This window comes from Plantactinospora solaniradicis (assembly GCF_042658085.1).
Lineage (GTDB): Bacteria > Actinomycetota > Actinomycetes > Mycobacteriales > Micromonosporaceae > Plantactinospora > Plantactinospora solaniradicis.
In genome coordinates this window covers 682,984-731,982 of record NZ_JBHSPR010000010.1, presented here as the reverse complement: position 1 = coordinate 731,982, position 48,999 = coordinate 682,984, and the positions used below count along the sequence as shown (strand labels likewise).

Here is a 48,999-nt window from a genome sequence, read left to right as displayed (position 1 = left end):
GTCCTCTCCCAGGCCGAGATCCAGGTGGCGACGTTCCCTAGGCGACAACGTCCCCGGGCGGTGACATCTCCGGGCGGCGCCACCGGTATCGGTAACGCTACGTATCTCCGCCCTCGCCGACAAGCGTGCGGGTGCCTCGTCCAAATTGGCCGTTTGGTGGATTTGACGCATTAATGATCGCGATAGGCAATCCCCTGACGGCGGATCCGTCGAGACCGTCTAGTGACGCAGGATTTTGATCAGCTGAATCGCCTGCGCGGTGATCGGCCGCAACACCCGGAGCCGGGAGAGGGCCACCAGCCGATCGATGAGCGGCACCGCCCCGTCGATCAGCAGACGTGTCTTCGCCTGGTCCGGCGAGCGGTCGTGCACCCAGTAAAGAATCACCCCGAGGTACGCCAGCCACAGCAGTTCCGGCAGGTCCGGACGGAGTTCCGGGTCGACCTTCGCCCGGGAACCCTCCAGTACCTCGCTGAACAGCCCGATCGCGTCGGATCGCGCCTCGGACGATTGCGCCGAGAACGGACTGAGCGGCGACGTCGGTTCGGCGGCGGTCTTGAAGAAGGTGGCGGCGAAGGCATGCGACGGGCCGAGTACGTCGATCCCGGCGTGCAGCACCGCGCGCAGCCGTGCGGCGAAGTCGGTTTCCGCCGCCAGCGGGGTGGCGGCCCTGGCCAGGTGTTCGGCCTGGGTACGTCGATAGAACTCCTGGATCAGGTGCTCCTTCGACTCGAAGTAGTAGTAGGCGTTGCCCACTGCCACCCCGGCCTCCTTGGCGATTCCCCGCATCGTCGTCTGGGCGTACCCGCGTTCGCGGAACAGTCGCAGCGCGGTCTCCAGGATGAGCTGTCGGGTCTGCTCGCCCCGCGCCCGGGTCGGTTCGGCCGCACCGACGACCGGCCCCGAAGCAGGGGCGGCTGCTGCCGTCGGCTCACCCGCAGTGGTCGTCGGCGCAGTCTGGTCGCTCATCCTGGCTACGGTATCCCGGGCCGGAGGTCTGCTCCCGAAGCGCCGCCGCCGCGGCGATCACCCGGCGGGCCACCGGCAGCAGGTGCGGCTGGGCCAACCGGTCGGCCAGTCCCCGGTACCCGTGCAGGGCCCAGAGACAGGCCAGCCAGGCACCGTCGCCGACGTACACCTCGCCGGTGTCGGCGATGACGGTGATGTCCCGCAGGGTCGCCGAGTGGTCCAGGCCCGGGAACCGCTGCCGGGCCGTTGCCGACCCGGCCGGCACGAAACCCAGCGGTACGAGCTGCGGCCGCGACTCCAGCCAGCGCCGCGCGGCTCGGCACACCGGGCAGTGCTGGTCGTACAGCACGGTGAGCGAGCCGATCCCACCGGCCCCGTGCCCGGTGGGATCGGCGGTACGCGGCTCGCCCATCACGGACGAGGGGGAGGACCGGAGCGTCCGGGCGGGGCGGTCGGCGGCTGGTTGCCCGGCGGCGGTGCCGGCTGCCCGCTACCGGGTGCCATCGCCGGGTACCCGCTCGAACCCATCGCCTGCTGTCCGGCCATCGCCCCGACCGGTGCGGCCATCGGTAGTCGGCCGGCGGGCGGCAGCGGAGGATGGGTGGCGAGCTGGCGCTGTCGTCCGCGCCGGTAGCGGTTCAGCGCGAAGACGTTGAAGAAGTGCAGCGCCCCGAGTACGAGCAGCACCAGACCGATCTTCTTGGACAGCTCCTCCATGGCCTGGCTGACCGTGTGCACCCCGCCGCCGTGCTTCATCGCGACCGACACGTAGCCGAGGTTGAGCAGATAGAAGCCGACCACCAGCAGGCTGTTGACGGCGCGGGCGAGCCGGTTGTCCTCGAAGACCTCCTCCAGGAAGACCAGGCCATTGCGGGAGAGCGTGCTGGCTACCCAGATGGTGAGTCCGATGCTGATGACCAGGTAGACGAGGTACATCCAAACTTTGATCTCCACCGCTCACGTCCTTTCTGAACGTGTTCAAGTTGCGGTCGACCTGAGCGTAGGACAGACCTTGAACGCGTTCAAGAGACGTCGGTCACGCCGTTACCACATAGGACGGTCAGTGCGGTTCAGGAGGTCAGGAGGTCAGGAGCTCAGGAGCTCAGGAGCTCAGGAGGTCAGGAGTCAGGACGTCAGGCCGAGGAGTTCGGCGGCGGCCCGGCCGTTGGCGTGGCTGGCGCCGTACGTCGTCACGAAGGCCCGTACGCCGTTCGGACGCCAGCGCGACGGCCAGCCCATCTCGACCACGGTCACCGGATGGCTTCCGGCCAGGGTCTCGACCAGTTCGGGGCCGCCCGGCAACCGGTGCAGGTGCCGCCCGACCAGCACGATCGGCCGTCCGGCGGCCCGTGACCGCAACGTCTCGGCGTCGGTCTCGGCGGCCACGACCCGGAGTTGTTCGGCGCCGCCCAGGTGTGGCCCGAGTCCCCATGGCACGCGTCCCTCGGCGATGGTCGAGGTGGCGAAGAGTTGCACGACGAGCGGGGTGTCTCCTCCGCTGAGGATTCCCTCGACCTGGACGGCGCGGCGCGCGGCGGCGTACCCGAGATCCGTGCCGGCCACCCGGACCGGCGCGGCGGCCCGGGTCCAGGCGGCGAGGGTGGCGGTCCGTCCGGCGGCCTGCTCGACCCGGGTCAGGTCGAGGCGGCCGTCGCGGAGCGCGGCCACGATCTCGGCGACCACCAACTCGACCAGTTCGGCGTCGACCTGGGCACCGATGCAGAGCAGGTCGGCGCCGCCGGCCAGGGCCCGGACGGCCGCCGGACCGATTCCACCGGCGGCCACCGCGGCGCCCTTCATCTCCAGCGCGTCGGTCAGCACGACGCCGGTGAAGCCGTACTCGCCACGGAGCAGGTCGACCAGGACGGCGCGGCTGAACGTGGCCGGGGCGTCCCCGGTGAGCGCGGGTACCCGGATGTGCGCGGTCATGATCGCCTTGGTGTCCGCGGCGATCGCCGCCGCGAAGGGCGGCAGGTCGCGTTCCCGCAGCAGGTCCAGGGGTACGTCCACGGTGGGCAGTTCGAGGTGCGAGTCGGCGATGGTGGCACCGTGTCCGGGAAAGTGTTTCGCGCACGCGGCCACCCCGGCCGCCTGTAGCCCTTCGACGGCGGCCCCGGCGTGCGCGGCGACCCGGAGCGGGTCGGCGCCGAAGGCCCGGGTGCCGATGATCGGATTGTCGTCGGCGGTGTTGACGTCGACGGTGGGCGCGAGGTCGACGTTGACGCCGACGGCCGCGAGTTCGTTGCCGATCGCGTGGTAGACCCGCCGGGTCAGCGCGACGTCGTGCACGGCGCCGAGGGCCGCGTTGCCGGGGTACGGGCTGCCGGTGGCGTGCGCCAGCCGGGTGACGTCGCCGCCCTCCTCGTCGATCGCGACGAGTACGTCCGGCCGGGCCTCGCGCAGCGCGGCGGTGGCGGTGGCGACCTGGTCCGGATGGTCGATGTTCCGGCCGAACAGGGTGTGTCCGGCCAGCCCCTCGGCGGTCAGGTCGAGCGCCCAGCCGGGCGGCGTGGTGCCCGGGAACGCGGCCAGCAGTGTGCCCAGCGCCAGTCGGCGAAGTCCTGGATCGGTCGGCACGCTTCCCCCTTCGGCGCTTTCCCCGGTCCGAGTGTCGCACCGGGGCGGACCAACTCGCGGCCAAGCGGTACCGGATCGGCTTAGCACTCCGGACTCGCCGGCCCATTACGCTACGGCTACTCCTCTGAAGGTTAGCCTAGCTATTAAGAAAGTTTCTTAAACAAGGGATAATGCATGGCCAGCACCCGGCTACCTGGTACACCCCGCCTGCTCCGCGCGCTCAACGACCGGGCGGCACTGGAGCTGCTGCTCGCGCGAGGGCCGCTCACCCGTGCGCAGCTGGGTGAGTTGACCGGGCTGTCCAAGGTCACCGCTTCCCAACTGGTGGAACGGCTGGAAGAGCGCGGTCTGGTGACCCGGGTCGGCGAGCAGGCTGGCGGACGCGGTCCCAACGCACAGCTCTACGCCGTCCGACCGGGAACCGCGCACGTGGTCGGCGTCGACGTCGGGCCGGACCGGGTGGTCGCGGCCTGTGCCGACATCACCGGCGAGGTGATCGGCCGGGTGGAGCAGTCCACCCGGGACACCGACGATCCGGTCGGCGTCGTGCACAACGCGGTGGTGCGGGCGGCGAGCGAGGCGCACGCCCAGCTGACCACCGTACGACGGGTGGTGCTCGGCACGCCCGGCCTGGTCGACCCGGCCACCGGGGACATCACCTTCGCGTTCAACCTGCCGCGCTGGCACCGGGGCCTGCTGGCCGCGCTGCGGGAGGACCTGCACACGCCGGTGGTCTTCGAGAACGACGTCAACCTGGCCGCGGTCGCCGAGGCCGAGTCCGGTGCGGCCCGGGGGGTGGACGACTTCGTACTGGTCTGGCTGGGGGTCGGTATCGGTCTGGCCATCGTGCTGAACGGCCGGCTGCACCACGGCAGCACCGGCGCGGCCGGCGAGATCGGCTATCTGCCGGTGCCCGGGGCGCCCATTCCGCGGGACGCCTCCCGGCGGGCGAAGCCGGCGTTCGGGCAGTTGGCCGGCTCCGACGCGGTCCGGGCGGTGGCCCGGGAACACGGCTTCCGGTCCGCCTCGGCGGCGGACGCGCTCCGGGCCGCGATCGCGGCGGGTACGGCCGGCGGGCCGGTGCTCGACGAGGTCGCCCGGCGGCTCGCGCTCGGAGTTGCCAGCAGTTGCGTGGTGCTGGACCCGCCGCTGGTGGTGCTGGCCGGCGAGGTCGGTCAGGCCGGCGGCACCGCGCTGGCCGAACGGGTGCAGCACGAGGTTGCCGCCATCACGCTCGTCACCCCCCGGGTGGTGCCCACCGAGTTGACCGAGGAACCGGTGTTGCGCGGCGCCCTCCGGGTCGCACTGGACGCGGTCCGGGACGAGGTCTTCGGCTCCACGCTGGGCTGACCCGACGCCCGTTCGCTCGGCCGACCCGACGACGGCTCGCCGGGCTGACCCGCCGGTCGCTCGCCGGGCTGACCCGACGGCGGCTCGCCGGGCTGATCTGGCGATCGACCGCTCGGCCGGGCCGGGCTCCGTCGAAGCGCGCGGTGGCTCTCGTCGGCCAGTCATGTAGATATCTTTCATTAACTATCAGTTCAGTGGAAGGTCTCGACATAGACGAAGTTGAGGCTATACGGTACGGCCACCCGGCGTCCCCCATCCGGGACGTCCATCCTCTGGGGAGGAGTGACGGTGACCGTTCGGTACCCCCAACCGCGCCCGAGCCATCTGCTCGGCGCCACCCTGATCGTGTCCCTCGCCATCGGCCTGACCGGCCAACCCGCAATGGCCGGGCAGTTCCGCTCCGTCGACGCACCGGCCGACGCCGCGACCGGTGCACTCGCCGAGGCCGGGCCGCTCGCCCGAGCCTTCGACACGGCAGCAGCCAGGTACGGCGTACCACGTGACCTGCTCGTCGCGCTCGGCTACTCGGAGACCCGCCTCGACGGCCACGCCGGGGCCCCGAGCGCGTCCGGCGGCTACGGCGCCATGCACCTGACCAGCAATCCGAAGCTGCGTACCCTGGACGAGGCCGCCGCGCTGACCGGCCTGGACCGGGACGCGCTGCGCACCGACTCCACCGCCAACGTCACCGGGGCCGCCGCCGTGCTGCGGTCGTACGCCGATGCCGCCGGGCTCACGGCGGCACAGCGGGCCGACATCAACCAGTGGTACGGCCCGGTCGTCCGGTACGGCGGATCCAGCACCCCGGCCGTCGCCCGGCTCTACGCCGACACCGTCTACGAGATGATCGGTACCGGCATCAACGCCGGCACGGCGGACGGTGCGGTACGGGTCGCGCCCCGCAAGGTCGCCCCGAACCGGGGTGCCCTGGCCGGCGTCGCCCCGCTCGGCACCTCCGACGGGGTCGGCATCATGAGCACCGACTACGGTCCCGCCGCCTGGGCGCCGGCGCACTCGGCCAACTACACGGTGTCCAGCCGCGAGTCGTCGTACCCGATCAACTACGTGGTCATCCACGTGACCCAGGGGTCGTACGCCGGCACCATCAGCTGGTTCCAGAACCCGGCCTCGCAGGTCAGCGCGCACTACACGGTCCGCTCCTCGGACGGCGCGGTGACCCAGTCGGTACGGGAGAAGGACATCGGCTGGCACGCCGGCAACTGGACCTACAACACCCAGTCGATCGGCATCGAGCACGAGGGCTACGTCACCCAGGCGTCCTGGTTCACCGACGCGATGTACCGGTCCTCGGCGGCGTTGACCCGGCACCTCTGCGACCGGTACGGCATCCCGAAGGACCGGTCCCGGATCATCGGGCACAACCAGGTACCCGGCGCCACCCACACCGATCCGGGACCGTACTGGAACTGGACCTACTACATGCAGCTGGTCACCGGTACGACCACTCCGCCGCCCACCGGCTGGACGACCACCGTGGACAACAGCACGTCGGGCCGGTTCACCGCGAGCGCGAACTGGGGCACCTCGACGTACTCCTCGCAGAAGAACGGCGTCGACTACCGGTTCGCCGAAACGGTGGAGTCGAGCGACCCCGCCTGGTACAAGGTGAACATCCCGGAGACCGCCAGCTACCGGGTCGAGGCCTGGTACCCGGACGACCCGGGTTACAACAGTTCCGCGCCGTACATCATCGTCACCCCGAGCGGTAACCAGACCGTCTACGTCGACCAACGCTCCGGCGGCGGTGCCTGGCGCAACCTGGGCACCTTCACCCTCGCCGCCGGTGACGCCAACAAGGTGGGCGTGAGCCGCTGGACCGGCGGCATCGGCCTGGTGATCGCGGACGCGATCCGGATCAGCCGAGTCTGACCTGTAAGGAAGGGCCCCTTCTTATCGTTTTTTGTATAAGAAGGGGCCCTTCCTAACACCTCAGGCGAGATCGCGCCGGTGGAACGCGGTGAAGGCGGCGCCGACCGTCACGACCACCAGGGCGAGCAGCACGGCCAGTCCGGCCGGCCAGAGAATCGTGTACGACGGGTCGCAGGACCCGGTCGTGGCCTGTTGGACACAGCCGTCCATGGCGTACAGCCGGATGTCGCCGGTCACCCAGGCGGCGACGTAGCTGAGTAGCATCAACTGGTCCGGCCGCGCGACGTCGACGATGCCCATCACGATCCGGCCACCCGCCTCCCACACCACGGCGTACGCGGCGGCCACGCCGAGCGCCGCCGAGGTGTGCCGACCCAGTGTGGCCACGGCGAAGCCCAGCGCGGTCACCATCAGCACCAGCAGCAGCCCGCGGACGAGGGTCATCGACAGGTCGGTCCAGAACGTGGCGTTCGGAGTGCCGGGCATGCCTCGGAACTCCGCGATCAGTCGGAACGCACCGATGTAGACGACCGAGGCGACGACCGCCACCGCCAGTACGCCGGCCAGCAGCGTGCCCAGCTTCGTGCCGAGCACGACCATCCGCTGGGGTCGCCACAGCAGTAGATTCGTCATCCCACCCGAGGTGAGGTCCGCGCCGATGTAGGACGCGCCGACCAGGAAGCCGAAGAGGCAGAGGAAGCCGACGAGGAAGTAGACCAGGTCCAGGATCTGGCGGTCGAAGACGAAAACCCCGGAGAGGTAGTCCGACGCGTCGACCTGTGCCGGGTCGAGATCCTCGCAGTTGCCCCGGTAGCGGGTTCCGGTTCCGGGGCCGGCGGGCTGGTCGGCGATACATCTGGCGTACCAGGCCCGGACGTCCTCCCGCTGCTGCTCGGCCCAGGCCTCGGCCTTCTGCAACTCGGCGGCGCCAGGCTGGTGCGAGCCGGCCAGCGTGGTGGCGACGGTGATGCCGAACGCGGTGACCAGCAGCACCAGCATCAACTGTACGAAGCGACGGGCAGCCAACCGGCCGATCTCGGCGCGTACCAGGTTCACGACCGTGCCTCCTCGTCGTCGACAGCGACGGTGATCTGTCGGGCATCGTCGCGGGTGGCGGCGGGCAGCACCGACTCGTCGACCTGACGCGGTACGCCGGCCCGCGGTCGGGTGTCGGTGAGTTCCAGGAAGACACTCTCCAGATCCGGGGTGAGCGGGGTCAGCTCACGCAGCCAGAGGCCCTGCTCGCCGAGGACCTCGCTGATCCGGGCCGGATCGTCGACGCCGGCCACCACCAGATGGTCCGGATGGGCGGTGACCGTGAGACCGGCAGCCTGGATGATCTCGGCAGCCCGGCTCTGCTCGGCGACCCGGACCCGGAACTCGCCCTTGTCGAAGCCGGCCAGCACCGACTCGACCGGCCCGGCGGCCACCCGCCGGCCGCGGGAGATGATCGTCACGTGGTCACATGTCTGCTGGATCTCGGCCAGGATGTGGCTGGAGACCAGCACGGTGACGCCGGCGGCGGCGAGCCCGCGCATCAGGTCCCGCATCTCCCGGATGCCGGCCGGGTCCAGCCCGTTGGCCGGCTCGTCGAGGATCAGCAACTCGGGTTGTCTGAGGAGCGCGGAGGCCACCGCGAGCCGCTGTTTCATGCCCAGCGAGTACGCCTTCACCCGCTCGTCGGCCCGGTCACGGAGCCCGACCTGCGTCAGCACCTCGTCGACCCGGGTCGACGGCACTCCGCCGGCGACAGCGAGCAGCCGCAGGGTGCGCCGGCCGGTGAAGTTGCCGAAGAACTGCGGGCTCTCCACGATGGCGCCGAACCGGCTGGCCACGGCCGGCAACGCGTGCGGTGTCGGCAGGCCGAACAGCGCCATCCGGCCGCTGTCCGCCCGGACCAGGCCGAGCAGCGTACGCAGGGTCGTGGTCTTGCCGGAACCGTTCGGGCCGAGGAAGCCGTGCACCTGGCCCGGTTCGACAAGCATGTCGAAGCCGTCCAGGGCGACGCGGCGACCACGACGAAAATTCGTGAACGTCTTGCGCAGGCCGTCGATCTCGATCACCGCGGGCACGGCACCACCTCCGGCTACGTGATATGGAACACGGCGCATCACCCTACGGCCCGGACGGCGCTCGCGGGGGACGCGGCGCTGCGTGGTTGGATGGGCGAGTGCGTGATGATCCGGTTTCTGTCGCCGCCGATGCCGGCCCACCCCAAGCATCCGACCCGGACGCGGTGATCGACCTCAACAGGGTCGGTGTGCTGCGATCCGGCACCGCACTGTTGCACGACGTGACGTGGCGGGTGCGACCGGACGAGCGGTGGGTGGTGCTCGGGCCGAACGGTGCGGGCAAGACGACGTTGCTCAACCTGGCGTCCGGGCGGCTGCATCCGACCACGGGTGTGGTGCACGCGCTCGGGGAGCGGATCGGGCGCACCGATCTGGCCGAGCTGCGTACCCGGATCGGGTTGACCACCGCGGCGCTGGCCGAGCGGATCCCGGCCGACGAGCGGGTCCGGGACGTGGTGCTGACCGCGGCCTGGTCGGTGGTGGGCCGGTGGCGGGAGCAGTACGACGAGATGGACGAGGCGCGGGCCCGGAGCCTGCTCGCCCAGCTCGGTGTCGTGTCGTTGGCCGATCGTCGCTACGGAACGCTGTCGGAGGGCGAGCGTAAGCGGACGCAGATCGCCAGGGCGCTGATGACCGACCCGGAGCTGCTGCTGCTCGACGAGCCGGCGGCCGGGCTCGACCTGGGTGGTCGCGAGGACCTGGTGGCCCGGCTCGCGGGACTGGCCCAGGACCCGGACGCCCCGGCGCTGGTGCTGGTCACCCACCATGTCGAGGAGATCCCGCCGGGCTTCACCCATGCCCTGCTGCTGCGTGAGGGCGGCATCGTGGCACAGGGGCGGCTAGCCGAGACGGTCACCGGCGAGTACCTCTCCAAGACCTTCGGTGTGCCGCTGGTGGTGGATCGGGCGGGTGGCCGCTTCACGGCCCGAGCCGCCTGAGCCCTGTCGAGCGGCCCGAACCGCCTGAGCCCCGTCAGCGGCTCGTCGCGGCGCGGAGCATCGGGAGCAGCGTCTCGGCCGCGAGGGTGACCTGGGCGACCGCGAACTGGTCGTCGCGGGGCGGAACGAAGACCACGGCGTCCGCGCTTGCCTCCCACAGCCGGGTCACCGATGCCGCGCACTGCTCGGCGCTGCCGGCCGCGGTGAACCGGTCGAGGTAGTGCTCGGGCAGGGCCTCGGCCAGCGCGCCGGCGCCGGACGAGCGGGCCAGCAGGTTGGCGATCTCGTCGGCCAGGTCGGCGTCCGACGGTGGGAGCGCCCAGCCGCCGGAGAGCTGGGCGGCGAACTCCCGGCGGGCGCTGGCCCGGGCGTCGTCGAAGTCCAGGTGCGCGTAGACGGTGAGCCGGTGGTCATCGGTACGGCCGGCCGCCCGGCGGCCTTCGTCGATCAGCCCCCGGGCCCAGCGGACGTAGGCCGGACTGGCGCCCTCGGCCAGGATCGTGCCGTCGGCCACCCGCCCGGAGAGCCGCAGCGACTTCTCGCCGCGTACGCCGGTCGAGATCGGGGGCGGTGGGTCCGGTGGGTACTCCAGCGTGACCTCGGCGAGTTGGGCGTACCGACCGGCGACGGTGACCTTCTCACCGGCGAGCAGCGCGCGTACCGCCGCCACGGTCTCGCCGAGCACCGCCAGCGGCGAGGGGTGGTCGGCGCCGACCTGCCGGACCCAGTCCGCCATGCCGTGGCCGAAGCCGGGCAGGATCCGGCCCGGGAAGAGCCGGGCGAGGTTGGCCAGCTCCATGGCGGCCAGCGCGGGATTGCGGAACGCCGCCGGCAGGATGCCGATGCCGATCTTCAGTTTGTCGGTCACCGCGGCCGCCACGGCGGCGCTGGAGACCGCGCCGCCGAAGAAGCAGTCCTCCACCACCCACAGCTCGTCGTAGCCCAGCCGTTCCACCAGCCGGGCGTACGCCGGTAACTGCTCCGGAGCGGTGTCGCACCGGTACATCACGCCGATCGGCATCTGTCCCATGTCTGGCAGCCTGCCAGAAGACGCCGACAACGGCCCGCTCTAGACTCGGGCAGTCGCCGAATCGGGAGGTGCCGCCGGTGAACCGGCCACGGGTCGTTGTCATGGGCAGCGCCAACATGGACCTCGTCGTCACCACCGACGTCCTGCCGAAGCCGGGTGAGACGGTCTTCGGCACCGACTTCGTGATGGTCGCCGGTGGCAAGGGTGCCAACCAGGCGATCGCGGCCACCCGGGCGGGTGCCGACGGCGCCCTGCTCGGCGCGATCGGCTCGGATTCGTTCGGCGTCACCCTCAGGGCCCGGATCGCCGCCGCCGGGGTGGACACGGAGCGGGTCCGGATGGTGTACGGGGCCTCCGGAGTGGCGGTTGTCACTGTCGATGCCGAGGGGGAGAACACCATCGTGGTCACCCCGGCCGCCAACTCCGCCTTCACCGGGCTGATCGAGAGCGAGCTGACCGCCGTACGGGACGCCGATGTTCTGGTGGCACAGCTGGAGATTCCGGTCGCCACGGTGACCGAGGCGGCCCGTGCGGCCCGTGCCGCCGGCACCCGCGTGCTGCTCAACGCGGCCCCGGCCCAGCCGGTACCGGCCGAACTGCTCGACTCGGTCGACCTGTTGGTGGTCAACGAGGCCGAGGCACGGGCGATCACCGGACGCGGCCGGGAGGACCCGGGCGCGCTGCTCGGCGTCGTGCCCCGTGCGGTGATGACCCTGGGCCGGCACGGTGCCTGGTACGGCGATCGGGACGGCACCGCGACGCACGTGCCCCCGGTCAGGGTCGACCTGGTCGACTCGACGGCGGCCGGTGACGCGTTCACCGGTGCGCTGGCGGTGGCCTGGGGCGAGGGGCGGGAACTGGTCGACGCGGTCCGCTGGGCGAGCGCGGCCGGCGCGGCCTGCGCCCGGCGGCTCGGGGCCTCGGTCGCGCTTCCGCGCCGGGCCGAGATCGACGCCCTCTACGTTCCTGACGTCTGAGGGTACCTCGGGTGGGCGAGTGTCTCGATCCGTTCCGACCCAACGGGTTGATCGGGGGGCGCACCATGACGGCATGGTGCGATTCGTGCTCAACCTGCTCTGGCTGATCTTCGGCAGTGGTATCGCGCTCGCCATCGGGTACGGGATAGCGGCGTTGATCTGCTTCGTGTTCATCGTGACCATCCCGTTCGGGATCGCCGCACTCCGGTTGGCGTACTACTCGCTGTGGCCGTTCGGGCGGACCCTGGTGGTCAAGCCCGGTGCCGGACTCGGCTCGGGCCTGGCCAACGTGCTCTGGGTGGTGCTGGCCGGCTGGTGGCTCGCGCTCATGCATCTCGTCGCCGGGGTCACGCTCTGTCTGACGATCATCGGGATTCCGTTCGGTGTCGCCAACTTCAAGCTGGTGCCGGCCGCGTTCTGGCCGCTCGGTCGCGAGGTGGTGGAGGTCGACGATCTCCGGCGTCCCGGTACGGCCGCCGCCCAGGCCGGCTGACGGCGGCACCGCTCCCGGTCCGGCTCGGCCTGCCTCCATCCGGCTCGGCCTGCCTCCATCCGGCTCGGCCTGCTCCATCCGGCTCGGCCTGCCTCCATCCGGCTCGGCCTGCCTCCATCCGGCTCGGCCTGCCGCTATCCGGCTCAGCACCCGCCCTGGTCCGGCCCGGTCACGCCGAGGTCAGCGCCGTGCGGCTGCGCCGGAGGAAGTCCCGCTCCACGGCGTTCCGGGTCAGGCTCTCGGCCACCTCGTACGCCCGGACCGCCTCGGTGGTGCGGCCGAGCCGGCGGAGCAGATCGGCCCGGACGGCGTGGAACAGGTGGTGGCCGGTCAGGTCGAGCCGGTCGACGAGGTCGAGTGCCGCTGCCGGCCCGTCGACCTCGGCCACCACGATCGCGCGGTTCAACGCCACCATCGGGCTCGGGGCGAGGGTGAGCAGATGGTCGTACAGCCGGAGGACCTGTGCCCAGTCCGTGGCGGCCGTGTCCGCGGCGTCGCTGTGCACGGCGTTGATCGCGGCCTGGATCTGGTACGGGCCGGGTTGGTTGCGCCGTAGGCATCGCCGGACGAGGGCCTGGCCCTCGGCGACGAGTTCCCGGTCCCAGCGGGCGCGGTCCTGGTCCGCCAGGCGGACGAAGGCACCGTCCGGGGTGGTCCGGCTGGGCCGGCGTGCCTCGACGAGCAACAGCAGCGCGAGCAGTCCGAGGACCTCCGGCTCGTCCGGCATGAGCTCGGCGAGCAGCCGGCCGAGCCGGATCGCCTCCGCGCAGAGGTCCTCGCGGATCAGTCGATCGCCCGAGCTGGCCGTGTGACCCTCGGTGAAGATGAGATAGACCACTGCCAGTACGGTCCGGAGCCGGTCCGGAAGGTCGGCCTCGGCCGGAACCCGGTACGGGATCCGCGCGTCCCGGATCTTGCCCTTCGCCCGGACCAGCCGTTGCGCCATCGTCGGCTCGGGTACCAGGAAGGCGCGGGCGATCTCCGCCGTGGTGAGCCCGCCCAGCAGCCGCAGCGTCAGGGCGACCTGGACAGTGGGCGCGAGCGCGGGGTGGCAGCAGGTGAAGATCAGGCGCAGCCGTTCGTCGTGCACGGGACCCTCCTCGGCCGGTTGGTCGCGGGCGTGCAGCAGGGCGGCCTGGGCGTGCCGGTCCGGGCGGGACGCCTCCCGACGGAGGCGGTCGATCGCCCGGTTGCGGGCGGTCGTGATGATCCACCCGGCCGGGCTGGGCGGCGGTCCGCTGGACGGCCACCGCTGGACGGCCGTCGCGAACGCGTCCTGGACCGCGTCCTCGGCGATGTCGATGTCGCCGAAGACGCGGACCAGGACGGCGACCGCGCGCCCGTACTCCGCGCGGAACACCCTCTCGATCTCCGGGTCGGGTGCGGGTGCCGGATCGGGCCGGTCAGGCCTGCGGGGGGTCACAGCTGTCGGCCTCGTCCGCCAACGGCCGTACCTCGATCGGGAGCAGGCCGATCGCCTCGGCGAGCTTGCCGCCCCAGACCAGTGCGGAATCGAGGTCGGCTGCCTCGATGACGGTGAACCCGCCGAGGTGTTCCCTGCCCTCGATGTACGGGCCGTCGGTGATCAGCGTGTCACCGTCCCTGGCCCGTACCACCGTGGCCGTGCTCGGTGGATGCAGCCCGCCCGCGAAGACCCACGCCCCGGCGGACTTCATCTCCTGGTTCACGGCCGCGAGGTTCTTCATGATCGGTTCCAGCACCTCGGCCGGGGGCGGGTCACCGTCCGGCTGGTAGATGCTGAGCAGGTACTGCGGCACCGCGACACCTCCTGTCCTGTCTCGCCCGCCGGCACGGCACCGGCGGCCTCCTACGTTCTATACGAACGACGTCGGGTCGGATCGACATGCGGGAGGGGGCGGACATGTTCCAGGTCAGGGGCGGAGGGGAGCGGTTTCCGTCGACTGCCGAAGCTTGATCATCAGGTCCTGGGGATAGTAGCCCTTGCCGAGCACGGCGGCCGGATAGACCATCGACCGTGGCCCGATCAGGGTGCCCGGGTTCAGCACGGCGTTGCAGCCGATCTGGACGTCGTCACCGAGCACGGCACCGAACTTGCGCAGTCCGGTGTCGACCATGCGCCCGTCCAGCGGTACGACGATGGTGCGCCGTCGTCCGTTCGCGTCGACTCCCGAGGTGACGGGAAGGTTGCTGATCTTGGTGCCCGCGCCGAGGTTCACCCGCTGACCGAGCACGCTGTCGCCGACGTAGGCAAAGTGCGGTGCCTTCGCCTCGGGCAGGAAGAGGGAGCCCTTCACCTCACTCGCGTGCCCGAGCACGCTGCCCTCCAGCAGGATGCAGTGTTCGCGTACGTACGCGCCGTGTCGGATGGTCACGCCGGGGCCGATCCAGGCGGGCCCCTTGACGTACGCGCCCGGCTCCAGGCACGCCCCTGCACCGATGAAGACCGGGCCGTCGTCGATCACGGCACCGGGCATCACCTCACCCTTGATGATCCGCTTGCCGGCCAGCATTTCGGACGTCAGCGTGGGCAGCCTCGCCAGGACCTCCCACACGGTGTCGACGGACCCGAAGGCGGCCCGCACGTCCGGGCGTGACAGGTCGAAGAAGTCCTCTGGTCTGAACACTCGATTCCTCTCAACTCCACCGCACCGCAGCCGGTCAGCTCACCGTAGCCAGGCCTGCACGGCGCGTTGGGTCGCACCCATCACCGCTTCCGACAGGTCCATGTCGGGTCGGCCCACGGCGAGTTCGTGCACGAGCGCCGCGTTGAAGGCGTTCTTCCGGCCCGGCTCGGCGTAGGGTACCTGCGGATCGACGTCGGCCCGGACAAATTCGACCTTGCCCTCGAACATTACGTAAGCGCCGGGGTGCGGCGATTCCACTCCGCCGCGCACGATCGTCACGGGCGGCAGCTTCCGGGCCTCGGCAAAGGTCCTCAGGTTCTTCAAGATATCCTCCGGCAGGGTCTTCGCCGGTAGGGTCTCCTGCGACAACGTCTCCTCCGGCAGGGTCTCCTCCGGACCGGGCGCCTCGACGGTCAGGCCCGCGGACGCCATCAGTTCGGTGATCTCGGAGTACGTGCAGACGTACAGGTCGACGAGGCCGGCGGCGAACGCGTCGGTCAGCGCCGAGGCTGCCCGTGGGTTCTCCTCCTTGCGGAACCGGCCGTGGTCGACACAGACGAGAACCCTCGGGGGCATCGTCTGTAGGGTCCGGATCAGGTCGGTGCAGAGGTCGGTTCGGAAGTAGCCGGAGATGTAGAGCACGCCTCCGCGCCGGGTCTTCCGCTTGAGTCCGGCAGCGATCGGGCCCCATCTCAGGCCGCCCAGCGCGCCCATGTGGGTGAAGGTGGTGTGGAAGCCATTCCGCCGCAGCAGATGCGCGGAAACTCCACATTGCAGGCCGGGCACCTTCGCGATGTCGGATCCCTCGATCCAGGACTCCTGTTCGAGGAGCCTGCACAGGGTGTCGCTGAGTGGGTCGCCGGAGCCGAGCCGGGAGAAGAGGTGGCTGCGCAGCCCGTAGCGCTCGAAGAGATACCGTCCCATGAACAATGCGGAGCCGCCGCACTCGACCTGGACCGTGTCAAGGTTGCCGTACTCGGATCCGTCGAGGTTCTCCACGTCGACCGGGGTCAGGTGGACGTCGAGATAGAGTCCACCGGCGATGACCACCGGGGGCCTGCGCAGCTTGCGTATCTCCGCTATTCGCCAGCGGAGCCCGTACTGCTGCCGGGTGTATCCCGCGCCCTCCCGCCAGGTTGGATAGACGCGGTCCGCGCCGTTGCGCAGGAGCCGGAGCAGTCGCGGCCGGTTACCCGCGATCCGTCGCGCGGAGCGGATGAGTGGTCGACGGAAAACTCGGGCCAGTGTCACCAGCGCGGATGCGATGACCGCCAGGACAATGGCACCGAAGGGGTTCTGGGGGGACAGAAAAATCTCCACGGCCGGGAAGTCCTCGCCTGGGATGTCTTGCGGTCCGTTCAGGGTAGGCAGATACGGCAACCGTCCATCCGGGACGGCTTTTCCGGGAACCGCGACGGCTGAGGACCCGCCGGTGGCCAGGGAGGATAACGGCATTCCCGATAAACCATCTCAGTTTGCCCAGCGGACCGATGGAGATCGGATCCCGCTGTTCGCCGAAAACGGCGGGTCACCGCGTATCGGGTCGACTCCATGGCGCCGATCGTCGAACTGCCGGCGCCCCGATCGTGGCCGGTGGCGACGTCGGCCCGTTTCCCTGGCCGGGGGTGGCGGTGCCGAATCCGATCTTCCTGCGGAAACGACCCGTGATCGGGGTTCGAGTCACGATCGTCCCGAGCGGTCTACCGGACCGTCGCACCGGGCCGACCGGCTGACGTACCGGGGTCGGCCGTCGGGAGTCGACCGGGCTCGCCGTCGCCACGGAAGCAACGAAACGTTTTCGTAACGGGGGGTTGACGGCCCCGATCTGCCGGAGCAAACTGCCGGAAACGTTTACAGGTCAGGGGTGGAGGTTCGGTGCATGGGGCGTAAACGTTTACAACCCTCCGGCGACGGCCGGCCGACCGTACATACCGTGGCCGCGCGGGCGGGCGTCTCGATCGCCTCGGCCTCACGGGTCCTGAACGGAATCGGCGGCAGCGCCGAGACGGTCCGCAAGGTCCGGGCGGCGGCGGCCGAGGTCGGGTACGTGCCGAACGCGATCGCCCGGTCTCTGCAGTCCCAACGCACCGGGCTCGTCGCGCTCGCCGTCGCCGACATCGGCAACCCGGTCTACGTGGCGATGATGCGGGCCATCGAGGCCGTCGTCGCGTCCTCCGGTCGGCAGCTGCTGGTGCACGCCACCGGCGGGGAGGTGGCCAGCGAGACCGCGCTGCTGCGGCGGCTCGCCAACCGCTACGTGGACGGGATGATCGTCTCGCCGATCCGGATCACCGACGAGCACCTCGACGCGATCGTGGTCAGCCCGGTCCCGGTCGTGGTGGTCGGCCAACTCCCCGACGACGCGCCGGTCGACAACGTGCGCACCGACTCGCGTACCGGTGTGGCGCTCGCCGTCGACCACCTGCTCGCCGCCGGCCGCCAGCGGATCGGCTTCGTCAACGGTCCGCTGGACACGGTCCCGGGCGCGGCCCGGGACGCCGGGTTCCGGGCCGCGCTGGCCGGTCACGGCATCCCCGTCGACGAGCGACTCATCGAGGTCGGTGACTTCCAGTACGCCGCCGGTCGGGACGCCGCCACCCGGCTGCTCGCCCGGGCCGACCCCGACGCGCTGCTCTGCGCCAACGACCTGATCGCGGTCGGCGCCCTGCACGCGCTGCTCACCGAGGGGCGGCGGGTGCCGCAGGACGTGGCCCTGGTCGGGATGGACGACACCGAACTGGCGCAGATGGCCTTTCCACAGCTCTCCAGCGTCTCGCTCGGCTCCGCGACCCGAGGACGGCGCGCCGCCGAGCTGTTGCTGGAGCGGATCGCCGACCCCGATCTGCCGCCCCGTCGCGAGCACGTCGCACCCAGCCTCGCCGTACGCGCGTCGAGCATCCCCGCCGTGCCGGCGTCGGGCGTTCCCGCCGCGCCGGCGTCGAGCGTCCCCGCCGACCCGGCGCCGAGCGTCCGCGCCGACCCGGCGCCGAGCGTTCCCGCCGTGCCGGCTCCGGCACCGGGCTCGCGGGCCCCGCGGTCGCTGACGGAAGGGAGGCGGGCATGACCACGCTGACCGAGCCACCGGAGGTGGACGGCTCCGGCACCCGTACCCGGGGTGGTCGGGCCCGGTCCGACCGCCGGACGGTCTACCTACTACTGCTTCCGTCGCTGCTGCCGGTCCTCGTCTTCTCGGTGTTCCCACTGCTTCGAGGCATCTACCTCGGCTTCACCGATGCCGAGGCCGGACGGAACGTGACGATCAGCTTCACCGGTCTGGAGAACTACCGGGAGCTGCTCTCCGACAGCCTGTTCTGGAGCTCGTTCCGGATCGGCCTGCTCTGGGCGTTCTCGGTGACGGTGCTGCAGTTCCTGCTCGCCCTCGGGCTGGCCCTGCTGCTCAACCAGCGACTACGTTTCCGGGGCGCGGCCAGGGTGCTCGCCGTCGTACCGTGGGCGATGCCGCCGGTGGTGGTCGGCATCCTCTGGCGGCTGGTCTACCACCCCGATGCGGGACTGCTCAACGAGTTCCTGCACCGGATCGGCGCCGACGGGCTGCGGACCACCTGGCTCGGTGACTTCAACACCGCACTACCGGCGGTGATCATCGTCGGAGTCTGGGCCGGCATGCCGCAGACCACCGTCGTACTCCTGGCGGGTCTGCAGGGGGTGCCGCGCGAGCTGCACGAGGCGGCCGCCGTGGACGGGGCCAGCGCCTGGCAACGGTTCCGTAGCGTGACGCTGCCCTCGCTGATGCCGGTGATCGTCGCCATCACCTCGCTGGACTTCATCTGGAACTTCAACTCGTTCGGCCTGGTCTACGTGCTCACCGCCGGTGGGCCGGGCGGCCGGACGATGCTGCCGATGCTCTTCGCCTACGAGGAGGCGTTCCGCTACGGCAACTACGGCTACGCGGCGGCGCTCGGCAACGTGATGGTCGTGATCGTCGTGGCGCTGCTCGCGTTGTACCTGCGTCGCCGGCTCCGGGAGGCGAACTAAGCGATGACCCGATCGAACCCGACCAACGCGGTCGCCCGGAAGAGGTCGAAGCGGCTCAGCCGGAGTCTCCAGTACCTGGCGCTCTCGGGCTACCTGATCTTCCTCGCCTTTCCACTGGTCTGGCTGCTCTCCACCTCGTTCAAGCCACCCCGCGAGCTGGTCAAGCTGCATCCGACGCTGATACCGGACAACCCGACCCTGGACAACTTCGTCCAGGCGTTCACCGAGCAGGCGCTCGGGCGGGCGGCATGGAACAGCCTCCAGGTGTCCCTGGCCTCGGCGGTGCTGACCGTGCTGATCGCGACACCCGCGTCGTACGCCCTGGCGCGGTTCCGGACCCGGCTGGGGACGGTGGCCCTGGGCTGGGTACTGCTGTCCCAGCTCTTCCCGTTCGTGCTGCTGATCATCCCGATCTTCCTGGTGCTCCGCCAGGCCGGGCTGGCCAACACGCACGCCGGGCTCGTGCTGGTGTACGTCGTCTGGGCGATGCCGTTCGCGCTCTGGATGCTCCAGGGGTTCGTCCGGAACATCCCGCGCGAGTTGGAGGAGGCGGCCTCGGTCGACGGCGCGAACCGGTTGCAGACGCTACGTCGGGTGATCTTCCCGTTGCTGACCCCCGGACTGATCGCGACCGCGCTCTTCTCCTTCATCTCTGCCTGGAACGAGTTCTTCTTCGCCCTGGTGCTGATCAAGACACCCGAGCTGGCGACCCTGCCGGTCGCGCTGGCCCGGTTTGTCGGCATCGAGGGCACCGCGCGGCTCGGTCCGCTGGCGGCGGGTTCGCTGCTTGCCACCATCCCGAGCCTGGTCTTCTTCGCCTTCATGCAGCGCCGCCTGGCCTCCGGATCACTCGCCGGCGCGGTGAAGGGATGAACGCACATCGGTTAAGAAGGGGCCCTTCTTCTACAGAAAACGATAAGCGGGGGCCCTTCCTTGCACACACACCCACCCACCACAGGAGGGAAGTCTCGTGCTCAATAGATTGAATCGGCGGCGGTTCGTCGCCGCCGCGCTGGCGGGGGTTGTCGGACTGGGGGCTCTTGCTGCTTGCGGCAGCGGGGGCGGGGAGGAAGAGGGCTCCGGGCCGGTCAAGCTGCGGTTTTTGAGTTTGGCGTGGCAGAAGGAGTCGTTGCAGGCCAACAAGGACCTGGTCGCGAAGTGGAACGCCGAACACGCCGACATCCAGGTCGAGTACGTCCAGGGCGACTGGAACTCCGTACACGACCAGTTGCTGACCGCGTTCGAGGGTGGTGACGCCCCGGACATCGTGCACTACGAGGCCGCGTCGATCGGCGAGTTCAGCAAGCAGGGCTACCTGGCCGACGTCTCCGGCCTGCTCTCCGACGACTTCAAGGGCCAGATCGACAAGGGGATCTGGGACACCGCGACCTTCGACGGCAAGGTCACCGGGGTGCCGTTCCTGCTGGAGTCGCAGGTCGTGATCGCCAACAAGAAGCTGCTCGACGCGGCCGGCGTCGCGGTGCCGCCCGCCGACGGCGGCTGGACCTGGGACGAGTTCCAGGCCAACGCGCAGAAGCTGACCGGCCCCGGGAAGTACGGCGTCGCCTGGGCGCTGAAGTCGCCGACGAACCGGGTGATGAACCTGGCGCTGAACTTCGACGGCAAGTACTTCTACACCGACGGCGGCAGGACCGAGGTCCGGGTCGGCGACGCCGAGAAGGAGATCCCGAAGCGGATCCACGACATGCTCTACACCAGCAAGACGGCCTCGCCGGAGGCGCTGGGGATGAGCGGTGCCGACACCCTGCCGGGCTTCTTCGCCGGCAAGTACGCGATGCTGCCCGGTTCGGTGTCGCTGCGCCAGCAGATGGTGGAGCAGGCGCCGCCCGGCTTCGAGTGGGTCACCCTGCCGCCGGTCAAGGGAATCTCCGCCAACCAGGCCGCCAACCCCCAGACGCTCTCCGTGTCGGCCGACTCCAAGCACCAGAAGCAGGCGGCGCAGTTCCTGGAGTACTTCCTGAACCCGAGCAACATGGCCGCGCTGGCCAAGGGCGACTGGCTGGTGCCGACAGGTAGGCAGGCCAACGAGGAACTGGTGAAGGCGACCACCGGCAAGCAGGGCTGGGACGTCGCGGCGGACAGCGCGAAGGACCTGACCGTGGCGCCGTTCCAGATGGTCGACGGCTACCCGGAGTGGAAACTCAAGTACGCCACCCCGGCGCTCCAGCAGTACTTCGCAAACAAGATCACGCTCGACCAGCTCGGTACGCAGCTCGTCGACGGCGGGAAGCAGGTCCTGAGGTAACCATGGAACTCATGCTCGACAAGTCGGTCGGCTGCCTGGTCGGCGCCGCGGTGGGCGATGCCCTCGGCGGGGCCACGGAAACGGCGCTGCCCGAGCAGATCCAGGCCCGCTACGGAGGCTGGGTGGACGGCATCGCGCCGCCCTTCCACGCCGACTGGGCCACCGCGCGGCCGCTCGCGCCGTACCACAAGGGCGACGGGCACCTCACCGACGACACGTTGATGACCCACGCGCTGGTGCGGGCGTACGCGAGGAAGCGGGACCACCTCGACGCGTACGACGTGGTGGACCTGCTGGTGCCCGACCTGATCGAGCGGGTGGTCTACATACCGGACCTGGAGCGGGAGGGGGTGACCTTCCACCGCCTCGCCGCCGCGGAGCGGTGGCTGGTCACCCGCCTGCACCACGCGCACGCCGACCCGAGGGAGGGCGGTGTCGGCAACATCGTCAACTGCGGTGCGGCGATGTACATGGCTCCGGTGGGGGTGGTGAACGCGGGCGATCCGGCCGGCGCGTACGCCGAGGCGGTGGAGATCGCCGGTGCCCATCAGCACAGTTACGGGCGGGAGGCCGCCGCCGTCTTCGCCGCGGCCGTGGCCGCGGCGATGTCGCCCGGGGCGAGTGTCGACGACGTGCTGACCGCCGTCCTCGACCTGGCCCGGGACGGCACCCGGGCCGCGATCGCCGCCGTGGTCGAACAGGCCCGGGGGTACGCAGACTGGCGTGCGGCGATCGCACCGCTGCGCGCTGCCGTGGCGCCGTACGACACGGTCGGGGAGGAGTACCGCAGCCCGGGGCTGGGGGCGCGACGGCCCAGCCGACTGCACTCGATCGAGGAGCTGCCGGTGGCCCTCGGCATGCTCGTCGTGGCCCGGGGAGACTTCCGGAAGGCGGTGCTGGGCGCGGTCAACTACGGCCGGGACGCCGACTCGACCGCGACGATGGCCGGAGCGGTCGCGGGTGCGCTCGGCGGCGCGGCGGCGGTGCCGGCGGAATGGTCGACGGTGGTCGCCGAGGCGTCCCGCACCGACCTGGTGGAACCCGCTCGGCAGTTGGCCGAGGTGGCGACCGAGGTCTTCGCGCTGGACCGGGAGCGGTTCGCCCGGCGGGCCGAGCGCTTCGCCGGTCTGTCATGACCGGCCGGCGCACCGTGTCGACCGGGGGGCGGTGATGAGGCGATGAGGCTCACCTGGGTGCAGCCGGAGGATCTGCTGCCGCACGAGTTGGCGGCCAGCGCGGACGAGGGCCGCGACGTCTCGGCGGTCGCCCGGCGGTGGGCGGCGGCCGGCGGATCGACGGTGCCGCCGGTCAGCGGCGCGTCCCCGGTGCCGGCCGGGCCGGAGCTGCGGGCGTTGGCGGCGGAACTGCTCGACGAGTGCGACGCGCTGCCGTCCGCCGGGTCGGCCGACGAGCCACAGACCCTGGCGGAGATCCGGGCGACCTGGCCGGTTCCGTCCGGGCTGCCCGGCGGGCCGCCGGACTCCGACCGGCTGCACGGCGGATGGCTCGGCCGGGCGGTCGGCTGCCTGCTCGGCAAGCCGGTGGAGAAGATTCCCCGGCACGGCATCCGGGAGATCCTGGAGTCCACCGGCCGCTGGCCGCTCGGCGGCTACTTCACCGCCGTCGGGCTGCCGGCGCAGGTCGCGGCGCGGTGGCCGTGGAACCGGCGCAGCGCGGTGAACAGCCTCGCCGAGAACATCGACGGCATGCCGGAGGACGACGACCTCAACTTCGCGCTGTTGGCGCTGCGGGTGCTGGAAACCCATGGGCGGGACTTCACCGGGTACGACGTGGCCCAGGCGTGGTTGGACTGGCTGCCCGGCGGCCGGGTCTTCACCGCCGAGCGGGTGGCGTACCGGAACCTGCTGCTGGGACTGGCCCCGCCGGACACCGCGCTGCGACACAACCCGTTCCGGGAGTGGATCGGTGCCCAGATCCGCACCGACGTCTACGGCTGGGTCAGTCCGGGCCGACCGGACCTGGCGGCCGGGTTGGCGTACCGGGACGCCACGGTCAGCCACGTCCGGGCCGGTGTCTACGGGGCGCTCTGGGTGGCGGCGATGACCTCCGCCGCGGTGGTCGCGTCCGACGTGGACGCCGTACTCGACGCGGGGGAGTCGGTGCTGCCGCCGCGGAGCCGGTTCGCGGCGACGGTCCGGGAGGCCCGGGCTCTCGGTGCCGCTGCGGCGGGCGGGGACGGGGACTGGGAGTCGGTGCTGGACGCCCTGTACGCCCGGCACGGCCGGCTGCACTGGGTACACGTCCGCAACAACGCGGCCCTGGTCGCCGCGGCGCTGGCGTACGGGCGCGGTGACCTGGCCCGGTCGATCTGTGCGGTGGTCAGCGGCGGTTGGGACACCGACTCGACCGGCGCGACGGTCGGCTCGATCACGGGTGCGTTGACCGGTGCCGAAGCGCTGCCGGCGGAGTGGACCGCCCCACTGCGGGGTCGATCGCGCAGCAGCGTCGCCGGGTTCGACGGGGTGGAGTTCGCGGAGCTGGCCGACCGTACCCGGAAACTGGCGAGCGCTGGGGAGGCGTCATGACAGCAGGATCGACCGAGCCGGCGCCGGTCCGGGTCGTGGTGGTGGGTAGCACGAACCTGGACCTGGTGGTGACGACGCCGACACTGCCCCGACCGGGGGAGACGGTGCTCGGCGACGCGCTGCGCACCGTACCCGGGGGCAAGGGTGCCAACCAGGCGGTGGCCGCCGCCCGGGCGGGCGCGAGTTGCGCGTTCGTCGGCGCGATCGGGCGGGACGGCTTCGCCGACCAGCTCCGGGCCAACCTCGCGGAGTCGGGCGTGGACGTACGGTGCCTGCGGGACGTGCCCGGCCCGTCCGGGGTGGCGCTGATCGCGGTGGACGCCTCGGCCGAGAACATCATCGTGGTCGCCCCGGGCGCGAACGGCGAGTTGACCAGCCTGGCCGATCCGGACCGGGCGGCCGTCGAGGCGGCCGACGTACTGCTGTGCCAGCTCGAGGTGCCGTTGTCGGCGGTGGTCCAGGCCGCTGGCTGGGCCCGGGACGCCGGCACCACCGTGGTGCTGAACGCGGCGCCGGCCCGGCCGCTACCGGCGGAACTGCTCGACGCGGTCGACCTGCTGGTGGTCAACCAGGTCGAGGCGGCCGTCGTCGCCGGCCAGGCCGGGCACGCAGAACCGGACGGGCTGCTGGACCTGCTGGTCGCGTTGGTGCCCCGGGTCGTGATGACGCTGGGCGCCGAGGGGGCGCGGTATGCGGACCGCTCCGGGCTGCGGCTGGAGGTCGAGGCGCCGAAGGTCGAGGCGGTCGACACCACGGCCGCCGGGGACGCGTTCACCGGCGCCCTCGCGGTGGCCTGGGCGCAGCGGCGCGGGCCGGCCCCGCCGGCGGCCGTGACGGCGGTGCTCCGCTGGGCCTGCGCGGCCGGCGCCGCCTGCGCCCAGCGGCCGGGCGCGTCGAGCGCGCTGCCGACGAGGGACGAGATCGACGCCCTCTACGCCCGGACCTATCCGACGACGTCACCGGCGGGCCCGGGAGGAGCGGCATGACCTTCAACCCGTACGTGCCACGGCCGATCGACCTGCCGACGGCGGTGCCCCTGGATCCCGCCGCCGACCTGTCGGTGCTGGACGAGGGGAAGATCTTCGCCGCCCCGGACGATCCGGCGGACTGGCCCGCCTGGCGTACCCAGCTCGCCCGATGGCGCACCGACGCGCGGCGGCGACTGGCCTACGACGGCGGACACTACGACGAGATCACCGGGGACTGCTTCAGCGTCTGCCTGGCCTGGCTCTGGGACGAGTCCCTGTACGACTTCGCGCGCGGGGTCTTCACCGTCGAAAAGTTCCTCGACGACGCGGAGCGGGACTTCGGCGGCTTCGACGGGGTGGTGCTCTGGCACGCGTACCCGGTGATCGGGCTGGACGACCGCAACCAGTTCGACTTCTACCGGCAGGTTCCGGAGCTGCCCGAGGTGGTCCGCGCCTTCCAGGCCCGTGGGGTACGGGTCTTCGTCGACTACAACCCGTGGGACGTCGGCACCCGCCGGGAACCTCGGGCCGATGCCGACGAGGTGGCGGCGCTCGCCGGCTGGCTGGGCGTGGACGGCGTCTTCCTCGACACCCTCAAGGAGGGGGCCGGCGAGCTGCGCAAGACCCTCGACGCCGTACGGCCGGGAATCGCGCTGGAGGGCGAATCGCGGGTACCGCTGGCCCGGATCGCCGACCACGCGATGTCCTGGGCGCAGTGGTTCGCCGACTCGGCGGTACCCGGGGTGTTGCGCGCGAAGTGGTTCGAGCGGCGGCATGTGCTGCACCACACCCGGCGCTGGCACCGCAGTCATCTCGACGAACTGCACTCGGCCTGGTTGAACGGGGTCGGGGTGCTGGTCTGGGAGAGCGTCTTCGGGGTCTGGGTCGGCTGGAACGACCGGGACCGGGCGGTGCTCCGGGGGATGCGCCGGGTCCAGCGCGGGTACGCCGACTGGCTGCGCGCCGAGGACTGGACGCCGCTCGCCGACCACGTCCCCGGGACCGGGGTGTACGCCTCGCGCTGGGTGCACGACGGCATCCCACTATGGACGGTCGTCAACCGGGGCGACGCGTACGAGGGAGCGTGGCTGGTGACCGGGGAGCGTCCGGGGCACCGCTTCCACGACCTCGTCGGCGGCACCGAGCTGACCGTCACTCCGGTCGGCGACGGTCGGGTGGCGATCGGTGGTGCGCTTCCAGCCGGTGGCGTCGCGGCGGTGCTCGCCAGCGCGGCCGAGATGTCGCCGGTCCGCCCCGAACCGACCCGCCCCGAACCGGTCCGCCCCGAACCGGCCGACGGCGATCCGTTCTTTCCGGCCCGGTCGGCGGTCCGGCTGGCCGCGCCGGTGGTGCGTCGGTCCGACGTACCGGCGGGGATGGTGGCGGTCGACGGGGGACGACGGAACCTGCTGGTCCGCTACCGGCTCCGGGAGACCGGCCTGTACGGCGAGGCACCGTACGTGGACGAGTGGAAGCCGCTGCCGCCCCGCCTGCACCAGCCGGTGACCCTGCGTCGGACAGTCCACCTCGGACGCTTCGCGATCGGCGAGCGGGAGGTGACCAACGCGGAGTACGCCGAGTTCGTCCGGCTCACCGGTTACCGCCCGGTGCGTACCGAGCGCTGGCCGTGGGCGGAGGACCGCCTGCCGGGACCGGCCGAGGCGCCGGCCACCCACGTGGAGCTGGCGGACGCGCGGGCGTACGCGGCGTGGGCCGGGGCACGGCTGCCGACCGAGGACGAGTGGCAGGTCGCCGCCGAGGCGGGACTGCTGCGCCGGGCCGAGCCGCTGGTGTGGAACCTGACCGAGAGCGAGCACACCGACGGACGTACCCGGTTCGTGATCGTCAAGGGCGGCGCGGCGTACCGGGCCGACGGCTCGGACTGGTACCTCGACGGCGGCCCGCAGCCGCCGGGGGCGTCGGTCAAGCTCCTCTCGCTCGGCGCCGGGCTGAGCCGTTCCCCGTCGATCGGGTTCCGTATCGCCGTCGACCTGTCCGGCGTCGACCTGCCCGGCGTCGACCTGTCCGGCGTCGACCTGTCCGGTGCCGGTCGAACCGGGAAGACCGAGCCGTTCGCGGGAGGTACGTCATGACGGTCAACCACTCCAACGATCCTGGCGGTGCTGGCGGCGCAGGCGCCTCGGGGGCGCTGGCCGGCGTGAAGGTGGTCGAACTCGCGACCCTGTTCGCCGGTCCGCTCGCCACCGCGTTCCTCGGCGACTTCGGGGCCGACGTGGTCAAGGTCGAGCATCCGGCCAAGCCCGATCCGTCCCGGGGACACGGGCCGGCGAAGGACGGCATCGGCCTCTGGTGGAAGGTGCTCGGCCGGAACAAGCGGACCGTCACCGCCGACCTGGCCGACCCGGCGGGCGCGGACGTGCTCCGCCGGCTGGTCGCCGACGCCGACGTACTGGTGGAGAACTTCCGGCCCGGCACGCTGGAGCGCTGGGGGATCGGGCCGGCGGAACTGCACGCCGTCAACCCCCGCCTGGTGATCGCCCGGATCAGCGGCTTCGGCCAGTTCGGCCCGTACGCCCGCCGGCCCGGGTTCGGCACCCTCGCCGAGGCGATGAGCGGATTCGCCGCCGCCACCGGGGAGCCGGACGGTCCGCCGACGCTGCCGCCGTTCGGGCTGGCCGACTCGGTGACGGCCATGGCGACCGCGTACGCGGTGATGCTGGCGCTGCGCGCCCGGGACGTCGGCGGAGCGGGGCAGGTGGTCGACCTCGCGATCATCGAGCCGATCATGGCGATGCTCGGTCCGCAGATCACCTGGTACGACCAGATCGGCTACGTACAGCCCCGGCTCGGCAACCGGTCGAACAACAACGCGCCCCGGAACACGTACCGGTGCGCGGACGGGCGCTGGGTGGCGGTGTCGACCAGTGCCCAGAGCATCGCCGAGCGGGTGCTCCGGCTGGTGGGCCGACCGGAGCTGATCGACGAGCCGTGGTTCGGCACCGGCGGCGGCCGGGCCGCACACGCCGACGTTCTCGACGCCGCCGTCGGCGCCTGGGTAGCCGCCCGGGACCGGGACGAGGTGGTGGCCGCGTTCACCGAGGCGCAGGCGGCGGTCGCGCCGATCTACGACGTACGGGACGTCCTGGCCGATCCGCAGTACGCGGCGCTGGGCACGGCGGTGTCCGTACCCGACCCCGACCTCGGGCCGGTACGGATGCAGAACGTGCCGTTCCGGATGTCGGCGACCCCGGGACAGATCCGGCACACCGGGCGGGGGCACGGGCAGGACACCGACGAGGTGCTGACGGGCCTCGGTTTCACCGCCGAGGAGATCGCCGAACTGCGTGCGGGAGGTGCGATCTGATGCTGCTCTCCCTGCTCTACGTGCCGGGTGACCGCCCGGACCGGTTCGGCAAGGCGATCGACTCCGGTGCCGACGCGGTGATCCTGGACCTGGAGGACGCGGTGGTGGCGGCCCGCAAGTCGTACGCCCGGGACGCCGTCGCCGAGTTCGTCGCCCGTACCCATCGGGTGCCGGTCTTCGTCCGGGTCAACGAGCTGACCGGGCCGGACGTGGCCGCCGATCTCGACGTGGTCGCCGCGGCACCGGGGCTGGCCGGGCTGCGACTGCCCAAAGTGGAGTCGCCGGAGACGGTACGGGCGCTCGCCGAGCGGGTGTCGGCGCCGCTGCATCCGCTGGTCGAGTCGGCGCTCGGCGTCGAGCGGGCGTACGACATCGCGAGCGCGCATCCGGCGGTCGCCTCGATCGGGTTGGGCGAGGCGGACCTGCGCTCCGATCTCGGCGTGACCACCGAGGAGGGGCTGGGCTGGGTCCGGGGCCGGATCGTGGTCGCCGCCCGCGCGGCCGGACTGCCACCGCCGACGATGCCGGTGTACGCCAACGTCGCCGACCTGGCGGGGCTGGCCGACTCCTGCGCGCTCGGCCGGCGACTCGGCTTCGTCGGCCGGACCGCCATCCATCCCCGGCAGCTTCCGGTGATCGTGGCGGCGTTCCGACCGTCGGCGGAGGAGGTGTCCCGGGCCCGGGAACTGCTCGACGCGGTGGCCGAGGCACAGACCCGGGACTCCGGCACGGTGGTGCTGCCGGACGGCCGGTTCGCCGACCGGGCGATGGTCGCCGCCGCCCGACGCACGGTCGACCTGGCGACGCGGTACGCCGCCGCCGACCCGGACCGGTCGTCGGACTAGCTTTCTCGTCGGTCGTCGGTCGTCGGTTGGGTACGACAAGAACGGGAATGAGTTGCATTCAATTGCAGTATGGGTCAAGAACGGCAACGTTACGGGCTTTTGGCCCGAGTAACGAGGTGATGGGTGATTGACGTCCAGGTTCGTGCAGAGACCGGTGAGATCCTGACGTATGCATCTCACGCATTGGACTGGATGGCGACTCTTCAACATGTGGACGAGGAGGAGTTTCCCTTCCTGGGAAGTCTTCTCCCCTTTGCGGATGCGATGTTCAACTCCCGGCAGGCCGGAAGACTCAGAAGGGAACTTGCCAGCCAACCCATCCGTGAACTCCTGGGCGAAGGCCCGGCTTCGTAGGAGACTGAGCTCTGGCGGTTGCCCGGGTCGGGGGGTCAATGGTCGCCGCCGTTCTGTTCGATGGCGCGCTGGACGGCCCGGTAGATCTGGCCGAACCGGAGCGCATCCGAGCTACGGAGCAACATGATCTCCTGACCCTGGTACTGCACCCACAGCTCCTGCACCTTGCTGCCGCGTTCGTACGACCGGTCCAGCCAGTACAGCGGCAGCTCCAGGAACGGGAACAGCGCGAGTGCTCCGACGACACAGACCGCCAGGATGAGCGCGGCGAGCTTCCACTCGCCCCGGTCCTGGGCCGAGTACGCGAGCGACAGCACGCAGACCATCGCGACCAGCGGCGGGATCGAGAACAGGAAGATGAGTACGCCCCGCCCGGCGAGCCGCCCCCGGGTCCGGGCCGAGCCAGGCCCCCGGGCATGCCAGACGTACGCCACCTCGGAGACCGGTACGGAATGCCCGTTCGCGTGGATGACCTCCGAGGTCACCCGTACCGTGTCGTCGCGGTAGTAGAGCGTCACCACTCCAGCAAAGCGCGGCTGTCAACGTTCCGGCGAACGGTCAGCCCTTGTTGGCGCCCAGCGTCAGACCGGAGACGAACTGGCGCTGGAGGACGAAGAAGACGATCAGTGTCGGAAGTGCGACCAGGATCGAGCCGGCGGCCAGCAGGTTGTAGTCGGTGAAGTAGACCGACCGGAGGTTGTTCAGCGCGCTGGTCACCGGCAGCTTGTCCCCGGTGGACATCAGCACCACGGCCCAGAGGAAGTCGTTGTAGATCCAGGCGAACTCCAGGGTGCCGAGCGCGCCGAGCGCCGGCCGGACCAGCGGCAGGATGACCTGCCAGTACTGCCGCCACACCCCGGCGCCGTCGACGGTTGCCGCCTCGATCAGCTCTCGGGGGATGGTGTCCATGTAGTTGCTCAGCACGAAGACGCAGAAGCCGGTCTGGAACGCCACGTGGATCGCGATGATCCCCCAGTACGAGTCGTAGACCAGCTCCGACGGCCAGCTCATCCACCACGGCAGCGGCAGCTTGGTGTACATCAGGTACACCGGGGTCAGCACCACCTGCTGGGGGAGCAGGTTGCCGGCGGTGAATCCGATCAGTAGCACCTTGCCGCCGGGCAGTCGACGCCGGGAGATCAGGAACGCCACGAACGAGGCGAAGAAGAGCGTGAGCAGCACGGCCGGTACGGCGACCAGCAGGGTGTTCAGGAAGTGCGTGGGCAGGTTGCCGCCCCGCCACGCCTGCACGTAGTAGTCGAAGTTGAGCGTGCGCGGCAGCGAGAAGTAGCCCTCGGCGGCGGTCTCCGCGTACGGCCGCAGCGAGGCGTACAGCGGAAGCAGCAGCGGTACGAGCCAGCCGAGCGCGACCACCCAGAGGAAGATCCGGATGACCACCCGCAGCGGGCTGACCGGGCGTCGGCGGGTGGTGGGCCCGGTGACCCGGGCCGGGCCGCTCACGCCTCGTCCCGGCGGAAGACCTGCACCAGGTAGACGGCGATGAAGCCGGTGGAGATGAGCAGCAGGATCACCGCGATGGCCGAGCCGTACCCGATCCGGCTGGCCTCGCCGACGATGTTGTCGGTGACCAGTACGGAGAGCAGTTCCAACCCGTTGCGTCCCCGGTTGATCGCGTAGACGATGTCGAACGCCCGCAGCCCCTCGATGACGGTGATCACCAGCACGATCACGTTGACCGGGCGGAGCGCCGGGAAGACGACCCGGAAGAAGGTCTGCACCTCGCCCGCGCCGTCGATCGCGGCCGCCTCCTTGAGGGACGGGTCGACGGCCTTGAGCCCGGCGAGGTAGAGCAGCATGACGTACCCGACATGCCGCCAACCGACCAGGAGCAGCACCGACCAGAGGTTGATCGACGGGTCACCGAGCCAGTCGATCGGGTTGTCGGTCCGGCCGAGGATCGCGTTGGCCGCCCCGTAGTCGCGGGAGAAGATGAGCTGCGCGATGAAGCCGACGACCGCGAGCGAGAGCACCACCGGCAGGTAGAAGGCGGTCTGGTAGAAGCGGGTGAACCGCATCTCCCGATCCAGCAGCACGGCGAGGAACAGCCCGAACGGGGTGGCGACCAGGCCGAGGAAGGCCAGCCAGAGCAGGTTGTGCCGGACCGCCGGCCAGAACGGCGGATAGTTGCTGACGATGTTGACGTAGTTGTCCAGCCCGACCGGCTCGATCTCGGAGATGCCGTTCCAGGAGGTGAACGACAGCCCGATCGAGGCCAGCGCGGGGCCCCAGATCAGCGCCAGGTCGAGCAGCAGCGGAAGGCCGAGCAGCAGCCCGATGACCGCGATGTCGCGCGGGGTGAACCGGCCGACGCGTCGGCGTCGGCGTTGGCGCCGGGTCGGCGGTCCGGCCCCGTCGGGCGCCGGTGGAGAGTCGACGGGCGGTGCCGTCGGGATCGGGTTCACCGGGCCCGCGTTCAGGAGGCGAAGATCGTCTTCTTCTGGGACTCGATCCGCTTACAGAGCCCGTCCACGTCCTTCGGTGAGTTCAGGAAGCTCTGCAACGAGGGGATCATCACCGTGGAGGCGAAGTCCGGCCGGGTGTCCCGGTCGAGGAACTGCGAGATCTGCTTCGCCCCGCCGACCAGCTCGACCGCCTTCTTCTGCAAGCCGTTGTAGCCGCTGGTGTCGGCCGAGTCGTTGGTGGCCACGTTGTTCGGGTCGCTGCGCAGGTACGCGTTCTGCGCCTTGGCGCTGGCCAGGTAGCGGAGCAACTCCTTCGCCCCGTCCAGGTTCTTCACCTTGCTGGAGATCATGAAGCCGTCGATCGGCGCCTCGACCGCGTCCTGGCCGTGCGCCTCGGCGATCTGCGGAAACGGGAAGAAGTCGAGGTCGGCCGCTGCCTCGCCCTGGAACTGCTGCCCGACGAACATCCCCAGCAGGTACATCCCGGTCTGCTTCTGGCCCAGCGACTGCGCCGCCTCCTGCCAGGTCCGCCCGTTCGCCCCCGGCTGGTTGTACGGCAGCAGCTCCTGCCACAGCGCGAAGACCTGCTTGACCCGGCTGTCCTCCCAGGACTCCTTGCCGGCCATCAGGCTGACGTGGAAGTCGTACCCGTTGGCCCGCATGTTGATGTAGTCGAAGGTTCCCATGGCGGGCCAGCCGTCCTTGTCCGCCATGGCGATCGGGATCAGCCCGTCGGTCTTCATCTTGGCGGCCAGCGCCTTGAAGTCGTCCCAGGTCTTCGGGATCTGGTAACCCTTCTCCTGGAACAGGCTCTTCCGGTAGAACACCGCCCACGGGTAGTAGTAGAACGGCACGAAGTACTGCTTGCCGTCGCTGCCGGTCGACGCCTTCTTCATCGCCGCCGAGAATTCGCCGCCGATCGACTGCCAGATGTCGGAGATGTCGGTGGCCAGTCCCTGGGCGGCGAAGTACTGCATCCGGAAGCCGGAGAACCAGCTGAAGATGTCGTCCGGGGTCGCCTGGAGGTAGCGGGTGATGTTCTCCTGGAACGTGTTGTGGTCGACGGTGTTGACCCGTACGTCGAGGCCGGATGCCGTCATCACCTCGGCGATCGCCCTCTTGGGCACCTCGTCGGAGTAGTTGGACCCGAAGGTGACCGTTCCGCCGCCCTCGCCGCCGGTGCTCGGCTTCTCGCAGGCGGCCAGTCCGGCGGGCAGGGCCAACGCGCCGGCCGTGTACGCGGCTCCACCGAGCAACCGGCGCCGGGTCAGCGCGGTCGCCTGCCGTGGCGCGGTCGAGTGCGGTGGCGCGGTCGGCTTCAGGATTGCGCTCGGCTTCAGGAGCGCGGAGCGGGCGATCGCTGCCGGGACGCTCTGGTCGTGCTGCGGATTAGCCATCGTGTCTCCTCGCGCCGCTGCGGGTGGGACCGACCACCGCTTCGCAGCCGATCCGCGCACGAAACCTGCCCGCAACAGTAGGAGGCGCCGCCCGAGACAGTCAAGGACTTAGATCAACTGATGTCCGGCCCTGTTGGCCCGTACCCGGCGGTCGGGGCGGTCAGCGGCGTACCGGGATCGCGGCCTGCTCGACGGCCCGCTCCAGGGCCCGGTAGATCTGGCCGAACCGCAGCGCGTCACCGGTGGCCAGCAGCCGGACCGGCGTACCTCGCCACTGGGCCCAGATCTCCAGTTGGTGTGCGCCCCGGCTGTAGCTCCGGTCGACGTGTTCGAGCAGATAGTCGGCGACCGGAGCGGCGGCCAGGCCGACCAGGAGGGAGACGCCGACGATGGCGATCGTGACGGTGACCGAGGTGTGCAGGCGTACCGCGATCAGGATGCCGATGGCGGCGGCGACCAGCGGGCCACCCAGGGCCGCGAGCAGTGCGCCGCGACCGGCGAGCGCACCCCAGGAACGTCCGCCGCGGACGTGCCAGACCCGGGCGACCTCGGTCAGCGGGTAGGCGCGGCCCTCGACCCGGATCAGCTCCGAGGTGATCCGTACCGCGCGGTCGTCGTAGTAGATGGTCATCGCCGTCACGTCCTCGCCAGAGTCCGACGCGCTCCGCCTATCGGCGAGATTACCCCGGTGGGCGGTCCCGTATCCGCCCCACGACCTGCCCGTTAGGGTGAGCCTCGCGACTTCGACGTGGAGGTGGGCTGTGGGCGACTTCGTCCAGGTGGAGATCGGCGACGGTATCGGCACGATCCGGTTGGCCCGGCCGCCGATGAACGCGCTGAACACCCAGGTACAGGAGGAGTTGCGGGCCGCCGCGACCGCGGTCTCCGCCGATCCGGGCGTCCGCGCGGTCATCGTGTACGGCGGTGAGAAGGTCTTCGCGGCCGGCGCGGACATCAAGGAGATGGCCGACATGTCGTACGTCGACATGGCGGAGCGGGCCGCCGAACTGTCCAGCGCGCTCGGCGCCATCGCCCGGATCCCCAAGCCGGTGGTCGCGGCGATCACCGGGTACGCCCTCGGCGGCGGCTGCGAACTGGCGCTGGCCTGCGACTGGCGGGTGGTCGCCGAGGACGCGAAACTCGGCCAGCCGGAGATCAAGCTCGGCATCATCCCGGGGGCGGGCGGTACGCAGCGGTTGGCCCGGCTGGTCGGACCGGCCCGGGCCAAGGATCTGATCCTGTCCGGTCGGATGGTCGACGCGGCGGAGGCGCTCCGGATCGGGCTCGCCGACCGGGTGGTGCCGGCCGAGTCGGTGTACGCCGAGGCGCTGGCGCTGGTGCGGCCGTACCTGAACGGCCCGGCCCAGGCGCTGCGGGCGGCGAAGCTGGCGGTCGACGGTGGCCTGGAGATGGATCTCGCCTCCGGGCTGGCCTGGGAGAGCCAGCTCTTCGCGGCGCTGTTCGCCACCGACGACCGCCGCGAGGGGATGACCGCGTTCGTCGAGAAGCGCAAACCGGGCTTCACCGGCCGGTAGCCGGGCGGGTACGAAGGGCTGATCCAGCGTCGCAGCCGGCCGGCGGCCGGGCGGGTACGGCAGCCGGGCAACGGGTGCGGCAGCCGGGCGGGTACGGCCGCCGGGTGGCGGGTGCCCCTCGACAGTAGGCGAGTGTTCTTCACGTTTAACCTGACTGGCCGGTAACCTCGCAGCAACCACGGCGGACGACAGGAGCGGCGATGACCGGACGGATCGAAGGACACGGCGGCGCCCTGGCCCTGGCGGCCCTGCGGGCGTACGGCGTGCGGGAGATGTTCACCCTCTCCGGCGGCCACGTCTTCCCGCTGTACGACGCGGCGCACCGGACCGACTTTCCGATCTACGACGTCCGGCACGAGCAGTCCGCGGTGTTCGCCGCCGAGGCGGTCGCCAAACTGCAGCGCCGGCCGGGTCTCGCCGTACTCACCGCCGGACCCGGGGTCACCAACGGCATCTCCGGGCTGACCAGCGCCTTCTTCAACGCCTCCCCGGTGATGGTGCTCGGCGGCAGGGCCCCGGCCTTCCGCTGGGGAGCGGGCAGCCTCCAGGAGATCGACCATGTGCCGCTGGTCGCACCGGTGACCAAGCACGCGGCCACGGTGTGGTCCACCGACGACGTACCGGGGGCGGTGGCGGGGGCGTTGACCGAGGCCCTGACCCCACACCGTGGGCCCGTCTTCCTGGACCTGCCGCTGGAGGTCATCTTCTCCACCGGCGAGACGGACCCGCCGGTCGCGGCGACCATCCCACCCGTCGAGCCGGACCCGGACCAGGTCGCCGAGGCGGCCCGGCTGATCGCCGCCGCGGAGCGCCCGGTCATCATCGCCGGCTCCGACGTCTACGCCGGTGACGCGGTCGCGGCGCTGCGCGAGGCCGCCGAGGCGCTTCGGGTACCGGTCTTCACCAACGGGATGGGCCGGGGCGCGCTGCCGCCGGGATATCCGCTCAACTTCGCCAAGGCCCGGCGTACGGCGCTCGGCGGCGCCGACCTGGTCGTGGTGATCGGCACCCCGCTCGACTTCCGGCTCGGCTTCGGCGAGTTCTCGGGCGCCCGGGTGGTGCACATCGTCGACGCGCCGAGCCAGCGGGCCACGCACGTCGAGCCGACCGTCAGCCCCGCCGGTGACCTGCGGCTGATCCTCACGGCGCTGGCCGAGTACCCCGGCGACCGGACCGACCACGAGTCGTGGATCGCCGACCTGCGTACCGCCGAGGACGCCGCCCGGGAACGGGACGCGGCGGCGATGGCGGCGGAGACCGACCCGATCAAACCGGCCCGGGTCTACGGCGAACTGCGCCACGTCCTCGCGCCGGACGCGGTCACCATCGGCGACGGTGGCGACTTCGTCTCGTACGCCGGGCGTTACCTGGAGCCGGCCCAACCGGGTACCTGGCTGGACCCGGGCCCGTACGGCTGCCTCGGCACCGGCATGGGGTACGCGATGGGGGCCAGGGTCAGCTACCCGGATCGGCAGATCTGCGTACTGATGGGCGACGGCGCCGCCGGTTTCTCGCTGATGGACGTCGAGTCGCTGGTCCGGCAGAAGCTTCCCGTGGTCATCGTGGTCGGCAACAACGGCATCTGGGGCCTGGAGAAGCACCCGATGCGCGGCATGTACGGCTACGACGTCGCCGCCGACCTCCAGCCCGAACTCCGGTACGACCAGGTGGTGACCGCCCTCGGCGGTGCCGGCGAGACGGTGGCGAAGGCGGGCGACCTGCGACCGGCCCTGGAGCGGGCCTTCGACGCCGGCGTCCCGTACCTGGTCAACGTGCTCACCGACCCGGCCGACGCCTACCCCCGCTCCTCCAACCTCGCCTGATCTCCCGGTTAAGAAGGGGCCCTTCTTCTACAAAAAGCGATAAGAAGGGGCCCTTCCTTACCGGTCTGACCAGAACCAGGCGCGGTCCGCGTCGGTGGGGTGTGGCGATGGCGGGGTGGGGTGCGGGGGTTCTACGGCTACCGTCAGGTCGGTTATCTGTAAGGGTGGTTGGTCGGTGGCGAGGGCTGTCCGGGAAGGGTTTCGGGACGGTGCTGCTGCCGGTTCTGGCCATGGTTCGGCGGGGGTGGGATGGGGCGGCGTCCGGCCGGCCGCCAGGAGTGGCAGGAGTAGTACGCCGAGGACGAACGGGGCGGCCATGTACCGGGCGGCCTGCGCGTTGTTGACGACCAGCACGGAGAGTTGGTTACCGAGGCTCAGGGTGGCCAGGGCCAGCAGGGCGCGGTCCCGACGGCGCCAGGCAAGCAGGCCGACCGTCAGGTACGCCAGGTAGGCCCAGGTGGCACCCCGCCACAGCAGCCACTCCGGTTCGGTGATCAGTTGGGTCAGCCGGTCCGCCACCCGACTGGCCCGGTCACTGAGCGGTCGGGCGTACGCCACGGCCCGGACCCCTGGATCGCGGAACCTCGGATCCCGGTCGAGATAGATCGGCAACGCCCAGGCGGTCGGGTTGCCCCGCAGCCCGCCGGCCGGGGTGGGCCGCCAGGCGATCGAGCCCCGGCAGGCACGGGCGGCCAGCACCGTACCCGGTGATCGGCGGACCAACCGCCACCAGGCCGACAGGAGTTCGTCCCGGTGGGCCGCCGCGGCCCGGCGGTCGAAGTCGGGGTGGTAGACGGTGGGGTCGACGGTGTAGCAGGTCGCCGACCGGCGCCAGTGCGCCAGTGGCGCCACCTTCGCCAACAGTGCCGCGTCCGTGGCCGGCAGGTCCAGCGGATCCTCGGCGTAGCCGATCGCGAGGTCGGAGAGGAACGCCTCGTAGGCCACGATGGACTCGCTGTCCCGGACCCCGAGGGTGGGCAGCAGCACCCAGTTGGTCAGCAGCGCGGCCGTTGCGGCCAGCACTCCGGCCAGCAGGACCCGGAGCGCGGCGCCGCGCAGCAGCCAGGCGACCAGTGCGGTGACGACCGTTGCCACGACGAAGCCGTTCTGCCGGAACAGGCAGATCAGGGTGAGTTCGAGCAGGAGGGCGCCGAACAGGATCCGGGGCAGGGGGCGGGGCGTGCCGGCCCGGCGCGTACGTCCGGTCGCCGGGCTGGTCGGAAGGGGGGGTGGGCGTCGGGTGAGCAGCCGGGCCACCGTGCCGAGCAGGAAGACGTGGCAGATGACGAACGGCACGTCCTTCCAGACGCAGACCACGAACGTGCCGACCGGCGGCAGCGCGACGATCGTGACCGCCGCCGTGATCCAGCCCCAGGCCGGGCCGCCGAGCCGGCGCAGACCGGTGACCGCGTACGCCAGGCCGGCGGCCAGGGCGCAGGTCTGGGCCAGGGTGAGTACGCCGATCCCGTCGGTGAGCCGCATCGACAGCCAGACCAGCGCGGTGTAGGTGACCGGGTGATGGGTGTTCCAGTTGCCGCTGCTGGCCTGCCAGACATGGTCGAGCGAGTCCGGGCTGAACAGGCCGGGATAGCGGGCGACCCACCAGAACAGCAGCACGGCCTGGGTGAGGGCGTAGGTGGTCAGGCCGAACAGGATCGGTCGACTCCGTAGCCTGTCCAGCCACCGGACCGGCCCGACATCCGGTGCTGTCGATGCGTTCGCCGGCCATGCCGGTCCGGCCACCACCCCGTGTGCCATGCCATCCGTCCTTCGCCCCGGGCGCGGCCGCGCCGACCAGCGGTGCGAGGGGTGGTGGCACCGATCCGGGCCATGGTACGACCGCCGTGGCCCGCCGGTCCCGGGAACAGCCGACTCCCGGCGCCGGAAGGGTCGTCCGGCCGTCCACCGGGGCTCGTCAGCCGGCTGTCAGCGCCGAACGGCCGGTGTCAGCGCCGGCTCAGTCGCGTTGGTCATGGTGGTGGCACCAGTGGAAACCGACGGGAGAGAGTTCATGAGCTACGCCATCCGGGCCGAGGGGTTGGTCAGACGCTTCGGCACGACCACCGCGCTGGCCGGAGTGGATCTGGAAGTCCGGGCCGGCACCGTGTTCGGTCTGCTCGGCCCCAACGGGGCGGGTAAGACCACGGCGGTACGGGTGCTCGCCACCCTGCTCCGACCGGACGCCGGTACCGCCACGGTCGGCGGCTACGACGTACTCCGGGACGCACACCAGGTTCGTCAGGTGATCGGCCTGACCGGCCAGTACGCGTCGGTCGACGAGACACTGACCGGTGCCGAGAACCTGCTGCTGATCGGTCGCCTGCTCGGGATGTCCCGGGCCGACGCACGGGCCCGGGCTCGGGAACTGCTCGCCGGGTTCCATCTCTCGGACGCGGGGGACCGGGCGGCCAAGACGTACTCGGGAGGGATGCGGCGCCGGTTGGACCTGGCGGCGAGCCTGGTCGGTCGACCCCGGGTGCTCTTCCTCGACGAGCCGACCACCGGGCTCGACCCGCGCAGCCGTACCGAGCTGTGGGGGATCGTGCGGGACCTGGTCGGATCGGGGGTGACCGTGCTGCTCACCACCCAGTACCTGGAGGAGGCGGACCAGCTCGCCGACGAGATCGCGGTGATCGACCACGGTCGGGTGATCGCCCAGGGGACGCCGGAGGAGCTGAAGACCAAGACCGGTGGCCAGGCCCTGGTGGTACGCCCGAAGGACCCCGGCGACCTTCCGGTGGTCGTCAGCGTGCTGCGGGAGGTGACCGGGGCCGAACCGGAACTGGTCCAGCACACCGTCACCGTGCCGGTGAACACCGAGGACGTCCTGCCCACGGTGGTACGCCGGCTCGAGGCCGCCGAGGTCACCATCGCCGAGCTGGCGTTGCGCGGTGCCAGCCTGGACGAGGTCTTCCTGTCACTCACCGGGCACCGTGCCGAGGACGAGAACGCCGCCCCCGGCCAGTTGGAAGGAGCGTCGGCATGACCGCGATCAGTGCACCGGTCACGGTGCCGAGCCGTCGGGTCAGCCCGCTGCTCGGGGTACGCCACACCATGACGCTGGCCTGGCGGAGCCTGGTGCAGATCAAGCACAACCCGATGGAGCTGCTCGACCTGAGCATCCAACCGGTGATGTTCGTGCTGCTCTTCACGTACGTCTTCGGCGGCGCGATCGCGAACAGCCCGACCGACTACCTGCGGTTCATGCTGCCCGGCATCATGGTGCAGAACGCGCTCTTCGCCACGATGACCACCGGTTTCGGGTTGAACACCGACCTGACGAAGGGGGTCTTCGACCGACTCCGGTCGCTGCCGATCGCCCGGTGGGCACCGCTGGCCGGTCGGATCCTCGCCGACACGGTCAAGCAGGCCTGGTCGATCGCGCTGCTGCTGGGCATCGGGATGGTGCTCGGCTTCCGGATCGGTACCGGCCCGTTCGGGGTGCTCGGCGCGTTCGCGCTGCTGCTCGCCTTCTCACTGGCGGCGGCCTGGATCTCGGTGCTGGTCGGGGTGCTGGTCAGCGATCCGGAGAAGGTGCAGATCTTCGGCTTCATGGTGATCTTCCCGCTGACCTTCACCAGCAACATCTTCGTGCCGACCGAGAGCATGCCCGGCTGGCTCCAGGCCTGGGTGAAGGTGAACCCGGTCTCCACGCTGGCCGACGCGCTGCGCGGGCTGCTGGTCTCCGGTGCGGAGTCGGGGCCGATCATCACATCGCTGCTCTGGGGGCTGGGCATCGTGGTGGTGTTCGCGCCGCTGGCCGTCCGCGCGGTCAAGCGCCGGGTCTGAATACACCGGCGTGAACCGCGGACGCCGTGGGAGTCAGTCGAGTACGGCCCGGACCAACTCGGGTAGCCCGGTCGGACTGGCGCTCGTCCGGCCGCGCGCGAACGCCTCGGCGAAGTCCGCTTCGCCGAGCGCCTCGCGCGCGGCCGACTCGATCCGTAGTCCGTCCAGGATGGACCGGTCGGGCCCGCCCCGGATGCTGTGCGCGGCGCCGAGCAGCATGGCGGCCGGTCCGGGCCGACCGATCCGGAGCGCCAGGTCGGCGTAGCCGACCAGCACCCCGCTGATCACGGGTGCGTCGTAGAACTCCAGCGCCGTCGACAGGGCCTGGTCGTGGTGCTGCCGCGCCGCCAGCAGGTCACCGAGCGCGGCGGTCAGGGCACCCTGCGACGAGGCGAGCATCGCCCGCCACTGTGGGGCCATCTTGTGGTCGGTGACCAGCGCGACGGCCTGGCCCAACTGTTGCTGCGCGCCGCGAAGGTCACCCGCGGTCCGCAGGATCTCGGCGTACTCGTGCGCGACGGCCGCCCGGCATTCGTCCGACCCGATCCGCTCGGCCTCCCGGCCGGCCTCGACCAGCAGGGCGACCGCCCGTTCGCGCTCACCGACCTGCCACAGCTCGTGGGCCAGCCGGGTCTGCATCACCGGAAGGTCCTCGGCGGCACCCACCACCCGCATCAGGGCCACCGCCTCGGTGTGGAACTCGGCGGCCCGTTCGTGCTCGGCGCGCCGGCCGGCCAGGTCGGCCAGGGCCGCGATGGCGTACGCGGTGCCCCACCGTTCGCCGATCGACCGGAACCCGTCGAGCGCGAGGAGCATGTCGGCCTCCGGGCGTTCGTCCGGGCACCCCATGTTGAGTTCGGCGTGGGCGTGGAACATCCGGCTGACCGCGCGGATCCACGGGTCCGGATCGTCGAAGCGGGCGGCGAGCAGGTCGAGCGTCGGCTCGCCCAGGTAGCACTCGAAGATCACCGACATCGGCTCGATCAGGCGCAGCAGCGGATGCGCGTGCTCGTGCCCCTGAGCGGTCCGGCCCGCGCGGTTCAACCACTCGCCACCCCTGGCGAGTTCGCCGCTGCTGGCGAGCAGGTTCATCGCGGTCATCATCTCCGCGACGGCGACCTGGTCCCGGGGCAACCGATCGACGCCGGGCAGCGCCAACGCCGGCACCGCCAACTCGACACCCTCGACCCGCATGCCGCGCATCCACCAGTACCAGCCGAGCGCCGCGACCAGCCCGACGCCGATTGGAGCATTCCCGGTGGCGATCGCCCAGCGCAGGGCGGCGTGCAGGTTGTCGTGCTCGGTGGTCAGCCAGCCGAGCCAGCGTAGTTGGTCCGACCGGCGCAGTTCGGCGTCGGCGGTCCGGGCGAGGGCGAGGAAGTCGGCGGCGTGTGCCTCGCGCATCCATTCCGTCTCGCCGGCCTCGGCCAACCGGCGCAGTCCGTACTCCCGGGTGGTCTCCAGCATCCGGTAGCGAGGCTCGCCGTTTCCGCTCACCACCACCAGCGACTTGTCCACCAGCGCCGAGAGCCGGTCGAGCACGTCGTCCCGGCTCAGTACGTCGTCGGGCACGTCGGCGCCATCGGGTGCGCAGATCCGCTCGATGGCGTCCAGGGTCGCCCCGCCGGTGAACACCGCCAGCCGGCGCCAGAGGGCCCGTTCGGCGTCGTCCAGCGGTTCCCAGCTCCAGTCGAAGACCGCGCGCAGCGTCTGGTGCCGGGGCAGCGCGGTGCGGCTGCCGCCGGTGAGCAGCCGGAACCGGTCGTCCAGCCGGGCGGCGACCTGGGCCGAGGTCATCGTCCGCAGCCGGGCGGCGGCCAGTTCGATGGCCAGTGGCATCCCGTCCAGGGACCGGCAGATCTGGATCACCGAGGCGACGGTGTCGCCGTCCACCGCGAAGTCCGGACGGGCCGCGCCGGCCCGGTCGGCCAGCAGCCGCACCGCGGGGTACGACAGCGCCGTCACCGGGTCGGCCGACGGCGGCGGCAGCGGAAGTGACTCGACCGGGCAGAGGGTCTCGCCGGTGATGCCGAGCGGTTCCCGACTGGTCGCCAGCACCCGCAGTTCCGGGCAGGTGCCGAGCAGCCGCTCGGCGAGCGCGGCGACGGCGTCGAGGACGTGCTCGCAGTTGTCGAGCAGCAGCACCACCCGGCGAGACCCGATGGCGCCGACCAGCCGGCCGACCGCGTCCGCCGCCTCGGGCAGCGGAACCCGGTTCCGGGCGGCCGCCAGCATGCCCTGCTCGCGTAGGCCGAGCAGTTGCAGGATGGTCTGCGGGACCTCGGCGCCGTCGGTCACCGGGGCCAGTTCGACCAGCCACAGCCCGTCGAGGGGCAGGCCGAGCAGGGTACGCCCCGCCTCCGTCGCCAGGCGGGTCTTGCCGGCGCCACCCGGGCCGATGAGCGTGACGAGACGGGATCCGGACAGCAGGTCGGTGACCCGGCCGATCTCCTTCTCCCGGCCGACGAAGCTGGTCAGCGGAATCGGCAGGTTCGTCGTCCGGAGCGGGTCGGCGGCCGGGGTCCGGCCGTTCGCCAGGGCCGGGTCGGCGGTCGGGGATGAGGCAGGCTGCGGGGATGAGGGGGCCGGCGGGATCGGTGGCCCGGGGTGGGACGTCGGGCGGGCGGGATCGGCGTCCCGGAGTAGTTCCAGGTGCAGTGCGGCCAGTTCGGGCGCGGGTTCCGTACCGAGGGTCTCGGCCAGCGTGCTCCGCAGCCGGGCGTACGCGGCCAGTGCCTCGGCGGACCGGTTGGTGGCCCGCAACGCGCGGATGAGCTGTCCGGCGAAGCGTTCCCGGACCGGGTGTGCCCGGACCAGGGCGTGGAGTTCCGGCACCAGCGCGGCGGCCTCGCCCGAGGCCAGCCGGGCGTCGATCCGTTGTTCGATGGCGCTGAGCCTCAGCTCGTCGAGTCGGGCTGCCGGCCCACGGGCGAAGGTGGCGTCCGCGACGTCCGCCAGCGCCGGCCCACGCCAGAGGTCGAGCGCGTGGGCCAGTGCGGTCGCCGCGCCGGGTGGGTCGGACCGGAGCAGGGCCCGGCCGGTTCCGACCAGGTGCTCGAACCGGGACACGTCCACCGCCGCTGGTTCGACGGCCAACCGGTAGCCCGTCGGGTGTGACTCGATCGGCGCGTCCGGCACGGTGCGGCGCAGCCGGGAGACGAGCGCCTGTAGCGCGTTGGCCGCACCCGCCGGTGGCTCGCCCTCCCAGAGCCCGTCGATCAGCCGGCCGGTGTCGACCACCCGGTCGGCGTCGAGGGCGAGCAGGATCAGCAGCCGGCGTAGCCGGGCGCCGGTGACCGGCACCGGCGTTCCGGTGTCGGCCGTCACCTCCAGCGGGCCGAGCATGGCGATCTGCACGCCGTCGATTGTGCCTGCCGCCGTCATCTGGCCGGCGGCAATATTGGCCCGGGTCGGTGCCGGTGGCGCTCAGGCCTCCGGCTTGTCCTCCTCACGGGGCGGGTCGCTGCTGTCACCGCCCCGCAACTTGTCCTCCCGGCGGCGCAGGTCCTGCTCCCAGCGTTCCAGCAGCTCCCGGTCCTGCTTCGACCGCTCGCTGTCGAGCGAGCGGAGAAACTCCGGATCGTCGTCGGGCGCGAGCGGGCGTTGCCGGTCCCGGCCGGTGGTGCCGCCGCCCGGCCGGTTACCGGCCGCCGGTGTGGCCGGGACCGGACGGCCGGCGACGAACCAGGCGATCGAGCCGACCAGGGGGAAGAACAGGATGATCAGAACCCAGGCGAAGCGCGGAAGTGCCCGGATCTCGTCGTTCTCGGCCGAGAGGCAGCTGATCAGAGCGACGACGGCCAGGATGAGTTGTCCGATGGCGAGGATCGCGTAGAGGCGGACCATCTGGTCATGATGACGTACCGGGCCGGGTCAGCGCATGGACGCCAGCACCAGCAGCACTCCGAGTCCGGCGAAACCGGCCGAGGAGAGGGCGACCAGCGGCAGCGCCGGACCGGGCCGACCCGGCCGTCGGGCGAGCGGACCGCCGAGCCCGGGCAGGGTGACGACGAGTACCGCCAGCCAACCCAGACCGGCCAGGACGACGACCACCGCGCCGAGCGTTCCGCCGGCCAGGGCCAGCCGGGCGGTGAGCACGGCCACCACACCGACCGCCAACGCGGTACGCCGCCAGGCCAACCGGGTGCGCAGGGTCGCCAGCCCGACGTCGGGGTCCGGGTGCCGGGGCTCCGCCGGTACGGGTTCCGGCCTCATGCGTTCCGGGCGGCCTGGACCAGCACCGCGATGACGAGCAGGACGGCACCGAGGCCGACCAGCAGGGCGAGCACCGCCGGGAACCGGGACGCCGGAAGCTCCTGGCCGAGCCGGATGGCGCGTTCGGTCCGGGCCCAGTGGTCGACGGCGCGGACCGCGACCGTGCCGCCGAGCAGCAGCAGTGCCACGGCGAGCCCCTCACGCAGGTGGGGGATCGGCATCGGAGGCAGGAACTGCGCGACGGCCAGTCCACCGGCGATCAGCGCCAGGCCGGTCCGCAGCCAGGCCAGGAAGGTGCGTTCGTTGGCGAGCGAGAACCGGTAGTCCGGGGTCTCGCCCACCTCGCGCAGTTCCCGTGGGTCGAACCACTGTCTGATCGCCTGGTACACGATCGCGATTATCCGATGGACATCGGCCTTAGCCTGGTCGGGTGACTGATCTCGACGCCGACCTGCTGCGTACCGTCTACGACGCCCAGTTGCGGGCCCGGGTGCCCGAGCCGGTTCCGCCGGGCGTGACGGTGGAGCGGGACGGCCCGCTGCTGCGGATCCAGGGACTCGACCGGGGTGGCTTCCTCACCTACCGCGACCTGGCCGGGCTGGCCGGGGCGGAGCTGGACGAGCTGATCGTGCGGCAACGGGACCACTTCGACAGGCTGGGCCAGGAGGTGGAGTGGAAGCTGCACGGCCACGACGAGCCGGCCGACCTGGCCGACCGGTTGCGGGCCGCCGGCTTCGTACCGGAGGAGCGGGAGACCGTCGTGATCGGTCCGGTCGCGCCACTGGCGGCGACGCTGCCGGTGCCACCGGAGGGCGTACGCCTGCGTGAGGTGACCTTCCGGGCGGACCTGGACCGGATCGCGGAGCTGAAGTCGCAGATCTGGGGTGCGGACGGAGGCTGGCTGGCCGACGGACTGGAGCGGGAGTTGGCCGCCGGTGCCGAGTTGGACCAGCCGCCGCTGACGATCGTGGTCGCCGAGGCGGGGGACGAACTGGTCAGCGCGGGCTGGGTGCGCTTCGTCCCCGGCACCCGGTTCGCCACTCTCTGGGGCGGGTCGACCCTGCCGCACTGGCGTCGCCGGGGCATCTACCGGGCGCTGCTCGTCTACCGGGCCCGGCTGGCGGACGCCCGTGGCTTCAATCTGTTGCAGGTGGACGCCTCGGAGGACAGCCGGCCGATTCTGGAGCGGCTCGGTCTCGTCTCGGTCACCACCACCACGCCGTACGTCTACACTCCGACCCGTGACGCAACCGCTGAGCGCTGAGGAGCGGGCGACCCTGAAGAGTGCCGCGTTCGGCGCGGTTTACCTGGTGTCCAATGCCGAACCCGGCGCCCTTTCCATGATCAAGGAAAGTCTCGCGGCGTCGAACGCGTTCGCCCGGACCACGGGTCTGGTCCGGGAGTTGCTCACCACCGGCAACCTGCCCCAGTTGCCCAGCGGGGCGTCGGCCGACGTCCCGGCGACGGTGCTGCCCGCGCTGCGCCGTTCGGTGGAGATCCTGCGGACGAAGGCGCCCGGTGAGGTGGCCAGCTACCGGTCGGCGGTGCTGCACGCGACCGAGGTGGTGGCGCGGGCGCACGACGGGATCAGCGCCAACGAGGCGGCGGTGCTGGCGAGCGTCCGCGAGGCGCTCGACTCCGCGGACTGATCCCGCCGCGCCGCGGTGAGCTGTGTCACCCCGAGGCGCCGGAGAGGCAAAGCTACTTGCGGGTAACATTAGCCGTAAGTAACGCCACACCTTCCCGTGCGCCGGCCGGTCGTTCGTCGGTTGACCGATCGTTAAGGAACGCGGGAGGCTGCTCCCGAGCAACCGGGCGGGATCGCCTCGACAGCGGGGACCGCCATCAACAGGAGGGGTCGTCGAAGCGCGATGAACATCGTCGTACTCGTCAAGCAGGTGCCCGACTCGGGCGCGGACCGCAACCTGCGCAGTGACGACAACACCGTCGACCGGGGGTCGGCAAACAACGTCATCAACGAGATGGACGAGTACGCCATCGAAGAGGCGTTGCGGATCAAGGAAGCCCACGGCGGCGAGGTGACCGTGCTCACCATGGGGCCGGAGAAGGCCGCCGAGTCGATCCGCAAGGCGCTGTCGATGGGGCCGGACAAGGCCGTACACGTGCTCGACGACGCGCTGCACGGATCCTGCGCCGTGGCGACCTCCAAGGTGCTCGCCGCCGCGCTCGGGCAGCTCGGCGCGGACCTGGTGCTCTGCGGCGCCGAGTCGACCGACGGCCGGGTGCAGGTGCTGCCGCACATGCTCGCCGAACGGCTCGGCATCGCCGCGCTGACCGGCGCCCGCAAGCTGACCGTGGACGGCGCCAACCTGACGGTGGAGCGGCAGACCGAGGAGGGCTACGAGGTGGTCGCCGCGGCGACCCCGGCGGTGGTCTCGGTCTGGGACACCATCAACGAGCCCCGCTACCCGTCCTTCAAGGGCATCATGGCCGCCAAGAAGAAGCCGGTGCAGACGCTGTCCCTGGCCGACCTGGGCGTCTCCGCCGACGAGGTGGGTCTGGCCGGTGCCACCAGCGTCGTCGTGGGACACAGCCGACGCCCGGCCCGGGCCGGCGGCGAACGGATCGCCGACGACGGCACCGGCGGCGCGAAGCTGGTCGAGTTCCTCGCCACCGAGAAGTTCGTCTGAGCGGCATCGAGAACAGGAGGAATGACCATGGCTGAGGTTCTCGTCGTCGTCGAAGCCACCCGGGAGTTCGGCGTCAAGAAGGTCACGCTCGAACTGCTCACCCTCGCCCGCGAGCTGGGCAGCCCGGCGGCGGTGGTGCTCGGTGGTCCCGGCGCCGTGGCCACGCTGGCCGACAAGCTGGGCGAGTACGGCGCGGAGAAGATCTACGCGGCCGAGCACGAGGAGATCGACGGTCACCTGGTGGCCCCGAAGGCGACAGTGCTCGCCGAACTGGTCCGGCGGGTGGAACCGGCCGCCGTGCTGCTCGCGTCGAGCCAGGAGGGCAAGGAGATCGCCGCCCGGCTGGCCGTCAAGCTCGACAACGGGGTGCTCACCGACGTGGTCGGGCTGGCCGCCGACGGCACCGCCACCCAGGTGGCCTTCGCCGGATCGACCATCGTCACCTCGCGGGTCACCCGGGGGCTGCCGCTGGTGACCCTGCGGCCGAACTCGGTGACCCCGAGCGCCGCCCCGGCCACGCCCGCCGTCGAGCAGCTCGACGTCACACTCGGCGACGCCGACAGGCTGGCCCGGGTGGTGGAACGGGTGGCCGAGCAGAAGGGCAGCCGGCCGGAGCTGACCGAGGCCTCCGTGGTGGTCTCCGGCGGTCGTGGCGTCGGCAACGCCGACAACTTCAAGCTGGTCGAGGAGCTGGCCGACCTGCTCGGTGGCGCGGTGGGCGCGTCGCGGGCGGCGGTCGACTCCGGCTTCTACCCGCACCAGTTCCAGGTGGGTCAGACCGGCAAGACGGTGTCCCCGCAGCTCTACGTGGCGCTCGGCATCTCCGGAGCGATCCAGCACCGGGCCGGCATGCAGACCTCGAAGACGATCGTCGCGGTGAACAAGGACGCCGAGGCGCCGATCTTCGAGCTGGCCGACTTCGGCGTGGTGGGCGACCTGTTCAAGGTCGTACCGCAGGCCGCCGAGGAGATCCGCAAGCGCAGGTAGCCGTACGTGACCCTCGGTGCCCGGTCGGGTCCGGTTCGCTCCGGAGCCGACCGGGCGGCCGAGTGGGCCGTCCGGCCCCTGCCATTAGGCTGGATGGCGATGACATATCTGGATCACGCGGCGACCACTCCGATGCTCGAAGAAGCATTGGAGGCGTACGTCGCGACCGCTCGCGAGGTCGGCAACCCGTCGTCACTGCACGCCGCCGGACGGTGTGCCCGGCGCCGGGTGGAGGAGTCGCGGGAACGGGTCGCCGCCGCGCTGGGCGCCCGACCGTCCGAGGTGGTCTTCACCGGCGGCGGTACCGAGAGCGACAACCTTGCGGTCAAGGGCATCTTCTGGGCGCGTCGGGCCGCCGATCCGAGCCGGTTCCAGGTGGTGGCGAGCGCCGTCGAACACCACGCGGTGCTCGACTCCGTCGAGTGGTTGGCCCAGCGCGAGGGTGCCAGCGCGAGCTGGCTGCCGGTCGACGAGGCGGGGCGGCTCGACCCCGACCGGCTGGCCGCCGTTCTCGACGCGCACGCCCCGCAGGTGGCCCTGGTGACCGCGATGTGGGCGAACAACGAGGTGGGCACCGTCCAGCCGATCGCCGCGCTCGCCGAGGTGGCCGCCGCGTACGGGGTTCCGTTCCACACCGATGCGGTCCAGGCGGTCGGTCAGGTGCCGGTCGACTTCGCGGCCAGCGGGGTGGCGGCGTTGACGGTCACCGGGCACAAGCTCGGCGGGCCGGTCGGGGTCGGTGCGCTGCTGCTGGGCCGGGACGTGGACTGCACGCCGGTGCTGCACGGCGGCGGGCAGGAGCGGGACGTCCGGTCCGGCACGCTCGACGCCGCCGGGATCGTGGCCTTCGCCGTCGCGGTCGAGGCCGCGGTGAAGACCCAGCAGGAGTACGCCGCCCGGGTCGCCGCACTCCGCGACGACCTGGTGGCCCGGGTCCGGCAGGCGGTGCCGGAGGCGCTCTACAACGGCGATCCGGT

At 71.3% G+C, this 48,999-nt stretch carries 46 protein-coding genes (1 of these 46 only partly in view); 25 read left to right on the top strand and 21 right to left on the bottom strand.

What is annotated here, in order from left to right:
• Positions 1-219: 219 nt before the first annotated feature.
• From ACFP2T_RS15835 to ACFP2T_RS15820, 4 genes are all read right to left on the bottom strand, one after another.
• Entirely contained in the window at positions 220-969 is a 750-nt protein-coding gene (locus tag ACFP2T_RS15835; protein ID WP_377422111.1) for a TetR family transcriptional regulator, read from the bottom strand.
• Complete coding sequence (locus tag ACFP2T_RS15830) at positions 932-1,381, bottom strand: thiol-disulfide oxidoreductase DCC family protein (protein ID WP_377422109.1); 450 nt, start codon at positions 1,379-1,381, stop codon at positions 932-934. The genes ACFP2T_RS15835 and ACFP2T_RS15830 overlap by 38 nt, the downstream gene beginning before the upstream one ends.
• Positions 1,381-1,923, bottom strand: a complete 543-nt coding sequence (locus ACFP2T_RS15825) for a hypothetical protein (RefSeq protein ID WP_377422108.1) — start codon at positions 1,921-1,923, stop codon at positions 1,381-1,383. The genes ACFP2T_RS15830 and ACFP2T_RS15825 overlap by 1 nt, the downstream gene beginning before the upstream one ends.
• 171 nt (positions 1,924-2,094) lie before the next feature.
• The gene (locus ACFP2T_RS15820; RefSeq protein ID WP_377422107.1) at positions 2,095-3,546 is read right to left on the bottom strand and encodes a glycoside hydrolase family 3 protein; all 1,452 of its coding nucleotides are present in this window, start codon (positions 3,544-3,546) and stop codon (positions 2,095-2,097) included.
• Positions 3,547-3,720: 174 nt separating this feature from the next.
• On the opposite strand from ACFP2T_RS15820, the gene ACFP2T_RS15815 reads away from it, so the two are divergent.
• Together ACFP2T_RS15815 and ACFP2T_RS15810 are read left to right on the top strand one after the other, a co-directional pair.
• The gene (locus tag ACFP2T_RS15815; RefSeq protein ID WP_377422105.1) at positions 3,721-4,896 is read left to right on the top strand and encodes an ROK family transcriptional regulator; all 1,176 of its coding nucleotides are present in this window, start codon (positions 3,721-3,723) and stop codon (positions 4,894-4,896) included.
• 288 nt (positions 4,897-5,184) lie between these two features.
• Complete coding sequence (locus tag ACFP2T_RS15810) at positions 5,185-6,786, top strand: golvesin C-terminal-like domain-containing protein (RefSeq protein WP_377422103.1); 1,602 nt, start codon at positions 5,185-5,187, stop codon at positions 6,784-6,786.
• Between the two features lie 60 nt (positions 6,787-6,846).
• Here ACFP2T_RS15810 and ACFP2T_RS15805 read toward each other — a convergent pair whose 3' ends face one another.
• Both ACFP2T_RS15805 and ACFP2T_RS15800 read right to left on the bottom strand, forming a co-directional pair.
• Positions 6,847-7,842 (bottom strand): ABC transporter permease subunit, encoded by a 996-nt coding sequence (locus ACFP2T_RS15805; RefSeq protein ID WP_377422101.1) that lies wholly within the window; start codon positions 7,840-7,842, stop codon positions 6,847-6,849.
• Positions 7,839-8,858 (bottom strand): ABC transporter ATP-binding protein, encoded by a 1,020-nt coding sequence (locus ACFP2T_RS15800; RefSeq protein WP_377422099.1) that lies wholly within the window; start codon positions 8,856-8,858, stop codon positions 7,839-7,841. Before ACFP2T_RS15800 ends, ACFP2T_RS15805 begins: the two co-directional genes overlap by 4 nt.
• Positions 8,859-8,881: 23 nt before the next feature.
• On the opposite strand from ACFP2T_RS15800, the gene ACFP2T_RS15795 reads away from it, so the two are divergent.
• Positions 8,882-9,796 (top strand): ABC transporter ATP-binding protein, encoded by a 915-nt coding sequence (locus ACFP2T_RS15795; RefSeq protein ID WP_377422097.1) that lies wholly within the window; start codon positions 8,882-8,884, stop codon positions 9,794-9,796.
• Positions 9,797-9,830: 34 nt separating this feature from the next.
• Here the strand turns inward: ACFP2T_RS15795 and ACFP2T_RS15790 are convergent, their stop codons facing one another.
• The gene (locus ACFP2T_RS15790) at positions 9,831-10,826 is read right to left on the bottom strand and encodes an LLM class flavin-dependent oxidoreductase (protein WP_377422095.1); all 996 of its coding nucleotides are present in this window, start codon (positions 10,824-10,826) and stop codon (positions 9,831-9,833) included.
• Positions 10,827-10,903: 77 nt separating this feature from the next.
• On the opposite strand from ACFP2T_RS15790, the gene ACFP2T_RS15785 reads away from it, so the two are divergent.
• Together ACFP2T_RS15785 and ACFP2T_RS15780 are read left to right on the top strand one after the other, a co-directional pair.
• Positions 10,904-11,803 carry a ribokinase gene (locus tag ACFP2T_RS15785; protein WP_377422093.1) on the top strand — a complete coding sequence of 300 codons (900 nt, stop codon included), beginning with the start codon at positions 10,904-10,906 and terminating at the stop codon, positions 11,801-11,803.
• A gap of 73 nt (positions 11,804-11,876) precedes the next feature.
• On the top strand, positions 11,877-12,296 hold the full coding sequence (locus ACFP2T_RS15780) for a YccF domain-containing protein (RefSeq protein WP_377422091.1): 420 nt from the start codon (positions 11,877-11,879) through the stop codon (positions 12,294-12,296).
• 169 nt (positions 12,297-12,465) lie between these two features.
• Here the strand turns inward: ACFP2T_RS15780 and ACFP2T_RS15775 are convergent, their stop codons facing one another.
• From ACFP2T_RS15775 to ACFP2T_RS15760, 4 genes are all read right to left on the bottom strand, one after another.
• The gene (locus ACFP2T_RS15775; RefSeq protein WP_377422089.1) at positions 12,466-13,719 is read right to left on the bottom strand and encodes an RNA polymerase sigma factor; all 1,254 of its coding nucleotides are present in this window, start codon (positions 13,717-13,719) and stop codon (positions 12,466-12,468) included.
• Positions 13,700-14,074: a YciI family protein gene (locus ACFP2T_RS15770; protein ID WP_377422087.1), complete on the bottom strand. Its 375-nt coding sequence runs from the start codon at positions 14,072-14,074 to the stop codon at positions 13,700-13,702. Before ACFP2T_RS15770 ends, ACFP2T_RS15775 begins: the two co-directional genes overlap by 20 nt.
• Positions 14,075-14,188: 114 nt before the next feature.
• Positions 14,189-14,902 (bottom strand): LbetaH domain-containing protein, encoded by a 714-nt coding sequence (locus ACFP2T_RS15765; protein ID WP_377422085.1) that lies wholly within the window; start codon positions 14,900-14,902, stop codon positions 14,189-14,191.
• Between the two features lie 39 nt (positions 14,903-14,941).
• On the bottom strand, positions 14,942-16,222 hold the full coding sequence (locus ACFP2T_RS15760; RefSeq protein WP_377422083.1) for a hypothetical protein: 1,281 nt from the start codon (positions 16,220-16,222) through the stop codon (positions 14,942-14,944).
• A gap of 613 nt (positions 16,223-16,835) precedes the next feature.
• Between ACFP2T_RS15760 and ACFP2T_RS15755 the strand changes: the two genes are divergently transcribed.
• The 11 genes from ACFP2T_RS15755 (at position 16,836) to ACFP2T_RS15705 (ending at position 29,202) form a co-directional block, all read left to right on the top strand.
• Positions 16,836-17,966 (top strand): LacI family DNA-binding transcriptional regulator, encoded by a 1,131-nt coding sequence (locus ACFP2T_RS15755; RefSeq protein WP_377422081.1) that lies wholly within the window; start codon positions 16,836-16,838, stop codon positions 17,964-17,966.
• On the top strand, positions 17,963-18,898 hold the full coding sequence (locus ACFP2T_RS15750) for a carbohydrate ABC transporter permease (RefSeq protein ID WP_377422079.1): 936 nt from the start codon (positions 17,963-17,965) through the stop codon (positions 18,896-18,898). Before ACFP2T_RS15755 ends, ACFP2T_RS15750 begins: the two co-directional genes overlap by 4 nt.
• Positions 18,899-18,901: 3 nt before the next feature.
• Positions 18,902-19,771 carry a carbohydrate ABC transporter permease gene (locus tag ACFP2T_RS15745; RefSeq protein ID WP_377422077.1) on the top strand — a complete coding sequence of 290 codons (870 nt, stop codon included), beginning with the start codon at positions 18,902-18,904 and terminating at the stop codon, positions 19,769-19,771.
• A gap of 97 nt (positions 19,772-19,868) precedes the next feature.
• A complete protein-coding gene (locus ACFP2T_RS15740) occupies positions 19,869-21,164 on the top strand; it encodes an ABC transporter substrate-binding protein (protein ID WP_377422074.1) in 1,296 nt (431 codons plus the stop codon).
• 11 nt (positions 21,165-21,175) lie between these two features.
• Positions 21,176-22,300 carry an ADP-ribosylglycohydrolase family protein gene (locus tag ACFP2T_RS15735; RefSeq protein ID WP_377422072.1) on the top strand — a complete coding sequence of 375 codons (1,125 nt, stop codon included), beginning with the start codon at positions 21,176-21,178 and terminating at the stop codon, positions 22,298-22,300.
• A 42-nt stretch (positions 22,301-22,342) separates the two neighbouring features.
• Positions 22,343-23,710, top strand: a complete 1,368-nt coding sequence (locus ACFP2T_RS15730) for an ADP-ribosylglycohydrolase family protein (RefSeq protein WP_377422070.1) — start codon at positions 22,343-22,345, stop codon at positions 23,708-23,710.
• Positions 23,707-24,696 (top strand): ribokinase, encoded by a 990-nt coding sequence (locus ACFP2T_RS15725; protein WP_377422068.1) that lies wholly within the window; start codon positions 23,707-23,709, stop codon positions 24,694-24,696. Before ACFP2T_RS15730 ends, ACFP2T_RS15725 begins: the two co-directional genes overlap by 4 nt.
• Positions 24,693-26,771 (top strand): SUMF1/EgtB/PvdO family nonheme iron enzyme, encoded by a 2,079-nt coding sequence (locus ACFP2T_RS15720; protein WP_377422066.1) that lies wholly within the window; start codon positions 24,693-24,695, stop codon positions 26,769-26,771. The genes ACFP2T_RS15725 and ACFP2T_RS15720 overlap by 4 nt, the downstream gene beginning before the upstream one ends.
• Positions 26,768-28,003, top strand: a complete 1,236-nt coding sequence (locus tag ACFP2T_RS15715; RefSeq protein ID WP_377422063.1) for a CaiB/BaiF CoA transferase family protein — start codon at positions 26,768-26,770, stop codon at positions 28,001-28,003. The genes ACFP2T_RS15720 and ACFP2T_RS15715 overlap by 4 nt, the downstream gene beginning before the upstream one ends.
• Positions 28,003-28,848, top strand: coding sequence for an HpcH/HpaI aldolase/citrate lyase family protein (locus tag ACFP2T_RS15710; RefSeq protein WP_377422061.1), 846 nt, complete (start codon positions 28,003-28,005; stop codon positions 28,846-28,848). The genes ACFP2T_RS15715 and ACFP2T_RS15710 overlap by 1 nt, the downstream gene beginning before the upstream one ends.
• Positions 28,849-28,971: 123 nt before the next feature.
• Positions 28,972-29,202 carry a hypothetical protein gene (locus ACFP2T_RS15705; RefSeq protein WP_377422059.1) on the top strand — a complete coding sequence of 77 codons (231 nt, stop codon included), beginning with the start codon at positions 28,972-28,974 and terminating at the stop codon, positions 29,200-29,202.
• A 35-nt stretch (positions 29,203-29,237) separates the two neighbouring features.
• On the opposite strand, the gene ACFP2T_RS15700 is transcribed toward ACFP2T_RS15705, so the two are convergent.
• The 5 genes from ACFP2T_RS15700 to ACFP2T_RS15680 form a co-directional block, all read right to left on the bottom strand.
• Positions 29,238-29,720 (bottom strand): DUF6232 family protein, encoded by a 483-nt coding sequence (locus ACFP2T_RS15700; RefSeq protein WP_377422057.1) that lies wholly within the window; start codon positions 29,718-29,720, stop codon positions 29,238-29,240.
• A gap of 40 nt (positions 29,721-29,760) precedes the next feature.
• On the bottom strand, positions 29,761-30,663 hold the full coding sequence (locus tag ACFP2T_RS15695) for a carbohydrate ABC transporter permease (protein ID WP_377422054.1): 903 nt from the start codon (positions 30,661-30,663) through the stop codon (positions 29,761-29,763).
• Entirely contained in the window at positions 30,660-31,625 is a 966-nt protein-coding gene (locus tag ACFP2T_RS15690) for a carbohydrate ABC transporter permease (RefSeq protein ID WP_377422052.1), read from the bottom strand. The genes ACFP2T_RS15695 and ACFP2T_RS15690 overlap by 4 nt, the downstream gene beginning before the upstream one ends.
• A gap of 11 nt (positions 31,626-31,636) precedes the next feature.
• Positions 31,637-33,022: an ABC transporter substrate-binding protein gene (locus tag ACFP2T_RS15685; RefSeq protein ID WP_377422049.1), complete on the bottom strand. Its 1,386-nt coding sequence runs from the start codon at positions 33,020-33,022 to the stop codon at positions 31,637-31,639.
• Between the two features lie 160 nt (positions 33,023-33,182).
• Positions 33,183-33,653 (bottom strand): DUF6232 family protein, encoded by a 471-nt coding sequence (locus tag ACFP2T_RS15680; RefSeq protein WP_377422047.1) that lies wholly within the window; start codon positions 33,651-33,653, stop codon positions 33,183-33,185.
• A gap of 130 nt (positions 33,654-33,783) precedes the next feature.
• On the opposite strand from ACFP2T_RS15680, the gene ACFP2T_RS15675 reads away from it, so the two are divergent.
• Together ACFP2T_RS15675 and ACFP2T_RS15670 are read left to right on the top strand one after the other, a co-directional pair.
• Positions 33,784-34,557 carry an enoyl-CoA hydratase-related protein gene (locus ACFP2T_RS15675; protein ID WP_377422045.1) on the top strand — a complete coding sequence of 258 codons (774 nt, stop codon included), beginning with the start codon at positions 33,784-33,786 and terminating at the stop codon, positions 34,555-34,557.
• 200 nt (positions 34,558-34,757) lie between these two features.
• Positions 34,758-36,380, top strand: coding sequence for an acetolactate synthase (locus ACFP2T_RS15670; RefSeq protein ID WP_377422043.1), 1,623 nt, complete (start codon positions 34,758-34,760; stop codon positions 36,378-36,380).
• Positions 36,381-36,437: 57 nt separating this feature from the next.
• Here the strand turns inward: ACFP2T_RS15670 and ACFP2T_RS15665 are convergent, their stop codons facing one another.
• Entirely contained in the window at positions 36,438-38,138 is a 1,701-nt protein-coding gene (locus ACFP2T_RS15665; protein ID WP_377422041.1) for a hypothetical protein, read from the bottom strand.
• Positions 38,139-38,391: 253 nt separating this feature from the next.
• Here ACFP2T_RS15665 and ACFP2T_RS15660 point away from each other — a divergent pair, with 253 nt between their 5' ends.
• A complete protein-coding gene (locus ACFP2T_RS15660; protein ID WP_377422039.1) occupies positions 38,392-39,366 on the top strand; it encodes an ATP-binding cassette domain-containing protein in 975 nt (324 codons plus the stop codon).
• Positions 39,363-40,169, top strand: coding sequence for an ABC transporter permease (locus tag ACFP2T_RS15655; protein WP_377422037.1), 807 nt, complete (start codon positions 39,363-39,365; stop codon positions 40,167-40,169). Before ACFP2T_RS15660 ends, ACFP2T_RS15655 begins: the two co-directional genes overlap by 4 nt.
• A 33-nt stretch (positions 40,170-40,202) precedes the next feature.
• Here the strand turns inward: ACFP2T_RS15655 and ACFP2T_RS15650 are convergent, their stop codons facing one another.
• The 4 genes from ACFP2T_RS15650 to ACFP2T_RS15635 all read right to left on the bottom strand — a co-directional run bounded on the left by ACFP2T_RS15650 (position 40,203) and on the right by ACFP2T_RS15635 (position 44,773).
• Positions 40,203-43,526, bottom strand: a complete 3,324-nt coding sequence (locus tag ACFP2T_RS15650) for an AfsR/SARP family transcriptional regulator (protein WP_377422035.1) — start codon at positions 43,524-43,526, stop codon at positions 40,203-40,205.
• A gap of 69 nt (positions 43,527-43,595) precedes the next feature.
• A complete protein-coding gene (locus ACFP2T_RS15645) occupies positions 43,596-44,015 on the bottom strand; it encodes a PLD nuclease N-terminal domain-containing protein (protein WP_377422033.1) in 420 nt (139 codons plus the stop codon).
• Positions 44,016-44,042: 27 nt separating this feature from the next.
• Entirely contained in the window at positions 44,043-44,384 is a 342-nt protein-coding gene (locus ACFP2T_RS15640) for a YidH family protein (protein WP_377422031.1), read from the bottom strand.
• The gene (locus ACFP2T_RS15635) at positions 44,381-44,773 is read right to left on the bottom strand and encodes a YidH family protein (protein ID WP_377422029.1); all 393 of its coding nucleotides are present in this window, start codon (positions 44,771-44,773) and stop codon (positions 44,381-44,383) included. Before ACFP2T_RS15635 ends, ACFP2T_RS15640 begins: the two co-directional genes overlap by 4 nt.
• 41 nt (positions 44,774-44,814) lie before the next feature.
• Here ACFP2T_RS15635 and ACFP2T_RS15630 point away from each other — a divergent pair, with 41 nt between their 5' ends.
• The 5 genes from ACFP2T_RS15630 to ACFP2T_RS15610 all read left to right on the top strand — a co-directional run.
• Positions 44,815-45,648, top strand: coding sequence for a GNAT family N-acetyltransferase (locus ACFP2T_RS15630; protein ID WP_377422027.1), 834 nt, complete (start codon positions 44,815-44,817; stop codon positions 45,646-45,648).
• A complete protein-coding gene (locus tag ACFP2T_RS15625; protein WP_377422026.1) occupies positions 45,626-46,033 on the top strand; it encodes a hypothetical protein in 408 nt (135 codons plus the stop codon). Before ACFP2T_RS15630 ends, ACFP2T_RS15625 begins: the two co-directional genes overlap by 23 nt.
• Before the next feature lie 222 nt (positions 46,034-46,255).
• Positions 46,256-47,035: an electron transfer flavoprotein subunit beta/FixA family protein gene (locus ACFP2T_RS15620; RefSeq protein WP_377422025.1), complete on the top strand. Its 780-nt coding sequence runs from the start codon at positions 46,256-46,258 to the stop codon at positions 47,033-47,035.
• Between the two features lie 27 nt (positions 47,036-47,062).
• Entirely contained in the window at positions 47,063-48,022 is a 960-nt protein-coding gene (locus ACFP2T_RS15615) for an electron transfer flavoprotein subunit alpha/FixB family protein (RefSeq protein ID WP_377422024.1), read from the top strand.
• Positions 48,023-48,121: 99 nt separating this feature from the next.
• On the top strand, positions 48,122-48,999 hold the 5' portion of the coding sequence (locus ACFP2T_RS15610; protein WP_377422022.1) for a cysteine desulfurase family protein. 301 nt of this gene lie beyond the right edge of the window; 878 of the gene's 1,179 nt are visible here — the first part of the coding sequence; its start codon is at positions 48,122-48,124; the stop codon falls past the right edge of the window.

Excerpts from the sequence above, each read along its gene's own strand:
- ACFP2T_RS15835 (WP_377422111.1), bottom strand. The coding sequence starts at position 969 with ATGAGCGACCAGACTGCGCCGACGACCACTGCGGGTGAGCCGACGGCA.
- ACFP2T_RS15830 (WP_377422109.1), bottom strand. The coding sequence starts at position 1,381 with ATGGGCGAGCCGCGTACCGCCGATCCCACCGGGCACGGGGCCGGTGGG.
- ACFP2T_RS15815 (WP_377422105.1), top strand. The coding sequence starts at position 3,721 with ATGGCCAGCACCCGGCTACCTGGTACACCCCGCCTGCTCCGCGCGCTC.
- ACFP2T_RS15795 (WP_377422097.1), top strand. The coding sequence starts at position 8,882 with ATGGAACACGGCGCATCACCCTACGGCCCGGACGGCGCTCGCGGGGGA.
- ACFP2T_RS15790 (WP_377422095.1), bottom strand. The coding sequence starts at position 10,826 with ATGGGACAGATGCCGATCGGCGTGATGTACCGGTGCGACACCGCTCCG.
- ACFP2T_RS15780 (WP_377422091.1), top strand. The coding sequence starts at position 11,877 with ATGGTGCGATTCGTGCTCAACCTGCTCTGGCTGATCTTCGGCAGTGGT.
- ACFP2T_RS15750 (WP_377422079.1), top strand. The coding sequence starts at position 17,963 with ATGACCACGCTGACCGAGCCACCGGAGGTGGACGGCTCCGGCACCCGT.
- ACFP2T_RS15745 (WP_377422077.1), top strand. The coding sequence starts at position 18,902 with ATGACCCGATCGAACCCGACCAACGCGGTCGCCCGGAAGAGGTCGAAG.
- ACFP2T_RS15735 (WP_377422072.1), top strand. The coding sequence starts at position 21,176 with ATGCTCGACAAGTCGGTCGGCTGCCTGGTCGGCGCCGCGGTGGGCGAT.
- ACFP2T_RS15730 (WP_377422070.1), top strand. The coding sequence starts at position 22,343 with ATGAGGCTCACCTGGGTGCAGCCGGAGGATCTGCTGCCGCACGAGTTG.
- ACFP2T_RS15725 (WP_377422068.1), top strand. The coding sequence starts at position 23,707 with ATGACAGCAGGATCGACCGAGCCGGCGCCGGTCCGGGTCGTGGTGGTG.
- ACFP2T_RS15720 (WP_377422066.1), top strand. The coding sequence starts at position 24,693 with ATGACCTTCAACCCGTACGTGCCACGGCCGATCGACCTGCCGACGGCG.
- ACFP2T_RS15715 (WP_377422063.1), top strand. The coding sequence starts at position 26,768 with ATGACGGTCAACCACTCCAACGATCCTGGCGGTGCTGGCGGCGCAGGC.
- ACFP2T_RS15710 (WP_377422061.1), top strand. The coding sequence starts at position 28,003 with ATGCTGCTCTCCCTGCTCTACGTGCCGGGTGACCGCCCGGACCGGTTC.
- ACFP2T_RS15685 (WP_377422049.1), bottom strand. The coding sequence starts at position 33,022 with ATGGCTAATCCGCAGCACGACCAGAGCGTCCCGGCAGCGATCGCCCGC.
- ACFP2T_RS15680 (WP_377422047.1), bottom strand. The coding sequence starts at position 33,653 with ATGACCATCTACTACGACGACCGCGCGGTACGGATCACCTCGGAGCTG.
- ACFP2T_RS15670 (WP_377422043.1), top strand. The coding sequence starts at position 34,758 with ATGACCGGACGGATCGAAGGACACGGCGGCGCCCTGGCCCTGGCGGCC.
- ACFP2T_RS15665 (WP_377422041.1), bottom strand. The coding sequence starts at position 38,138 with ATGGCACACGGGGTGGTGGCCGGACCGGCATGGCCGGCGAACGCATCG.
- ACFP2T_RS15660 (WP_377422039.1), top strand. The coding sequence starts at position 38,392 with ATGAGCTACGCCATCCGGGCCGAGGGGTTGGTCAGACGCTTCGGCACG.
- ACFP2T_RS15655 (WP_377422037.1), top strand. The coding sequence starts at position 39,363 with ATGACCGCGATCAGTGCACCGGTCACGGTGCCGAGCCGTCGGGTCAGC.
- ACFP2T_RS15645 (WP_377422033.1), bottom strand. The coding sequence starts at position 44,015 with ATGGTCCGCCTCTACGCGATCCTCGCCATCGGACAACTCATCCTGGCC.
- ACFP2T_RS15640 (WP_377422031.1), bottom strand. The coding sequence starts at position 44,384 with ATGAGGCCGGAACCCGTACCGGCGGAGCCCCGGCACCCGGACCCCGAC.
- ACFP2T_RS15620 (WP_377422025.1), top strand. The coding sequence starts at position 46,256 with ATGAACATCGTCGTACTCGTCAAGCAGGTGCCCGACTCGGGCGCGGAC.
- ACFP2T_RS15615 (WP_377422024.1), top strand. The coding sequence starts at position 47,063 with ATGGCTGAGGTTCTCGTCGTCGTCGAAGCCACCCGGGAGTTCGGCGTC.